Raw genomic sequence first — 55,999 nt, forward strand, 5'->3', positions numbered from 1 at the left:
CGTCGCCATGCTGCTCGAAGTGCGCGACCTGCACGTGGAGTTCCACACCCGCGACGGCGTCGCCAAGGCCGTCAACGGCGTCAGCTACGGGGTGGAGGCGGGCGAGACCCTCGCGGTGCTCGGCGAGTCCGGTTCCGGCAAGTCCGTCACCGCGCAGACCGTGATGGGCATCCTCGACGTCCCGCCGGGCCGGATCACCGCGGGGGAGATCCTCTTCGAGGGCCGGGACCTGCTGAAACTGAAGGAGCAGGAACGCCGGAAGGTCCGCGGCGCCGAGATGGCGATGATCTTCCAGGACGCCCTGTCCTCGCTGAACCCCGTCCTGACCGTCGGTGCCCAGCTCGCCGAGATGTTCACCGTGCACCGCGGCATGTCCCGCAAGGACGCCCACGCCAAGGCCGTCGAGCTGATGGACCGGGTCCGCATCCCGGCCGCCAGGGAGCGGGTGCGGCAGTACCCGCACCAGTTCTCCGGCGGCATGCGCCAGCGCATCATGATCGCCATGGCGATGGCCCTGGAGCCCAAGCTGATCATCGCCGACGAACCGACCACCGCCCTCGACGTCACCGTCCAGGCGCAGGTCATGGACCTGCTCGCGGAGCTCCAGCGCGAGCTGCACATGGGCCTGATCCTCATCACCCACGACCTCGGCGTGGTCGCCGACGTCGCCGACAAGATCGCCGTCATGTACGCGGGCCGGATCGTGGAGACCGCCCCGGTCCACGACATCTACAAGGCCCCGGCCCATCCGTACACCCGCGGTCTGCTGGAGTCGATCCCGCGCCTGGACCAGAAGGGCCAGGAGCTGTACGCCATCAAGGGCCTGCCGCCCAACCTCACCCGCATCCCGCCCGGCTGCGCCTTCCACCCCCGCTGCCCGATGGCCCGGGACGTCTGCCGCACCGACGTACCTCCCCTGTACGACGTCACGGAGTCCGGCGCCGAGCGGGGCAGCGCCTGCCACTTCTGGAGGGAGTGCCTGCATGGCTGAGACCACCGAGCCGCTCCTCGAGGTCCGCGGCCTCGTCAAGCACTACCCGCTGACCTCGGGCATCCTCTTCAAGAAGCCGGTCGGCGCGGTGAAGGCCGTCGACGGCGTGGACTTCGAACTGGCCCGCGGCGAGACGCTCGGCATCGTGGGCGAGTCCGGCTGCGGCAAGTCCACGGTCGCCAAGATGCTGGTCAACCTGGAACGGCCGACGGCCGGCGAGATCCGCTACAAGGGCGAGGACATCACCCGCCTGTCGGGCAGGGCGCTCAAATCCGTGCGCCGCAACATCCAGATGGTCTTCCAGGACCCCTACACCTCCCTCAACCCCCGCATGACGGTGGGCGACATCATCGGGGAGGCGTACGACATCCACCCCGAGGTGGCCCCCAAGGGCGACCGCCGGGGGCGCGTGCAGCAACTCCTCGACGTGGTCGGGCTGAACCCGGAGTACATCAACCGCTACCCGCACCAGTTCTCCGGCGGCCAGCGTCAGCGCATCGGCATCGCGCGCGGCCTCGCGCTGCGCCCGGAGATCATCGTCGCCGACGAGCCGGTCTCCGCCCTCGACGTCTCCGTGCAGGCCCAGGTGATCAACCTGATGGGCCGCCTCCAGGACGAGTTCGACCTCTCCTACATCTTCATCGCCCACGACCTGTCGATCGTGCGGCACATCTCGGACCGGGTCGGCGTGATGTACCTGGGCCGCATCGTGGAGACGGGCCGGGACGCGGAGATCTACGACCACCCCACGCACCCCTACACCCAGGCGCTGCTGTCCGCGGTGCCGGTGCCCGACCCGGAGGCCCGGGAGCGCCGCGAGCGGATCATCCTGGTCGGCGACGTCCCGTCCCCGACCGACATCCCCTCCGGCTGCCGCTTCCGCACCCGCTGCTGGAAGGCCCGGGAGCGGTGCGCGCTGGAGGTGCCCGCCCTGGCCGTCCCCGCCGAGTTCCGCTCGGTCTCCGGGCCCGCGGCCCACGACTCGGCGTGCCACTTCGCGGAGGAGAAGCAGGTGGTGCCGCCCGAGGGCGAGGGCAGCGGGCCGGAGTGACATGGTCCCCGGCCCGCTTACGGCACCCGCACGGCCGTACGCGCATCAGCGTCGCGCGGCCGTGTGTCGGGGCCGCTTCGGTGCGGTTACCCGCGTGTCAAAGGCGTCGGCACGCGGGTGACGCGGCAGGCGTCACGCCGGGGCGGGCAGCGACCGCTTGAGGAACTCCACCTGGAGCAGCAGCAGGTTCTCGGCGACGGACTCCTGCGGGGTCATGTGCGTGACGCCGGACAGCGGCAGGACCTCGTGCGGCCGGCCGGCCGCCAGCAGGGCCGAGGACAGGCGCAGCGAGTGGGCGACCACCACGTTGTCGTCCGCGAGGCCGTGGATGACCATCATGGGCCGGTGCGGCTCGACGGCGTCGACCAGTCCGGCGTCGTCGATCAGGGAGTTGCGGCGGTAGACGTCCGGCTGCTCACCGGGGTCACCGAGATACCGCTCCTGGTAGTGGGTGTCGTAGAGCCTGAGGTCGGTGACCGGGGCGCCGACGACCGCGGCGTGGAAGACGTCCGGCCGGCGCAGCGCCGCGAGGGCGGCCAGGTAGCCGCCGAAGGACCACCCCCGGATGGCGACGCGGTCCAGGTCCAGCGGGAAGTCGGCGGCGAGGGCCTGAAGGGTGTCCACCTGGTCCTGGAGGACCACCGCGGCCAGGTCGTCCTTGACGGCCTTCTCCCACGCGGGCGAGCGTCCCGGAGTGCCCCGCCCGTCGGCGACGACCACCGCGAACCCCTGGTCCGCGAACCACTGCGAGGTGAGGTGGGCGTTGTGCGCGGCGACGACACGCTGGCCGTGCGGGCCACCGTAGGGGTCGAGGAGCACGGGGAGGGGGGTGTCACCGTGGTAGTCCGTTGGCATAAGCACGGCGCACGGGACACGTCGTGCGCCCCCCAGGGTGAGCGTCACGCGCGGGGACAAACCGGGGTCTTCCGCGTACGAGGCGATGGTCCCCACCGGCTTCCCGTCCCGCAGCACCCGCACCCGCGCCCCCGGCCGGTCGAGCGTCGCGGAGACGAGTACGGTCACGCCCCCCGCGCGCACCGCCGAGTGCACGCCGGGCTCCTGCGACACGCGCTCCATGCCGAGTTCGTTCACCCGGTACACGTGCACCTCGCCGATCTCCGGCTCGGCCGCCTCCTCGCCCGCCGAGGCGGAGACCAGCACGTCGTCGGCGCCGACGTCCAGCACCGCCCGCAGATGCAACTGGGCTCCGGTGAGCGGGCGTTCACCTACCGCGAGGACCCGTGCGCCGCCCTCGTCGGCGATCCGCACCAGATGCCCGGAGGGGCTCCAGCAGGGCACGCCGGGGAAGAGTTCCAGCCAACTTGGATCTTCGTCGGCGTGCACCATCCGGGTCGTGCCGGACTCGGCGTCGACCGCCAGGAACAGCTGGCTGCGCTGGTCGCGCGCCTGTACGAGAAGCAGCGGCGCACCCGCCGCTGACCAGTGCACTCGCGCCAGATACGGATACCGGGCCCGGTCCCAGAGAACCTCCGTGCGCCCCCCGTCCAGACCGACGACGAACAGGCGTACGTCCGCGTTGGGCGTGCCCGCCGCCGGATACGGCACGTGTTGTGGGTCACGTCCGGGGTGGGCGGGGTCGGAGATCCACCAGCGCTGCACCGGTGTGTCGTCCACCCGCGCCACCAGCAGCCGGTCCGACTCGGGGCTCCACCAGAAGCCGCGGTTGCGCGCCATCTCCTCGGCGGCCACGAACTCGGCGAGCCCGTACGTGACACCCTCGCCGTCCGCCTCGGCCAGCGCCCGGTCCCCGTCGCCCTCGGCGCCCACGACCCGCAGCGCGCCCTGGGCGACGTAGGCGATGTGCCGGCCGTCGGGGGAGGGGCGGGGGTCGATCACGGGCCCCGGGGTGGCGAGTTCGCGGGCGGTGCCGATCCGCAGCTCGGCCGCGAACAACCGCCCCGACAGTGCGAAGGAGGCCAGCTCGACCGCCGCGTCGGTGGCGTAGCCGACGATGCCGGCGCCGCCCTCGCGGCTGCGCTCGCGCCGGGCCCGCTCTTCGGGCGACAGGTGCTCCTCGGCGCCGCCCAGCAGGGCGCGCGGGTCGGCGGCGACGCGCTCCTCACCCTGCTCGACGTCGAGGATCCACAGGGCGTTGGCCCGGTCCGTGCCGGTGCCGGAGCGCAGGAAGGCGACCCGTGAACCGTCGGGTGCCACGGTGAACGAACGCGGCGCGCCGAGCGTGAACCGCTGGGTGCGCGCGTGCAGTTTGGGGAAGGAGTCGGACTCGGTCGTCATGCCTTGACCATATTGGCCATGCGCCCCCTTGTGCGGCCGTGCGCCGAGAGATGCGCGCGCACGGATAGTTATGATCACTAGCGCATAGTGGGTATCAACCAGATGCCTGCTGCGTGGATTTATCTGCCCCGAGCTCCGACTGCGACCGACCCCCCCGTGTCCCTGGGCCCATTGGAGGTGAGCCGCCGTGGCACTCTCGATTTCGGCGGTTGTGCTGCTGGCGATCATCGTCTTCCTGCTGGTCAAGAAGTCAGGCTTGAAGGCGGGACATGCGGTGGTGTGCATGCTCCTCGGCTTCTACCTGGCCTCGTCGACCGTCGCTCCCACGATCAGTGAGCTGACGACGAACCTCGCGGGGATGATCGGGAGCATCAACTTCTGACCGTGCCGGCCACGAAGCAGACCCAGGCCTCCGGCGTCAGCGCGAGCCGGGGGCCGGTGTCCGGCAGGTTCTTCGAGTCGCGGACGTGGACGGCGCCGGGGTCGAGGGCGACCTCGACGCAGGAGTCGCCCTCGCTGCTGCTGCTGTAGCTGCTCTTGAACCACGCCAGGTCGGTGTTGCGGATCATGTCTCCCCCAGCAGTCGTTCGATGAACCCGGTGGACTCATGCGGTGTCAGGGCCTGCGCCCGGATGATGCCATACCGCAAATCCAGGATACGTAGCTGCCTGGGCTCGGACACCGGCCGGCCGTGGGCCACCACCGGCGAACGTCCCACCCGGGAGCCGTCCTCGAAGGTGAGCAGCTCGATACCGCCCGCCAGCCCGGCGTGCTCCTCGCGGTCGGTCGGCATCACCTGCAACTCGACGTTCCTGGACCGCGCGACCTCCAGCAGGTGTTCCAACTGGCCGCGCAGGTTCGCCCTGCCGCCCAGTGGACGCCTGAGTGTCCACTCCTCCAGGACGAAGCTCAACTCGGGCGCCGGGTCCCGTTCGAAGACTGACTTGCGAGCCACGCGCGCGGCGATGAACCGCTCCACCTCCTCCACCGAGTAAGAAGGACGCCGCATCAGGAGCAGTCCGCGCGCGTACGCCGGAGTCTGCAACAACCCGTGAACGTTCAGCGGGTCGTACAACTGCATCTGCACCGCCCGCGCCTCCATCTGCGCGAGATCCCGCACCTTCTTCGGGTACCTGACCCGCTTCACGTCCTCCTTCATCGCCGCGACGAGCCCGCCGGCGTGCAGCACCTCGTCCGCCCTGTCCAGGTACTCGGGCCGTGGGATCCGCCTGCCGCCCTCGACCTTGTAGACGAGGTCCTCCCCGTAGCCGATCGCCACCGCGAAGTCGGGGGCCCGCAGCCCCGCCGCCTCGCGGCGCAGCCGGAGCTGCCGGCCCACCGTGGCGATCACGGCCAGGGCCCAGTCGTCGTCCGGGTCCACCTCCCACCCCGGCTCGTCGACCTGGTCCGTCCCCGCGTCCACCGACATGTCGCACCCCTCCTTGGTCCCGCCTCGCACGGCCGTGCCCTACCCGGAACAACGCCGGCGACAGCGCCGACGGCACTGGACAAGCCCTGGACAGTTCCGTACGGCCCGTGCGGGCGTGAGGACGGCGGCCGGGCCTCATAGGGTGGGGGCATGACGGAACTCCCCGGCCGGCGTCTGCTGCTGGTGCACGCGCACCCGGACGACGAGTCGATCAACAACGGCGTCACCATGGCCCGGTACGCGGCCGAAGGTGCGCACGTGACGCTGGTGACCTGCACCCTCGGCGAGCGGGGCGAGGTCATCCCGCCCGGTCTCGCCCACCTGTCCGGGGCCGCCCTGGGCGGCCACCGCAGGGGCGAGCTGGCGGAGGCCATGCGCGCGCTCGGCGTCGACGACTTCCGGCTGCTCGGCGGGCCCGGGCGCTTCGCCGACTCCGGGATGATGGGTCTGTCCGACAACGACGACCCCGGCTGCCTGTGGCAGGCGGACGTCGACGCCGCCGCGGCCCTGCTCGTCGACGTGATCCGCGAGGTGCGGCCCCAGGTGCTCGTCACCTACGACCCGGACGGCGGCTACGGCCACCCCGACCACATCCAGGCCCACCGCATCGCCATGCGGGCGGTGGAGCTGGCGGCCGAGGCCGGGTGCCCCGTCGCCAAGGTCTACTGGAACCGCGTGCCGCGCTCCCGCATCGAGGCCGACTTCGCCCGGCTCCGGGACGACCTGCCCGGCCTGCCCTTCGAGAAGGCGGCCGAGGTCGAGGACGTACCGGGCGTCGTCGACGACGAGCGGATCACCACCGAGATCCAGGGCGAGGGCACCGCGTACGCCGCGGCCAAGGCCGCCGCGATGCGCGCGCACGCCACCCAGATCACGGTCGCCGAACCGTACTTCGTCCTCTCCAACGACCTGGCCCAGCCCCTTCTCACCACCGAGTACTACGAACTGGTGCGCGGTGCGCGGGACGGCGGTGCGGGGCGCGAGAGCGACCTGTTCGCCGGGATCCCCGCGACCTCCGGGAGCGGGGTGGCCCGGTGAGCGGCCGCAACGAGCCGTCGGGCTCCGCACTCGCGCAGCCGCTGCGCCCGCCCTCGCCCGGCCGGGCCCTCCTCTATGCGGGACTGTTCGTGCTCGGCGCCGTCCTCGGTGTGGCGGGCGCGCTGGTGCAGCCGGCCTGGTTCCCGGGCGGGCTGCTGCTCGCACTGGCCGCCGAGGCGGGCCTGTGCGTCGGGGCGGGCCGTGCCGTGGGGCGCCGTGGGGGAGCCGCCGCACCCGCCCTCGGCTGGGCGCTCGCCGTGGTGCTGCTCACCACCAGCCGCCCGGAGGGCGACTTCGTCTTCGCCGCCGGAAGCGGCTCCTACCTCTTCCTGCTCGGCGGGATCGCCGTCGCTGTGATCTGCGCCACCTTGGTGCCGGTGCGGCAACCGGACGGCGACTCCGTCCGACTTCGCAAGTGACGTACCGCTTCGCCGTGCCGCGGGCGTGCGAGTCCCGTGTGGGTTTCCCCGGCGGTCACGGGATACGCGTGAGGGGTGGCCACTATGGTGGTGCGCGCCGCCGAGCCGCCCGCTGAAGGCGTGACGGGCGGCGGAGCCAACCGGGAGAACCTGCCTTGAGTCGTGAAACTGACAGTTCGTCCTCCGGGCCCCACGGGCGCGGCGGAGCCGCATACCCGTCGGGCACCCCGCCCTACGGGACACCCACGGCTTCCGACGCCGGTGCGGACGCGGGCCGTTCGGCCACGCGACCGGAGGAGCGCAAGACCGAGACGACGCTGACGACCCGGATCCGGATCAACATCCCCGGGTCGCGGCCCATCCCGCCGGTCGTCGTGCGCAAGCCCGTCACGGACGGTGCGGACACCGCCGACGACACGGAGGCGGCGACGACGGCGGAACGGCCCGCGCCGACGCCGAGCGCGCCCGCGCCCGAATCCTCCGCGGAACCCGCCCAGCCCGCGCAGTCCGGCGAGGACAAGCCGACCAGCGACTGGTTCGCGCCCCGCAAGTCGGGCCCCGGCAAGGGCGCCCAGGGCGGCGGCTCGACCAACGGTGCCGGGCTGCCCGGCGGTTCGGCGGCGGGCGCCGGGACCCCGGGCGCACCCGGCACCCCGGGCACCCGCGGTGCGGGCCCGGCGGGAACGGGCGCTCCCGGTGCCGGTGCGCGACCGGGCGGCGGGAGTGGCCGTCCCGGTGGCGTCGTCGGCTCCATGAACGCACCCGGCGTCTCCCGGTCCGGTTCCGCGGGCGGCGCCGCCCGCTCCGGCGCGACCGGCGGGCCCGTGGCCCCCGGTCACGGTGGAGGCACCGGTTCCTTCGACGTGACCGAGGCGCTGGCGGCCGGTCCGCTCGGCGGCAACGGCAACGGCAACGGCGCCCGGCCGGGCACCGACGCCGGTGCCGGGTCGCGCCGCGACGACCTGCCGTACGGTGCGGGGGAGAGCCGGAGCGAGCAGGACCCCGGCGCCTCCGGCGGGCAGCACAACGGTCTGAACGGGCAGTCCCCGTACGGTGGTGGCCCCCAGGGCCCCGCCGGTCCGACCAGCGGTCCGGTCACCGGCGACGGCCGGCTGACGCCGCCCCCGGCCGGCGACTTCGACTTCCAGGCCCCCGGCGCTCCCGGTGCGCCCGCCGGACAGGCCCCGCAGGACCTGCGCGGTCCGGGAGGACCCGGCGGACCCGCGGGCCGCGTTCCCGGGGCGGGCCCCGACGCCGCCCGCCCGGGCCCCGGTGGCGGGCTCAGCGACGACACCGCGATCCTCACCCCGCAGCGGCCGGCCCCGCCCGGCATGGGCAACCCGGACAACGTCTCCGGCAACACCGTCACCAGCGGCATCCCCGTCGTACCGGGCGGGCGCGGCACGCCGTTCCAGGACCCGTCCGGCGACGGACCGCGGCCGCACACGCCGCCGAAGCTGCCCGAGCCGGTCTCCCCGCCCCCGGCGGGCTCCGCCAAGGCCGCCAAGCCCGCCAAGAAGAAGGGGCGCAGGAAGCTTCCGCTGCTCGTCGGCGGCCTGGTCGTCGTCGCCGGTGTCGCCTACGGCGCCGGTCTGCTGATGAACCGCTCCGAGGTGCCCAAGGGCACCAGCGTGCTCGGCGTCGACATCGGTGGCGGCACCCGCGACGACGCCGTGGAGAAGCTGGACAAGGCCCTCGGCGCCCGTGCGGCCGAGCCGCTCAAGCTCACCGTGGGCGGCGACACCGTCTCCCTGAAGCCGGACCAGGCGGGACTCCAGCTCGACACGCAGGCCACGGCCAGCGACGCGGCGACGAGCGACTACAACCCGATGTCCGTGATCGGCTCGCTCTTCGGCCAGAAGCGGGTCGTCGAGCCCGTCATGCCGGTCGACGAGGAGAAGCTGCACGCCGCCCTGGAGAACGCGGCGGGCGGGGCCGGGTCGGTTTCCGAGGGCACGGTCACGTTCGAGTCCGGCAAGGCCGTCCCCGTGTACGGCAAGGCCGGCCAGGGCATAGACGTCGCCAAGTCGACCGAGGCGGTGCGGGCCGCGTACCGCTCCCAGGTGGAGACGGGCACCGCCGCCGCGGTGAACGTGCCGACCACCACGAAGCAGCCCACGGTCTCCAACGCCGAGGTCGACCGGATGCTGAAGGAGTTCGCCCAGCCGGCGATGTCGGCCAGGGTGACCGTGCAGACCGACGCCGCGCACTCCATCCAGATGAGCCCCGAGAAGTCGCTGTGGAAGTTCCTCAGGGTCACGGCCGTCGACGGCAAGCTGGTCGACAAGCCCGACCTGAACGCCCTCAAGGCGCTCTACGGCCAGACCTTCGACGGTGTGCTCATCACCCGGGCCAACGGCCAGAAGACGGCCGTCACCCCCCAGGACGTCTATGGCGCCATGCGCCAGGCGCTGAAGAGCAAGACCGACCGGGTGGCCGTCATCGACACCGACCCCAGCTGACGCGGGCACAGGAAGAAGGGGCGCCCGGCACCCGCCGGGCGCCCCTTTCGGTCGGTCGACGACGGGAAGGACGCCATGACACCTGTCACGCGGAAGCCGGGACCGCCGACACTGCCCGGCGCACCCGCCCGCTGCCACGCTGACCGGTATGACGAGGACGACGGCTCGGCCGTACCGGAAGGACGTGCCGCACGCGTGAGCGGCGTCAACATCGGGCAACGCCCGGAGAACCGCACGCAGAAGGCGATCAAGGTCATGTGGACGGCCATCTGGCTGGCCTTCCTCAGCGCCCCCGTCGACGACCTGCTGCACGGCGGACACGCCCGCGGCGTACGGGTGCTCGGCTGGGGCGCCCTGGCCGTCTTCGTCGTCTGGTACATGCTGCTCGTCTTCCGCACGGGCCGCGGTGACCGGCCCGGCGTCGTCCTCGGCTCACTCGCCGTCCTCGCCGCCGAGTCCACCGCCCTCGCCCTCACCCTGGGCCGCTCCTGGCTGGTCCTGCTCGTCTACGTCTCCATCGCGTCCGGCGCCGCCCTGCCGCCCAGGCTGGCCCGCTGGACGATCCCGGGCGCGTCCGCGCTGATGGCGGCGCTGGCCCTGGTGGTGCCCGACGGCAGGGCGTTCCTCGGCGGGCTGCTCGTACCGGCTCTGCTGGGCGGCTTCGCCATGACCGGCGTACGCGAGCTGATCCGCACCACGATCGCGCTGCGCGAGGCCCGCGCCACCGTCGCCCAGCTCGCCGCCAACGAGGAGCGGCTGCGCCTCGCCCGTGACCTGCACGACCTGCTCGGCCACTCGCTCTCCCTGATCACCCTGAAGAGCGAGCTGGCCGGCCGCATGCTCCCCGACCAGCCCGACAAGGCCGCTCAGCAGGTCGCCGACATCGAACAGGTCAGCCGGCAGGCCCTCGTCGACGTCCGCGAGGCCGTCACCGGATACCGCCGTGCCCGCATAGCCCCCGAACTCGCGGGCGCGAAGGTCGCGTTGTCGGCAGCCGGAGTGGTCGCGGAACTGCCCGGCGATCCGGACCCGACCGGCCTGGACGAGGAGTCCGAGGCGGCCCTCGCCTGGGCGCTGCGCGAGGCGGTCACCAACGTCGTGCGGCACAGCGGGGCCCGGCGCTGCGTGGTCGAGCTGCTGCGGCGCCAGACACTGGACGGCGCGGTGCTGGAGCTGTCGGTGGAGGACGACGGCTCCGGCGGACCCGCCCCCGTGAACGCCCCCGGCAACGGCCTCACCGGCCTCGCCGAGCGCCTGGCGAAGGTGGGCGGTGCGCTGGAGGCGGCCGGGTCCCACCGCGGGTTCCGGCTGGTCGCCCGCGTCCCGGCCGGTGTGGCCACCGACATAGGATCCGGGGCATGAGCCGCACGATCAAGGTCCTGCTGGCGGAGGACCAGGCGATGGTCCGCGAGGCACTGGCCGCCCTGCTCAACCTGGAGGAGGACATCGACGTCGTCGCCCAGGTGGCCCGCGGCGACGAGGTGCTGGACGCCGCCCGGACGCACGGCGTGGACGTGGCCCTGCTGGACATCGAGATGCCCGGAGCGACCGGCATCGAGGCGGCGGCCCTGCTCCACCGGGAGCTCCCGGCCGTGAAGCTGGTCGTCCTCACCACCTTCGGCCGCCCCGGTTACCTGCGCAGCGCCATGGAGTCCGGCGCCGACGCCTTCCTCGTCAAGGACGCCCCGGCGGCCCAGCTCGCCGAGGCGGTGCGCAAGGTGCTGGCGGGGGAGCGGGTCATCGACCCGACCCTGGCGGCGGCGGCCCTCGCCGACGGAGCCAACCCCCTCACCGACCGCGAACGCGAGGTCCTCCGCGCCGCCGCCGACGGCTCCACCAACGCCGAACTCGCCAAGACCCTCCACCTCTCCCAGGGCACGGTCCGCAACTACCTCTCCACGGCCATCCAGAAACTGGCGGTGCGCAACAGAGCAGAGGCGGTCCAGACGGCAAGAAACAAGGGCTGGCTGTAGGACAGCTCGCCCCCCACCTGCGGGCAGTCGTGCCTCCCCCAGTGCCTGAACGACCTGGGAGGTGCCCCCAGGGCGGCACGGGTGGGCGCTGGGGGTACCCCCTCTGGGAGAGGCGCCCTGTAAGCGCGGGCAAGCGCCCCCGCCCCCCAGCCCAGACCGCCGACGGTCAGTTCAACATCGCCCGAGCCGCCCGGGCCTCCCCCCGCACCTCCTCCGCGACCGCGAGATCCACCGCCCCCACCACCTCCGCGTACGCCTCCAACTCCCCGGCCCCCGCCACGAACTCCCCCCGCTGCACCAGCAACCGCGCCCGCTCGTACCGCAACCGCGCCGCATGCGCCGGCAACAGCAGCGCCAGCTCGATCGCCCACAGCCCCACCGCCGACTGCTCCGGCCGCCCCGCCGCCCACGCCCGGACGTTGTTCAGCACCCGCGACACCACCTCCAACGGCGCCGCCGGCTTCAGCATCGACGGCCGCAGCTCCGTCCCCGTCGCCCCGGCGACCAGCACCTCCGCGTCCTTGCCGCTGAGCAGCCGCCCCCCGTCGAACGGATCGACGAGCACCCGCCCGTCCGCCGCACCCCCGCCCTCCGGCCCGGCCTCCACCCCAGCCTCCGACCCGAGCCCGACCACGAAGTGCCCCGGCAACGCGACCCCGTAGACCGGCGCCCCCGCCCGCCGGGCCACCTCCAGCCACACCACCGACAGCAGGATCGGCAGCCCCCGCCGACGCCGCAGCACCTCGTGCAGCAGCGACGACTCCAGCCGCTGGTAGTCCGCGGCGACCCCGTGGAACCCGTACCGCTCGCCGAGCAGGTCCCGCAGCGCCACCGCCCACGCCCGCGGCGTACCCGGCCGGAACGGCAGCTCCCCGGCCAGCCGGTCCAGTTCGACCTGCGCGGCGTCCAGGCCCGCCTCGTCCAGCGTCCCGTCCGCCTCCGCGCCCATCAGCAGGCACAGCGTGGCCAGGTCGGGCCGCTCGGACCGGGCCTCCTCGGCGAACCGGCGCCGCACCTCGGCGGAGCGGTCGGACGACGGGGGCTGGAGAGGGTGAGGGTGCTGCATTCCGGCTCGTGCCCTTTCTCGGTGCGGTCGGGTTGCGGTGCCGTCGAGGCGGTCGGCTACCGGTCCGTCCCGGCGGACCCGGGCTCCCGGTAGTGGTGGTAGGCGTGGTGCGCCGCGAAGCCCATCCGGGCGTACAGCGCCCGGGCCCCCGCGTTGTCCGTCTCCACCTGGAGCCACGCCGCCGACGCGCCCTCGTCGAGTGCCCGCCGGGCCAACGCGGCCATCACCTCGGTCGCGAGCCCCCGGCGCCGCAGCGCGGGATCCACCTCGACCGCCGCGAAGGACGCCCAACGCCCGTCCACGACACACCGCCCGATCGCCGCGGGCGTGCCCGGGGCGTCCGCGTCCGCGTCGGCGCCGGGCACCTTGGCGAACCACACCGACGGCCCGCTGCTCAGCACCCGCAGCGCCACCTCGCTGACGCCCTTGCGCTGGTACCGGGCCAGCCAGGCCTCGTCCGCCTCCCGGGACAGGACCACACCCGAGCCCTCGGCCAGATCGGCGACCGGCGCGAGCGGACCGGTCCACACCTCGGCCGTCACCTCGCGGACCCAGCCCCGCCGCTCCAGCTCCGCGCACAGCAGCTCCTCCGTGCCGACGGCACCGGTGGCGGTCTGCACGTACGCGGGCAGCCCGCGCTCGCCGTACCAGCGCCGCACGGCCGTCAGCGCCTCGTCGAGCGGCAGCCCCGGATCGCCGAGCGGCAGCGCCGAGTTGGCCCGCCGGGTGAAGCCCGCGGCCGCCCGCAGCTCCCACGCCCCGAGCCGCTCGCTCTCCACGGGACGCCAGGCCCGCGCGGCGACCCGCGCCAGCTCCTCGTAGGACGCGGCGGGACCCCGCCGGCGGGCGGGCGCGGCCGGCACGACCTTCCCGGCGACCAGGTCGGACTCCGCGACACGGACGCTCTCGCCACTCTTTCGTGTGATCAGCAGCACACCATCGGTCCATGATGTGAGAACGCCGACCGTGTCGGTGAACTTCTCACCCGCGACACCAGCTTCGCTCAAGCGCCGTACGGAGACTCGTTTGCCCACGTCAGCAGCGGTGATACGGACCTCAAGTCGCCCTGCGGCAGAGATTTCCACAGGTCTGTCCACCCCTCCTGTTCGGATCATGCCCAAGAACGGAGATACTAGGGGCGGGCATCGACGACGCCGCGCTCCCGCGCGCCAGGCGGCGGAGCCTACGGAGGCCCGCCAGCGCCCTATCGAGGAGGAACGACAGCGTGACCTACGTCATCGCGCAGCCTTGTGTCGACGTGAAGGACAAGGCGTGCATCGAGGAGTGCCCGGTCGACTGCATCTACGAGGGCCAGCGGTCCTTGTACATCCACCCGGACGAATGCGTCGACTGTGGTGCCTGTGAGCCGGTCTGCCCGGTCGAGGCGATCTTCTACGAGGACGACACTCCCGAGGAGTGGAAGGACTACTACAAGGCGAACGTCGAGTTCTTCGACGAGCTCGGCTCGCCCGGCGGCGCCAGCAAGCTGGGCCTGATCGAGCGCGACCACCCCTTCGTCGCCGCGCTGCCGCCGCAGAACCAGTAAGAGCGGCCCGCACACGCGCCGCCTCGGTCCCGTACGGCCCGGTCACCCCGATCGGCGCCGCACGGGACCGAGGCGTTTGCCGTAGCACCGCGCGCCGCCGAGGAAAGGGAGCCACCCACCGTGTCCGCAGTCTCCGACCGTCTTCCCACCTTCCCCTGGGACAGGCTGGAGCCGTACAAGAAGACGGCCGCAGCCCATCCCGGAGGCATCGTCGACCTCTCGGTCGGCACCCCGGTCGACCCGGTCCCCGAGCTGATCCAGAAGGCCCTCGTCGACGCGGCGGACTCGCCGGGCTACCCGACCGTCTGGGGCACCCCGGCGCTGCGCGACGCGATCACCGGCTGGGTCGAGCGCCGCCTCGGCGCCCGCGACGTCACCCACCGCCACGTGCTGCCCATCGTCGGCTCCAAGGAACTCGTCGCCTGGCTCCCGACCCAGCTGGGCCTCGGGCCGGGCGACCGGGTGGCCTTCCCGCGCCTCGCCTACCCGACGTACGAGGTCGGCGCGCGCCTGGCCCGCGCGGAGTACGAGGCGTACGACGACCCGACCGGGCTGGACCCGGCGGGACTGAAGCTCCTCTGGCTCAACTCGCCGTCGAACCCGACCGGCAAGGTCCTGTCCAAGGCGGAGCTGACCCGGATCGTGGCCTGGGCCCGCGAGCACGGCGTCCTCGTGGTCTCCGACGAGTGCTACCTGGAACTGGGCTGGGAGGCCGACCCGGTCTCGGTCCTGCACCCGGACGTCAACGGCGGCTCGTACGACGGTCTCGTCGCCGTCCACTCCCTGTCCAAGCGCTCCAACCTCGCGGGCTACCGCGCGGCCTTCCTGGCCGGCGACCCGGCGCTCCTCGGCCCGCTCCTGGAGATCCGCAAGCACGGCGGCATGATGACCTCGGCACCGACCCAGGCCGCCGTCGTCGCGGCCCTCGGTGACGACGAGCACGTCCGCGTCCAGCGCGAGCGCTACGCGTCCCGCCGCACCGCCCTGCGCGAGGCCCTGCTCGGCCACGGCTTCCGCATCGAGCACAGCGAGGCCAGCCTCTACCTCTGGGCCACCCGCGACGAGTCCTGCTGGGACACGGTCGCCCACCTGGCCGACCGCGGCATCCTGGTGGCCCCGGGCGACTTCTACGGCCCCGCAGGCGAGAACTTCGTCCGCGTCGCCCTCACGGCAACGGACGAACGCGTCCAGGCAGCCGTCGCCCGCCTGAAGTCCTGACGGCGTCCTGCCGGCCCCGGCTGCGGCCACCGCACCGGCGCAGGACAGCAGAACGCCGGGGCCCAGGGAAGAAACCCTGGGCCCCGGCGCCGCTCAAATCCGGCGCTCAGCCGATCGGCAGACCCTGCACCGGCAGCCCACCCTTGCCCAGCGCGTCCGTCGGCAGCCCACCCTTCGTGGCGGTCGAAGCCGTGTCACCGACAAGGTCCCCGGCGGAGCCCGCCGCGTCCCCGGCGGCGTTCTGCGCGGCGGGCGTGGCCTTCTTGACGACCGACCCACCGGTCTTGCCGGCGGTCGGCACGGCCTTCTTCACGGCCTTGCCGCCGGTGTCCCCCGCGGTCTCGGTGACGTTCTGGGCCGCGGAGTCGACGGTGTTGCCGACGTTCGCCCCGTCCAGGGCGGTCAGTCCCCCGAGGTTCGGGGCGGCCGGCAGTTCGGGAGCCGCGCTGGCGGAGCCGGCCGCACCGACCCCGGCAGCCGCTCCTGCAGCGACGAGCAGCGCGGCACGGGCGATCCTGCGGGTCAGGGGGAGGGACATGATGCTCCTTCGACGGAAGTCGACGACAACGATGGGAATCCGACCGTCCCGGAGCGATCGGAGAGTGATCGACCGGGCTCGGACGCAGTGACTACCGCTCGAGAGCCACGAAGGTTGCGGCGACCCAACGTAAAGAGTTGGTAATGCGTCGCATTATCAGGTGCACAGAAAAACGGGCAAAAGGGAGCCGGTCGGAAAGTCTGCCGAATCCTTACGGCCCTTGATTTTCCTGGCCTCCGGCGCCTGCGGCGGCGACGGCGCCCCAACCCGTGCACCACGTCGATCCCGCGCCGACGCGGGCCACTCCCAGGGGTGACGGCCCGTACGGGTGAACGCCGGACGGGGGGCGCGGCGGGGCGCGGCCTACCGCGTGGAGGTGATCCGCACCGGCCCCGCCGCCCGCTCCGCGCCCTTGGTGCCCCCGGCGTCCGTCGGGGACCACTTGCTGTCGGTGTTGCCCGCGGTCCACTCCCGGCCCGCGTAGGCGACCCGCTGGATGTGCAGCGAGGAGGCGTTGGCCACCGCCCAGTGCGCCAGCTGCCAGCCGCGTGGCTCGGCCGCCCGCCCGGCCGTCGGCTCCGCGCCCGAGCCGCCGCCGCTCACGGGCACCGTCACGGTCCGCCCGTCCGAGGCACCCGCGACCCGCGGGGCGCCGGCGCCGGTGTCCCCGCCGTCGGCCACCTCCGCCCCGGCCGGCCGGAGCACGGTCTGCCCGAAGTCCCGCACCAGTGCCGCGCGTACCGCGTCCGGGCCCTTCTCCGGCGTCGAGCCGGGGCGTCCGTCGCAGGTCAGCGTCGCCGCGGACCGCCCGGTGAGGGCGGCGGCGAGCAGCTCGGCGTCCGGCTCGTGCTTGGCGTAGGCGTCCGGGAAGGCGCTGCGCTGCACGCGCTGCGCGGCGTCGGTCAGCGGAAGGTCCAGATAGCCGGGGATCTCGACCAGGTGGTCGTAGAACAGGCCCGCCGAGTACGCCGGGTCCATGATCTCCTCGCGCTTGCCCCAACCCTGCGAGGGACGCTGCTGGAACAGCCCGAGCGAGTCCTTGTCGCCGTGGTCCAGGTTGCGCAGCGCCGACTCCTGCAGCGCGGTCGCCAGCGCGATCGTCACGGCCCGCTCCGGCAGCTTGCGCGCGGTGCCCACGGCGGTGATCGTCGCCGCGTTCACGGCCTGCTCCGGCGTGAACTCGTAGGTCGTCCCGCCGCCCTCGCCGGAGGCCACCTCGCACCCCGGGGCGCCCGCGCCCCCGGTGACGTACTGCACGGCCAGATAACCGGCGACCGCGAGGAGGGCCACGGAGGCGGCGCCCGAACGGGCGAGGCGGCCGCGGCGTTTGCGGGGTGGGGACGGCTGAAGCACGCGTACAAGGTACTGGAGGGTAGGGTCCGGTGTCCGCCGGGTACGGACACTGCCCGAAGGGGCGGGGAGTTAGGGTCGGGGCCATGGCCGATACCCCGCTTGACCTCACGTTGGACGCCGCGGAGCTTACCGCGCGGCTCGTCGACTTCCCGTCCGAGAGCGGCACCGAGAAGCCGTTGGCGGACGCGATCGAGAGCGCGCTGCGGGCCCTGCCGCACCTGTCGGTCGAGCGGTACGGCAACAACGTCGTCGCCCGTACGGACCTGGGCCGCGCGGAGCGCGTGATCCTGGCCGGCCACATCGACACGGTGCCGATCGCCGGCAACGTCCCCTCCCGGCTCGACGAGGACGGGGTCCTGTGGGGCTGCGGCACCTGCGACATGAAGGCGGGCGTCGCGGTCCAGCTGCGCATCGCGGCCACCGTCCCCGCCCCCAACCGCGACCTGACCTTCGTCTTCTACGACAACGAGGAGGTCGCCGCCGAGCTGAACGGCCTCAAGCACGTCGCCGAGGCGCACCCCGACTGGCTGGAGGGCGACTTCGCGGTGCTGCTCGAACCGTCCGACGGCCAGGTGGAGGGCGGCTGCCAGGGCACCCTGCGGGTCCTGCTGAAGACGGCGGGGGAGCGGGCACACTCCGCGCGCTCCTGGATGGGCTCCAACGCCATCCACGCCGCCGCCCCGATCCTCGCGCGCCTGGCGGCGTACGAGCCCCGCTACCCGGTCATCGACGGCCTGGAGTACCGCGAGGGCCTCAACGCGGTCGGCATCACCGGCGGGGTCGCGGGCAACGTCATCCCCGACGAGTGCGTGGTCACGGTCAACTTCCGCTACGCCCCGGACCGCAGCCCCGAGGACGCCCTCGCCCACGTGCGCGAGGTCTTCGCGGACTGCGGGGTGACGGACTTCGTGGTCGACGACCACAGCGGCGCGGCCCTGCCCGGACTGTCCCACCCGGCGGCGGCGGCCTTCATCGAGGCGGTGGGCGGCACCCCGCAGCCCAAGTACGGCTGGACGGACGTGTCCCGCTTCTCGGCGCTCGGCGTACCGGCGGTCAACTACGGCCCGGGCAACCCCCACTTGGCGCACAAGCGGGACGAGCGCGTGGAGGTGGCCAAGGTCCTCGCGGGGGAGGAGCGCCTGCGGTCCTGGCTGACGGCATGATCCACGGCCCGGGCGACGGGTTTATGTCGCAGCGTGGCGGACATGCTCAGGTCCCTCGTACGTAACCCGCGTAGATCTACGCTGAGGTGGAAGAACCTGCGACTGGAGGGAGCGCGTATGGCTACCGGCAACCCCGAGGGCAAGAAGCGGCCACCGGAGGAGCAGCGCCTGGGCCCCGTCCTCCGGCGGCGGGACAAGGTGCAGGAGAGCACCACGGACCAGCGCCTGCTGGACGAGCGCGCTCCGACGGACTGGGTCCACACCGACCCCTGGCGCGTCCTGCGCATCCAGTCGGAGTTCATCGAGGGCTTCGGCACCCTCGCCGAACTGCCGCCCGCCATCAGCGTCTTCGGCTCCGCCCGTACGCCGGTGGACTCACCGGAGTACGAGGCGGGCGTCCGGCTGGGCCGCGGCCTGGTGGAGGCCGGGTTCGCCGTCATCACCGGCGGCGGGCCCGGCGCGATGGAGGCGGCCAACAAGGGCGCCCTGGAGGCGAAGGGCACGTCGGTCGGCCTCGGCATCGAGCTGCCCTTCGAGCAGGGGCTGAACCCCTACGTCGACATCGGGCTGAACTTCCGCTACTTCTTCGTGCGCAAGATGATGTTCGTGAAGTATGCGCAGGGCTTCGTCGTCCTGCCCGGCGGCCTCGGCACCCTGGACGAGCTCTTCGAGGCCCTCACCCTGGTGCAGACCCAGAAGGTGACCCGCTTCCCCATCGTCCTGTTCGGCTCCGAGTACTGGGGCGGCCTGGTCGACTGGCTCCGCGGCACCCTGGTGGCCCAGGGCAAGGCGGCGGAGAAGGACCTCCTGCTCTTCCACGTCACGGACGACGTGGAGGAGGCGGTGGCCCTGGTCTCCAAGGAGGCGGGCCGCTGAGGGGTGTCGTTTGGATCTTGCCGTGGGTCGCGGGGTCCGGCACGCACATTTGCGGCGTTGTCGTCGGTTGCCAGGGCTCCGCCCTGTCGCCCTCCTCCGCCTTGCAGCTGCACGCACCAGACCCCGCTCGGGTCGGCAACAGGGCACCGTCGCCCGGAGCCGACCTGATCCAAACGACACCCCCTAGCTGCCGGCCACCCGGCGGGGGAGGCGGGTCCTAGGCCAGCCCCCGCCGCGCCACCGCCGGCTCCCGGTGTCCGGCGATCGTCGCCACCATGTCCAGGACCTGCCGCGTCTCCGCCACCTCGTGCACCCGGTACACCCGGGCCCCGAGCCAGGCCGACACGGCCGTCGTCGCCAGCGTGCCGATGACCCGCTCCTTCACCGGCCGGTCCAGTGTCTCCCCGACGAAGTCCTTGTTCGACAGGGACACCAGCACCGGCCACCCCGTCTCCACCATCTCCCCGAGCCGCCGGGTCGCCTCCAGGCTGTGCCGCGTGTTCTTCCCGAAGTCGTGCCCGGGGTCGATCAGCACCGACTCGCGCGCCACGCCCAGCTCCACCGCGCGCTCGGCCAGCCCCAGCGTCACCCGCAGGATGTCGTCCACGACGTCGTCGTACGTCACCCGGTGCGGCCGTGTCCGCGGCTCGGCGCCGCCCGCGTGCGTGCACACCAGGCCCACCCCGTGGCGGGCCGCGACCTGGGCGAGTTTCGGGTCGACGCCGCCCCACGCGTCGTTCAGCAGGTCGGCCCCGGCCTCGCACACGGCCTCGCCCACCTCGTGCCGCCAGGTGTCCACGCTGATCACCACGTCCGGGAAGCGCCGCCGCACCTCGGCGACGAACCCCACCGTGCGCCGCGCCTCCTCCTCGGCCGACACCTCGTCCCCCGGGCCGGCCTTCACGCCGCCGATGTCGATGATCGCGGCGCCCTCGGCCACCGCCTGCTCCACGCGCGCGAGGGCCGGCTCGTCGCGGAAGGTCGCCCCCTGGTCGTAGAAGGAGTCGGGGGTCCGGTTCACGATCGCCATGACCACCGGCTCGTGCGCCGCGAACTCACGCCTGCCCAGCCTGAGCGTCCCCTGTGACATCTTCTCGTCCATACCCGTTCTCTCGTCCCGCCTCGGCCTCGGGTGCGCGGTCCTTCGACGGCCGCGCTCCCGACTGTCAGACTCGCATGGCACGATCGGACCCGGCACAACCGACTCCGACTCAGACAGACTCCGGCACGACCGGCTCCGGCCCGGACCGGAGTCCGACCCGACCATGGGGGCCCCAGCGATGGTCATGTTCCTGTTCCTCGTCATCGCGCTGGCCGTCGTCGTGGCCGCGGTGACGCTCGCCGTGGTGGGCGGCGGCGACAGCGGGCCGCTGCCCGACGCCGCACCCGAGCGGGTGCGGGACGCCCTGCCGCCGGACCGCCCGGTGGGCCGCGGCGACGTGGAGCGGCTGCGCTTCCCGCTCGTGGTCCGCGGCTACCGCATGGCGGACGTCGACGACGCCCTCGGCCGCCTCGGTGCCGAGCTGGCCGAGCGCGACGACCGGATCGCCGACCTGGAGTCCGCGCTGGCGGGCGCCCGGGCCGCCGCGGCCCACCGGCACGCCGTCATGGACAAGCCGGCCCCCGAGGAGCAGCAGTGAGCACCGGGGAGGCCGTCGCGGGCCCGGACGGCGCGCCGCGCTGCCCCTGGGCGCTGTCCACCGAGGACTACGTCGCGTACCACGACGACGAGTGGGGCCGCCCGGTCCGCGGCGACGACGCCCTGTACGAGCGGCTCAGCCTGGAGGCCTTCCAGTCCGGCCTGTCCTGGATCACCATCCTGCGCCGCCGCACCGGCTTCCGCCGCGCCTTCGCGGGCTTCGAGATCGCCGAGGTCGCCGCCTTCACCGACGCGGACCGCGAGCGCCTGCTCGCCGACGCCGGCATCATCCGCAACCGCGCCAAGATCGACGCGACCCTCGCCAACGCGCGCGTGCTGGCCGACTGGGCGCCCGGCGACCTGGACTCGCTGATCTGGTCGTACGCCCCGGACCCGGCCGCGCGCCCGGTCCCGAAGACCCTCGCCGACGTCCCGGCCGTCACACCCGAGTCCACGGCGCTGTCCAAGGCCCTGAAGAAGCGGGGCCTGCGCTTCGTCGGACCGACGACGGCGTACGCGCTGATGCAGGCGTGCGGGCTGGTCGACGACCACCTGGCCGGGTGCGTGGCCCGCCGGAGCTGAACCGCCGGGCCCCCGCCCCCGCCTGCCGCCGCCCGCCCGTTCCCCGGACGGACCGGCCGTCGTCCAGGGGGTGCCGGACCCCGCGACCCACGGCAAGATCCGAACGACACCCCCTAGCGGCCCAGGTACTTCGGCTTCGCCTTCTCGACGAACGCCCGCACCGCGATAGCGTGGTCCTCGGAGGAACCCGCCCGCGACTGCAGCTCGTCCTCCTTGTCCAGCGTCTCGGAGAGCGAGTGCGTCAGCCCGAACGCCATCGCCTCCTTCAGCGCCGCGTACGCCACCGTCGGCCCCTCGGCCAGCGCCCGCGCCGTCTTCTCGGCCTCGGCGCGCAGGTCCGCCGCGGGGACGACCCGGGTGGCGATGCCCAGCTCGTACGCCTCCTGCGCGCCGATGCTGCGCGGGAAGAGCAGCAGGTCGGCGGCGCGCCCGGGGCCGACGACCCTCGGCAGCGTCCAGGACACTCCGGAGTCGGCGGTGAGCGCCACGCCCGCGAAGGACGTGTTGAACGCCGCCGTGTCCGCGACGATCCGGTAGTCCGCCGCGAGCGCGAAACCGAGGCCCGCCCCGGCCGCCACGCCGTTCACGGCGGCGACCACCGGCTTCCCGGCCCCGGCGAGCGCCCGCACGATCGGGTTGTAGTGCTCACGCACCGTGCTCATGGTCTGCCCCGAGCCCGTTTCCCGGTCGGAGGCCAGCAGGCCGATGTGTTCCTTGAGGTCCTGGCCCACGCAGAACGCCCGCTCTCCGGCCGCGGTCAGCAGCACCGCCCGTACGGCGTCGTCCGCCGCCGCGGAACGCACCGCGTCCCGGAGCGCGACCTTGGTCTCGATGTTCAGCGCGTTCATCGCCTCGGGGCGGTTCAGCGTGATCGTCGCGAGCCCGTCGCTCACCTCGTAGAGCACGGTGTCGGCCATGTGATCCCCTCCGCGTAGCGGCATTCCTGGATGGTGTCCGTCAGACAGCATGACGGAGATCACCGGCGACGGATCGCCCGGACGATGTGACCTGCGTCAAAGGATTCCGGTCCGTTTCCGTTCGGCTGAGGTGCGCGGGGGCGCGCAGTATCGCAGTCACATCGCCGAATTGAGTGGTTTTGCTCGCGCGCGTTGCCCAAGCGATGCCGACCGATGTTGGTCATCGGGTCCTGGGATGCGGGATAATGGCTGGGAAGCAATGTGTTCGATGCCGGTGTCGCGCGTCCAAGCCGGACTGCGCGTGCCCTCAGGGGCCGTCGGCGGTGACGGTGAGCTGGTATCAGGAAGGGGAACGAGCATGGCGGCCATGAAGCCGCGGACGGGCGACGGCCCGCTCGAGGTGACCAAGGAGGGGCGGGGCATCGTCATGCGCGTTCCGCTCGAAGGCGGCGGTCGACTCGTCGTCGAGCTGACCCCCGATGAGGCCGACGCGCTCGGCGACGCCCTCAAGAAGGTCGTCGGCTGACGCGCGAGCGACCATACCCGTTCAGTCGCCCCGGTACCGCACCTGGTGCCGGGGTGATTGTCGTCCGGCGGCGTTCCCCGGTGCGCCGCGCGTCCGGTCAGCGCTTCACGGCGCACAGCAGCCCGTCGCCCACCGGAAGCAGCGACGGCACCAGCTCCTGGCTCTCGCGCACCGCGCGCAGGAGTTCCCGCAGCCGCAGCACCTCGGTGGGCTGCGGACCCGAGTCGATCGTGCGGCCGGCGCCGAAGACCCCCTCGAAGGCGACGAGACCTCCGGGACGCAGAAGGCGCAACGATTCGGCGAGGTAGTCCAGGTACTCCAGACGGTCGCCGTCGCAGAAGACGAGGTCGTAGCCCGCGTCCGCGAGCCGGGGCAGCACGTCCAGCGCCCGCCCGGGGATGAACCGTGCCCGGTTGCTGGCGAAGCCCGCGGCCCGGAAGGCCTGGCGGGCGAACTGCTGGTGTTCCGGCTCCGGGTCGACCGTGGTCAGCACGCCGTCCGGCCGCATGCCGTGCAGCAGATGGATCCCGGAGACGCCGCAGCCGGTGCCGATCTCCGCGACCGCCTTGGCGTCCACGGCGGCGGCGAGCAGGCCCAGGGCGGACCCCGTGCCCGGGGTCACCGAGCGCAGACCCGCCTCGCGGGCCCGGTCGCGTGCCCAGAGCAGCGCGTCGTCCTCGGCGACATAGGCGTCGGCGAACGCCCAGCTCGTCTGCCGGTTGCCGGTAATGACCCTCTCCTGTCCCCGTCGTTGCCTCGGCGTGACTGTATCCGTTGGCGTCGGGAACCCGCAGATGGGACCAGTCGTTTAAAGGGGCAAGCAAAGAGACGACTGAGCGGCCGCGGCCGCGACGGGGAGGACGGCGGATGAGGCAGGGCGCCGAGCTGGTGCTGACGCGGCCGGACGAGCCGTACCGGCCCCGATCAAATTCTCGTAAAACCGCTTATCCGGAGCTAACGGGCGAGGTGGCTATGGTAGGGGCTCCACTGGACACCACCAGAGCCGACAGGGGAGGTGCGGCCGCACCCGCGGATCGGGGCGGAGTGCTGCGGCGCTTCCTCGGATCGGCAGGCAGGCCGAAATCCGTGAACGACACCGCTGCTGACCACAGCCACGCCGGTCCCGCCCAGGGACCCGCCCAGACCGCGACCTTCACCGGCGACGCGGACGGGCCTGCGTGGACTCCGCCCACCTGGGAGGAGATCGTCAGCACCCACAGCGGCCGGGTCTACCGCCTCGCCTACCGCCTCACGGGAAACCAGCACGACGCCGAGGACCTCACCCAGGAGGTCTTCGTCCGTGTCTTCCGTTCCCTGTCGACCTACACGCCCGGCACCTTCGAGGGCTGGCTGCACCGCATCACGACCAACCTGTTCCTCGACATGGTCCGCCGCAAGCAGCGCATCCGGTTCGACGCGCTCGGCGACGACGCGGCCGAGCGGCTCCCCAGCAGGGAGCCCACCCCGCAGCAGCTCTTCCACGACGCCCACTTCGACGCGGACGTCCAGCAGGCCCTGGACACCCTCGCGCCCGAGTTCCGCGCCGCCGTCGTCCTGTGCGACATCGAGGGACTCTCGTACGAGGAGATCGCCGCGACCCTCGGCGTCAAGCTCGGCACGGTCCGCTCCCGCATCCACCGCGGCCGTTCCCAGCTGCGCAAGGCGCTCGCCCACCGGTCCCCGAAGGCGCGGGCCGACCGCCGCTCGTTCGCGACCGGTGTGCCCGCGCTGGGGGGAGGGGGCACGAGCGCGTGAGCGGATCACGGCCTCAGTCCGAGGGACACCTCGCAGAGCAGCATCTGGGAGACCGACTCTCCGCCCTGGTGGACGGAGAGCTCGGTCATGACGCGCGTGAGCGCGTGCTGGCCCACGTGGCGACCTGCCCGAAGTGCAAGGCGGAGGTCGACGCGCAGCGCCAACTGAAGAACGTCTTCGCGGAAGCGGCCCCGCCGGCCCCGTCCGAGAGCTTCCTGGCCCGCCTCCAGGGACTCCCCGGCGGCGGTGACACCGACGGCGGCGGCCCACCGTTCGCCGGGCTGTCCGGGGGGATCACAGCCACCGCGGCCTCCGGCGTCTTCGGTGGCTTCGGCGCGCGGCGGGGCGAGCGGTTCGAGTTCGACTACGCCCCCGCCCGGCCGCACGCACCCGTGCTGCCGGCCTCCTCCCCGAGCCGGGGAGGCTTCCGGATCCACGACGTGGGCCGGGCGGAGTCCGAGCGTTCGGCCTCACGCGGTCTGCGGTTCGCCTTCGCCGCCGCCGGTGCGGTGTCGCTGGCCGCGATCGCGCTGGGCGGCGTCACCCTCGGCACGGCGGACACCACCGCCGACGCCCGCGGCTCGGGCAGCGGGAGCAACGCGACGCCCGTGCGCACCCCGGGCTCGGCGGCGGCCACCGGCTCCGAGAGCCAGCGCCGCCGCACGGGCGGCCCCCTGCTCGGGCAGGGCCAGCGGGCGCTGGGCGATGCCTCCGTGGCCTCCACCTCGGCCTCCGCGCCGCTGCTGCCCGGGATGCCGGCCCCCTCCGGGGGCGACGCACGGCAGCAGGCCGTACGCGCGCTGACCACTCCGGTGACGGCCGGCGCCGCCGCCATGTCCCCGCTGATACGACCGCTGGAAGCCGTCGCGCCGCTCGCCCTCAGCTCCTGGCCGGCAAGCCCGGAGGCCAGGCCGCCCGCCCTGCTCGCCGCCCCCGACCCGGCTCCGTCCTCCTACCCGGTGGCTTCCCCGGCCGCCTCCTCCCCTCCGGTTCGCTGAGGGCGTCTGCGCGCCGGTCCGCGAACCTGATTGAATCCGGGGTGGCGCCAGAGCCCTTGGAGCCGACGATCTGCGGCCAGCTGCGGGGGAGAACATGAACGAGGGGAAGCCCACGAGGGCGAAGTGGTGGAGTCGTCCCCGCTCGTCCGAAGGCACGCCCGACGGCGACTTCGAACTGGAGCGCCCCCGCCCGGCCCCCACCGCGGGCACGGGAACGGCCACCGAAGCCCACGGGACGGACGGAGGCGGCTTCGAACCGGCGCGTCCGCCGGCGCCCCGCGCGACCGACCAGGGCGACTACGAGCTGGACCTGCCCCGGCCCGCCCAGGACCGGCCGGCGGACGTGGTGGGCACCCCGCCGCACCCGCGCCCCGTCGCCGACGCCGACACCGCCCCGACGGTGGACGCGGGCGCCGAGCCGCCCCGGGGGACGGCCCCGCCCGCCGGCTCCACCCCGGCCGCTGACCCGGCCCCGCCCGCCGGACCCGCCCCGGTCGCCGAGCGTCCCAAGCCGCTGCACGAACCCGACCCGTACAGCACCCCGCCGTACGGTGAGCCGGGCCCGTGGGCCCCCGCCCCGCCGGTCCAGCACCCGGCGGCCACACCGGCCCACGGCACGGTGACGGAGGCGGCCACACCCGCGCCGACCACACCCGCACCGGGCGTGCCCGCACCGGCTCCGCAGGCACCAGCAGTGCCCGCTCCCGCCCCCGCGCCGGCTCCGCCCGCACCCGCGGGCGCCTCGTCGGTGTCCCCGCCCCCGCACGCGGGACCCGTCCCCGCGTTCGCGGAGGTCCCGGCACCCGTCGCCCCCACGGCCCCGGCACCCGCAGCGCCCGCCGCGGGCCCCGACGCCGTACCCGCCGCCCCGGCGACCGCCGTTCCGCCGCCCTCCGGCCCGTCGTCGGCGGCTGCCGCCGACCCGTGGGCGGGGCCGCCCGCTCCCGCGCCCGGTGCCGAGCCCGGCGCCGACCCGTGGGGACGCTACGACCCCTGGGCCGCCTCCGCCGCCCAGTACCGCGAGGCGCCGGACCGGACACCGAGGCGACGGCGGACCACGAGGACGCTGGTCGGCGGCGCCCTGCTCATCGCCCTCGTCTCCGGCGGCATCGGCGGCGGCGTGGGCGCCTACCTGGAACGCAACGGCGGCGTCGGCACGGTCGAGCTGCCGCAGGCCGCACCGGAGGCCGCCGAGCGGGCACCGGACAGCGTGGCGGGCATCGCCGCCCGCGCCCTGCCCAGCGTGGTGACCCTGCACGTCAGCGGCAGCGAGGCGGCCGGCACCGGCACCGGGTTCGTACTCGACGACCGGGGCCACATCCTGACCAACAACCACGTCGTGGAACCCGCCGGGTCCGGCGGCGAGATAACGGTGACCTTCAACAGCGGCGACACCGCCGAGGCCACCGTCGTCGGCCGGGACAGCGGGTACGACCTCGCCGTGGTGAAGGTCAAGGGCGTCAGCGGCCTCACCCCCATGCCCCTCGGCAACTCGGAGAGCGTGCGGGTCGGCGACCCCGTCGTCGCCATCGGCGCCCCCTTCGACCTGGCCGGCACGGTCACCTCCGGCATCATCAGCGCCAAGGAACGGCCCATCACCGCGGGCGGCGAGGAGAGCGACGGCAGCGACGTCTCGTACGTCGACGCCCTGCAGACCGACGCGCCCATCAACCCCGGCAATTCCGGCGGCCCCCTCCTGGACGCACGGGGCCGGGCCATCGGCATCAACTCCGCGATCCGCTCCGCCGACAGCGGCAGCGCCGACGCGGACGGCGGCCAGGCCGGCTCCATAGGGCTCGGCTTCGCCATCCCCATCAACCAGGGCAAGCGCGTCGCCGAGGAGCTGATCAACACCGGCAAGGCCGCCCACCCGGTCATCGGCGTCACCCTCGACATGGGCTACACGGGCGACGGCGCCCGCGTGGGCGCCAAGGGCGGCGACGGCGGTCCCGCGGTCACCGCGGGCGGCCCCGGCGCCAAGGCCGGCATCGAGCCGGGGGACGTGATCACCGCGGTCGACGGGCAGCGCGTGCACTCCGGTGAGGAACTCATCGTGAAGACCCGCGCCCACCGACCCGGGGACCGGCTGGAGCTGACCCTGGAGCGAGACGGCAAGGAGAGGAAGGTCTCACTGGTGCTCGGCTCCGCCGGTGGCGACTGACCGTCGTACAGGTCCCCCCAAGGCGCCAGGAAGGCAAACAATTCGGAAAGCGCTCACCCACACGCGCTCGGGGCTCACGGGACGGTACCGGTCGGACGGGGTCGGCGGGTACCGTGGTGGCGGCCCGGACATTCCAAGGAGCTTCAGGTGTTCAATGACATAGGCGCACTAGAGCTCGTGACGCTCGTCGTCCTCGCCGTGCTCGTCTTCGGTCCGGACAAGCTCCCCAAGGTCATCCAGGACGTGACGCGCACCATCCGGAAGATCCGGGAGTTCTCGGACAGCGCCAAGCAGGACATCCGCCAGGAGCTGGGCCCCGAGTTCAAGGACTTCGAGTTCGAGGACCTGAACCCCCGGACGTTCATCCGCAAGCAGCTGGACAACGACGAGCTGGGCCTCAAGGAGCTTCGCAACGGCTTCGACCTGAAGAAGGAGATGGCCGAGGTCACCGACGCGGTCCACGGCCGCGACAGCGACTCCTCGTCCTCCAAGTCGTCCGGGTCCTCCGGCGGCGGCCGGATCGACATGTCGAAGAAGCCCGAGGAGTCCGGTCAGGCCGGCAAGCCCGCCGACGACCGCCCGCCCTACGACGCCGACGCCACCTGATCCCGGCCCGCGGACCGCGGCCCACGGACCGCGAGCGCGACGTGCCCCTTACTCCGGACGGGCCGCACCGGCCCCGAGGACGACGCCCACGCGGCCCACGCGCCGGGCGGTTTCCCTGCTGCCGCCCACGGTGTGGCTATGCTTCCCAGGTTGTTGTGCGGACCGGACGAGTGCGCCCGAAGGGGGGCGGGCCGTTCCTGTCCGACGAGAGCGAGGAGGCGTCCGGGCACATGGAGACGACGAGTCGGGCAGTCGCGCAGGCGCCGGCCGCGGAGGGTGGACCACAGTCCCCCTCCGGCCGGCAGACGGTGGACGGCTACCTGCGTGCGCCCTTCCCGTGGTACGGCCTCGACGAGGCGTTCACGGGGCCGCGCCGGCTGATGCAGATCGGTACGGCGGCCGACGGGGCGGTGGAGCACGGTTCGATCGGGCACGGCGACGAACCGTCGGTGCGCAACGAGCACGTGGCGGGCGACGAGCAGGACGCCAAGGAGAAGTTCGCGGTCGTCGTGACCGTCGCGGCCAACCCCGACCGGCGCAGCGCCGACGGCACGGGCCTGCTGGAGGCCACCTCGGTCTCCACGGCGGCCTGGCTCGCCGGGGTGGGGCTGCTGTCCTTCACCTGGCCCGGCCAGATGGACCACTCGCTGCGCGACGAGTGGCTGGAGCAGCAGACGGAGACCGCGTGGGTCCTCGCGGACGACCTGGAGGGTGAGGACTGGACAACGCTGTCCCTCCCGGTGGACGGCGTGCCGACGCCCTTCCACTACCGGGAGTCCGAGTTCGGCTGGGTGCTCGCCGGTTCCACCGGGCAGGGCGTCCACCTCGGCGCGTACGGACGGGGCATGAGCGCCTACGGGCTGGCCTTCGCCGTCGTCAAGGACATCGCCGCGTACGCCTGACCGGCGGCCCCGCGCACGACGAGGGGCGCCGTCCCGGTGGACAGCGCCCCCACTCCCGTACGGGAGGTCAGAACTTGTTCTTCGGGGTGATCCCCAGCGACAGCCCCGAAAGGCCACGCTGACGGCCGCCGAGCTTCCCCGCGATCGAGCGCAGGGCCGCGCCCGCCGGCGAGTCAGGGTCGGACAGGACGACGGGCTTGCCCTCGTCGCCGCCCTCGCGCAGCCGGACGTCGATCGGGATGGACCCGAGGACCGGCACCGACGCACCGGTCGTGCGGGTCAGGCCGTCGGCCACCATCTGCCCGCCGCCGGTGCCGAACACGTCGACCATCTCGCCGCAGTGCGGGCAGGGCAGCCCGGACATGTTCTCGACCACGCCGACGATCTTCTGGTGGGTCTGCACGGCGATGGCGCCGGCCCGCTCCGCCACCTCGGCCGCGGCCTGCTGAGGCGTCGTCACGACCAGGATCTCGGCGTTCGGCACGAGCTGCGCCACCGAGATCGCGATGTCACCGGTGCCGGGCGGCAGGTCGAGCAGCAGCACGTCCAGATCGCCCCAGTACACGTCGGCGAGGAACTGCTGGAGCGCGCGGTGCAGCATCGGGCCGCGCCAGACCACCGGCGCGTTGCCCGGGGTGAACATGCCGATCGAGATGACCTTCACACCGTTGGCCGAGGGCGGCATGATCATGTTCTCGACCTGGGTGGGACGCCCGTCGGCACCCAGCATGCGCGGCACCGAGTGGCCGTAGATGTCGGCGTCCACGACACCGACCTTCAGACCGTCGGCCGCCATCGAGGCCGCCAGGTTCACCGTCACCGAGGACTTGCCGACGCCGCCCTTGCCGGACGCCACCGCGTACACCCTGGTCAGGCTGCCCGGCTTGGCGAACGGCACCTCGCGCTCGGTCTGCCCGCCGCGCAGCGCGGTGGCCAGCTCCTTGCGCTGCTCGTCGCTCATCACGTCCAGCTCGACGTCGACACGCGTGACACCCTCGACCCGCGACACCGCGTCCGTCACGCGCTGCGTGATCGTGTCCCGCATGGGGCAGCCGGAGACCGTCAGGTACACGGCGACCGCGACCGCTCCGTCCGCGCCGATCTCCACCGACTTGACCATCCCCAGCTCGGTGATGGGCCGGTTGATCTCGGGGTCGTTCACCGTCGCCAGTGCTTCGCGCACCGCGTCTTCCGTAGCCATGAAGACGATGGTACGGCGCCGCACACGGGGCACGGAAAGCCCCGTCAGCGGTCGTGTACGTCACGTCCCGCCGACCGGTCTGCCGGGAATACCCCGCGGTCGGGATGGTGACCGTTCTGCCGGTCCTCCAGATCCTTGACCAGGTCCTGCAACTCGGAGCGGATCCAGTCCCGCGTCGCGACCTCGCCGAGGCCGATGCGCAGCGCGGCGATCTCCCGGGTCAGGTACTCGGTGTCGGCGATCGACCGCTCGTTCTGCTTGCGGTCCTGCTCCAGGTTGACCCGGTCGCGGTCGTCCTGCCGGTTCTGTGCGAGCAGGATCAGCGGGGCGGCGTAGGAGGCCTGGAGGGAGAGCATCAGCGTCAGGAAGATGAACGGGTACTCGTCGAAGCGCAGACCGCTCGGCGCCGACACGTTCCACACCACCCACAGGACGATGACGACCGTCATCCAGACGATGAACCGCCCGGTGCCCAGGAAGCGCGCCACCCGCTCCGACAGCCGGCCGAAGGACTCCGGGTCCCACTCGGGCAGCAGCCTGCGGCGCGGCGGCCGGGGCTGGTCGAGGCGGGCGCGGGCCCGGGAGGAAGCGGTGGCTCCCGACGTGGCGCGCTCCCGGGTCGTCGTCTCGCGCTCAGGCACCATCGGCGCCCGCCTCCCCCGTCGTCCCGGCCGCGTCGTCGGCGTCGGCGTCGTCCAAGTGGTATTCGGTCTCCCGCCAGTCGTCGGGCAGCATGTGGTCCAGTACGTCGTCCACGGTGACCGCGCCCAGCAGCGCCCCGGAGTCGTCGACGACCGGCGCCGCGACCATGTCGTACGCGGCGAAGAACCCGGCGACCACCGGCAGCGCGGCGTCCGGCTCCAGGGGCTGCAGGTCGTCGTCGAGGATCGAGCCGACCAGCGTGTACGGCGGGTCCCGCAGCAGGCGCTGGAAGTGGACGGTGCCCAGGTACTTGCCGGTCGGGGTCTCCTCGGGCGGCCGGCAGACGTAGACCTGGGCGGCGTGCGCCGGGGACAGGTCGGGGTTGCGGATGCGGGCCAGCGCGTCGGCGACGGTGGCGTCGGGCCGCAGCACGATCGGCTCGGTCGTCATCAGACCGCCGGCCGTGTGCTCCTCGTACGCCATCAGGCGCCGCATGTCGGCCGCGTCGGCGGGCTGCATCAAACTCAGCAGCCGCTCCTTGTCCGCCTCGGGCAGCTCGCCCAGCAGGTCGGCCGCGTCGTCGGGGTCCATCGCCTCCAGGACGTCCGCGGCGCGCTCCTCCGCGAGCTTGCCGAGGATCTCGATCTGGTCGTCCTCGGGCAGCTCCTCCAGCACGTCGGCCAGGCGGTCGTCGTCGAGGGCGGCGGCGACCTCGGCACGGCGCTTGGCGGACAGGTGGTGCAGGACGTTGGCGAGGTCGGCGGGGCGCAGCTGCTCGAAGGTGGCCAGCAGGTTCTCCGCGCCCTGCCCCTGCTCCTCGACGGAGAACCCGGTGACGCCGGACCACTCGACGGTGAGTGTCTCGCCCTTGTTGCGCCGGAAGGCGCCGCCCTTCCTGCCCTTGCGGACGAAGACCTTGTCGATCTCCCAGTCACGGCGGGCGGGCAGCTGCTGCACCGACAGGTCGAGCACCGTGGCCTCCTCACCCGTCTCCGTGAGCGTGACCCGCCGGTCGAGCAGCTCCCCGAAGACGAGGCGCTCGGTGGGCCGCTGCTCGAAGCGCCGGACGTTGAGGACGCCGGTGGTGATGACCTGGCCGGACTCGATGCCGGTGACCCGGGTCATGGGCAGGAAGATGCGCCGGCGGGTGGTGAGTTCGACGACCAGCCCGAGGACGCGCGGGGGTTTGCGGCCGACGCGGAGCATGACGACCAGATCGCGGACGCGTCCCACCTGGTCGCCGGCCGGGTCGAACACGGCGATGCCGGAGAGGTGGGAGACGAAGATCCGGGGGGCGCCAGCCGCCATGGCCGCGGCTCCTTTCCTCACGCTGCGCGGGTCCGGGCGAGCGCGCGTGAAGGTCGTCGGGTGAGAGTGCGTGAAAGCTGATTCGTACGGAGTCCCTTTTCCGAATTGCCCGCTCGGACGCGCTTCAGGCTAGCCCGTCCCGATCGGCCGTGCCCTGGCGGCCGGTCCGGACGGACTGGCTCCGTTCGCCGTCGGCGGCCCCGGTACGCTGCGCCCTGGCCCGGTCGGTCCGCCGCCGACGTCCGCCGGCCCCGTGTCAGCCCCGACAGAAAGGCAGTCCCACCTGTGTCTGTGACTCCCCGGCGCCGAATCCGCAGGGCCGCCTGGCTGGGCGCGGTGTGCGCCCTGGCCGTGACGGGAGCCGGGCTGACGGGATGCGGCAGCGAAGACCCCGACGCGGGCACCAACGGCCTGGGGAAGCTCACGGCGGACCAGATCCACGCCAAGGCCCGTACGGCCGCCGAGACCGCGGACACGGTACGCCTGCACGGCTCGGTGGAGGCCGGCGGCGACACGTACACCCTCGACATGCGGCTGAAGGCCGACGGAGGGACCGGGACGGTCGCCGCGCAGGGGACGACGTTCGGACTGCTGCGGGTCGGCGAGCAGCTCTTCCTCAAGGCCGACGCCGGGTTCTGGAGCCACGACGACGGCGACGCCAAGGCGGCCGACAAGCTCGCAGGCAAGTACGTGAAGGTGCCGCAGAACGACCCCGCGTACAAAAAGTTCAGCGGCTTCACGGACAAGGACGTCCTCCTCGGCGGTCTGCTGACCCTGCACGGCACGGTGAAGACCGACGGCCGGCACGAGCAGGCGGGCGTACGCACCGTCCGGATCAGCGGCGACGACGGCGCCGGCGGCTCGCTGGACGTCTCCCTGGAGGGCCGGCCCTACCCGCTGCGCCTGGTGCGGGCGGGCAGCGCGGGCACGATCGGCTTCTCGGACTGGAACAAGGGCTTCGCGCTGGAGCAGCCGGCGAAGGACGACACCCTGGACTACGGCAAGCAGCTGCCGTCGTCCTGAGGGGAGCCGGGTGGGCCTGTTCGTCAGGCGGTCCCCGCCTCTCAGCGGCGCTTGCGGCGCTTCAGGAGCAGCCTGGGCAGCCCCGCCGGAGCCGGCCGGCGGGTCGTCGCCGGGCTGGGCAGCGGTGCCTCGGCCAGCGAGGCGTCGGGCAGCGGCGCCGTGTCCCCGGTCGGCTCCAGGCGCAGCACCCGGCACTCGCGGGCCCAGCGGCCGGTCATGGCCTCGCCGTCGGGGGCGTTGAGCCGCTTGCCCTTGAGGTCGCCGACCGCCGCCTGCCACGCCTCGGAACCGGAGGGCAGCTCCACGACCCGCGCGGCCCAGGAGACCAGCCGGCCGCCCTTGTCCTTGCTGCGCACCGTCACCTCGGCGGCGGCCCCGTCGGCCAGACCCGGCAGCGGCTGCTCGCCGGGCCCGTCACCGACGACGCAGGCCGCGCCCTCGTGCCAGACGTGCCACAGCGCCCGTGCGGGCACCCCGGGGCCCTTGACCCAGATGAGGCCGGACTTCTTGGTGGCCTCCTCGACGAGGGCCTGGCGGAGCAGCTCGCTTGTCATGCGGTCAGCCTATCCAGGAGCCCGCGGGCCCCTTCAGAGCCAGCCGTTGCGCTTGAGCGTGCGGTGGATGCCCAGACAGATGACGACCGTGACGGAGAGGACCATCGGGTAGCCGAACCTCCAGTGCGTCTCCGGCATGTAGTCGAAGTTCATGCCGTAGACACCGCACACCATGGTCGGCACGGCGATGATCGCGGCCCACGAGGTGATCTTGCGCATGTCCTCGTTCTGCGCGACGGACGCCTGGGCGAGGTTGGCCTGGAGGATGGAGTTCAGCAGTTCGTCGAAGCCGATGACCTGCTCCTGCACCCGCGCCACGTGGTCGGCGACGTCCCGGAAGTACTTCTGGATCTCCGGGTCGACCAGCCGCATCGGCCGCTCGCTGAGCAGCTGCATGGGGCGCAGCAGCGGCGCCACCGCCCGCTTGAACTCCAGTACCTCGCGCTTGAGTTGGTAGATCCGCCCGGCGTCCGTGCCGCGCGGGGTGCCCTTGCGGCCCGGCGAGAACACCTCGGTCTCGACCTCGTCGATGTCGTCCTGCACCGCGTCGGCGACCGCGATGTACCCGTCGACGACGTGGTCGGCGATGGCGTGCAGCACCGCCGAGGGGCCCTTGAGCAACAGCTCGGGGTCCTCCTGGAGCCGGCACCGCAGGGCGCGCAGCGACCCCTGCCCGCCGTGCCGGACGGTGATGAAGAAGTCCCGCCCGGTGAAGCACATGACCTCACCGGTCTCGACGACCTCGCTGTTGGCGGTGAGCTGGTCGTGGTCGACGTAGTGGACGGTCTTGAAGACCGTGAACAGGGAGTCGTCGTAGCGCTCCAGCTTGGGGCGCTGGTGGGCCTGGACGGCGTCCTCCACGGCCAGCGGGTGCAGCCCGAACTCCCGGGCGATACCGGCGAACTCGTCCTCGGTGGGCTCGTGCAGCCCGATCCACACGAAGCCGCCGTCGCGGCGCACCTGGCGCATCGCGGTGTGCGGGGTCAGCGGCACGTCGGTCTCGACGCGGGTGCCGTCGCGGTAGACGGCGCAGTCCACCACGGCGGAGGCGGTCGCCGGGTCGCGGGTGGTGTCGTAGGTGCCGCCGTCCTTGCGCAGGGAGACGCGGGACGGGCGGACCACGGCGCGCAGGTCACGGATCATCGACATGGCAGGCTCCTTCGCGGCGGGGCAGCGAACGAGGCCGGTGACGGGTGGAACCGCCCGGAATGGGGACGTCCTGGCTACGCGTGCTCGGCGCGTCCACAAAGCGGGGGGCACCGCACCGTCGCGGTGGCCGACTTCGCTGCTGATTCAGCTGCTGACACGGATCGACGCGGTCGACGGGATCGGCGGTGACCGCGTCGACGGATCGGATCAGACAAAAGATCAGGCAAAACGGGACGAAGTGCTCTTCCGTGTGAAGGCGCGCGAACGGAAAGCGGCAGCGGGAAGAACCGGAACGGCTCGGTCAGCGGCCGGAAGAGCGGGTGGTACTGCACGGTCGACTTCGGTCCATGCCAGCCCCACCTCCTCCGGCCGGTCCCTCGTGAGGGACGATCCATTCCCCTTGTTTGGAGGGGTTCCCCGTAGGGGAGATTCCACAGCGTCGGGGACTCGATCGCGACGCTCTGCGTGCTGCCCCGAACCGCTGGGCCAGAGTATCAGCCACCGACGTGTCAAGGCGCCGCTTTGCCTCTTCACGACGAGTTCTATGCTCGCCGCATGGCTGATGTTCTTCCTCTGGTCGAGGCCCGGCTGCACAGCGCGCTGGGCGAGCCGGACGCGCGCGCGGCGGTCACCTTCCTCGGCACCGACCGCATCGAGGTGCTGCGTTTCCCCGCCGCCGGCCAGGAGGGCGACGTCGTCCGCTACGCCACCCTCGGCATGTCGGCCCAGCCGATGGCGGACCCCACCGCCGCCCTCGCCGACCCGGTCAAGGGGCCCCGCGCCGAGCTGGTGCTCTCCGTGAGGGCCGGGGTGGCCGACACCGACAAGGTGCTGCGCCCGCTCGCCGTACTCGCCGCTTCCCCGCAGGTGGAGGGCGTGATCGTGGCCCCCGGCGCCTCGCTGGACGTCGGTGAGCCGCTGTGGCCCGGAGCCCCCTTCACCTCGGTCCTGGTGGCCGAGCCGGGCGGCCTGGTCGAGGACCTGGAGCTGGACGCCCCCTTGGAGGCGGTGCGGTTCCTGCCGCTGCTGCCGATGACGCCGAACGAGGCCGCCTGGAAGCGCGTGCACGGCGCACCGGCCCTCCAGGAGCGCTGGCTGAACCACGGAACGGACCTGCGCGATCCGTCGCGCAGGTCCGTTCCCCTGGACTGAGGCGGGCGACCGGCCCACGCAACCGGCGTGCCGGGGTGACGCAACTCACCGGAGCGTCCCGTCGGTCGGCCGGCCGGTCGGCCCGCGGCACCGTCAGTCGGCGAAGACCGCCACCGAGTCCTCGGCCGCGTGCTTCGGCTCCAGCTCCTCGGCCTCGTGGGTGAGCGCGCGGCGCCGTACGCCCACCACGACCGCGCCGAGCACGGCGGTCACCGCCGCCACCACGAACGGGATGTGGACGTCGGTCCACTCCTCGATCTTCGGCGCGAAGTACGGCGCGGCCGCCGCGGCGAACCAGCGCACGAAGTTGTAGCCCGCGCTCGCCACCGGACGCGGAGCGTCCGAGACTCCGAGGGCCAGCTCGGTGTAGACGGTGTTGTTCACGCCGATGAACGCGCCGGACAGGATCGTGCAGACGATCGCGGCGGTGTGGTTGCCGTAGCCGAGGACCAGGACGTCGGCTGCGAGCAGCACCAGCGAGCCGCCGAGCACCTTCAGCGAACCGAAGCGCTTCTGCATGCGCGGTGCCACCAGCACCGAGAAGACGGCGAGCAGCACACCCCAGGCGAAGAACACGGCGCCGGACTTGTACGGCGTCATGTTCAGCACGAAGGGGGTGAAGGCCAGCACGGTGAAGAACGTGTAGTTGTAGAAGAACGCCGAGACCGCGGCGGAGGCGAGGCCGCCGTGACCCAGCGCCCTGATCGGGTCGAGCAGCGAGGTCTTGCGGGCCGGCTTGGGCTGTTCCTTCAGGAACACCGAGATGCACAGGAAGCCGATCGCCATCAGGAAGGCCGTGCCGAAGAACGGGTAGCGCCAGCTGGCGTCGCCGAGCAGTGCGCCCAGCAGCGGGCCGCAGGCCATACCGAGGCCGAGGGCCGACTCGTAGAGCAGGATCGCCGCGGCGCTGCCGCCGGCCGCCGCGCCGACGATCACCGCGAGGGCCGTCGAGACGAACAGCGCGTTGCCGAGGCCCCAGCCGGCCCGGTAGCCGACGAGCTGGCCGACGGTGTCGGAGGTGCCGGCGAGGCCCGCGAAGACCACCACGAAGGCGAGGCCCAGCAGCAGCGTCTTGCGGCCGCCGATGCGGCTGGAGACGAAGCCGGTGACCAGCATCGCCAGGGCGGTGATGAGGAAGTACGAGGTGAACAGGAGGGAGACCTGGCCGGCACTCGCGTCCAGGCCCTTGGCGATGGACGGCAGGATCGGGTCGACGAGCCCGATGCCCATGAAGGCCACGACGGACGCGCCCGCGGTCGCCCACACGGCCTTGGGCTGCCGCAGGATCCCGCCCGCACCCGCGTCGAAGGTGTCCATGCTTGCTCTCCAATATCGACGAGACGGTGCCAGATGGTTGGTGTTTACACATAGTAAGTTAGCTGTGCTAATTAATGCAAGTTACATCTAACTCGTGGGAGTCCGGCCCGGTCGGCGCACCCGCCACCGGATGGGTGATCGTCCTTGACGTGGGGGAGTGAGGGTAGGACCGTGGGGCTCTATGAGGGGCGAACCCAGTTGCCCGAAGTGTGGTGGCCGGGTCAGGGCTCCCGGCCTCTTCGCCGATTCCTGGCAGTGCGACCTGCACGGCACCGTGCACCCGCTGCAGCCCGTGCTTCCGCCCAGCGTCGAGGCGCTCGGCGTCGTGGTGCACCGCACCCGGGTGCCGGTCTGGATGCCCTGGCCGCTGCCGGTGGGCTGGCTGTTCACCGGCGTCACCTGTGCGGGCGACGACCGCAGCGGGGGCAGGGCCACCGCCGTCGCCTGCTCCGGACCCGGTCCGCTCGGCGGCATAGGTGAGCTGATCCTGATCGCCGAAGAGCTGGGCGTCGGCCTCGGCGCGCGGTACGCGGGCCTCGACGCCCCGGACCCCGGGCCGTACATGGACGTCGAGAAGCCGCCCCAGGCCAAGGTTCTGGCGACGGGCCGTCCCACCCCCCTCTGGCACGTCTCCGGCGGGCCCGCCGACCGCGCCGTCTTCGCCGGGGAGGCCCTGGGGATGTGGCTGTGGGCGGTCGTGTGGCCCGAGCGGTCGGGGCTGCTGATGTACGAGGAACTGGTGCTGACCGACCTGCGGGACGCGGGCGCCGAGGTCGACCTGGTGCCCTGCGGTGCCCTGTCGCCGCGGCTGATCGAGCCGACGGCGCGGTGATCGCGCGGGGTGCGGGTGCCGGCGCGGTGCGGGCGTACGGGCTCGCGGAGGTGCCGGTGCGGGCGTCCGTGCTCGAGGCGACGGCGGGCGGGCGTCCGGGGTGCGCAGGGGTGGCAGGGTAGGGGGCGCAGGGGCGTTGCGGGTGTGACGGCGGCGGGTCGAGTTCCGGTTATCCTTGAGCGTCCCCGTCCGTCCCGTCACCGCCTGGAGTCAGCGTCGTGCGCATCGATCTGCACACCCACTCCACCGCGTCCGACGGCACGGACACCCCGGCCCAGCTCGTGCGCAAGGCCGCCGCGACCGGACTCGACGTCGTCGCGCTGACCGACCACGACACCACCCGCGGCCACGCCGAGGCCGTCGCCGCGCTGCCCGAGGGTCTCACCCTCGTCACCGGCGCCGAGCTCTCCTGCCGCCTCGACGGCATCAGCATGCACATGCTGGCCTACCTCTTCGATCCCGAGGAGCCCGCCCTGCTCGCCGAGCGGGAGCTGGTCCGGGACGACCGCGTGCCGCGGGCCCGCGCCATGGTCGCCAGGCTCAACGAGCTGGGGGTGCCCGTCACCTGGGAGCAGGTCGCCAGGATCGCCGGTGAGGGCTCGGTCGGCCGTCCGCACGTGGCCTCGGCACTCGTGGAACTGGGCGTCGTGCCGACCGTGAACGACGCCTTCTCCTCCCATTGGCTGGCCGACGGCGGCCGTGCCCACGTGGCGAAGCACGAGACCGACCCCTTCGAGGCGCTCCGGCTGATCAAGGGCGCGGGCGGCGTCGCCGTGTTCGCCCACCCGGCCGCCGCCAAGCGGGGCCGTACGGTGCCCGAGACCGCGATCGCCGACCTGGCGGCCGCGGGCCTGGACGGCATCGAGGTCGACCACATGGACCACGACGAGCAGACGCGGGCCCGGCTGCGCGGGACGGCGAAGGAGCTGGGACTCCTGGTCACCGGGTCGAGCGACTACCACGGCAGCCGGAAGACCTGTGTGCTCGGCGAGTACACGACCGACCCCGAGGTGTACGGGGAGATCACGCGACGTGCGTTCGGGGCGTTCCCCGTGCCGGGAGCCGGCGGGGCCTGAGTCCCACCTCCCACGCGACCTCCCTCCCTCCTTTCCCTCTTCCGCAAGGCCAGTGGCTCACCCATGTTCGACGTTGCCGTCTTCGGCTCCCTCTTCCTGACCCTTTTCGTCATCATGGATCCCCCCGGGATCACCCCGATCTTCCTCGCGCTGACCGCCGGCCGCCCCGCCAAGGTGCAGCGGCGGATGGCCTTCCAGGCCGTCTGCGTCGCCGGCGGCGTGATCACGGTGTTCGGTCTGCTCGGGCACCAGATCCTGGACTACCTGCACGTCTCCGTGCCCGCCCTGATGATCGCGGGCGGGCTGTTGCTCCTGCTGATCGCCCTCGACCTGCTGACCGGCAAGACGGACGAGCCCAAGCAGACCAAGGACGTCAACGTCGCCCTCGTACCCCTGGGCATGCCGCTGCTCGCCGGGCCCGGGGCGATCGTGTCGGTCATCCTGGCCGTGCAGAAGGCGGACAGCGTCACCACGCAGGTCTCGGTGTGGGCCGCGATCCTCGCCATCCACGTGGTGCTGTGGCTGGTCATGCGCTACTCGCTGCTGATCATCCGGGTCATCAAGGACGGCGGCGTGGTCCTGGTGACCCGTCTCGCCGGCATGATGCTCTCCGCGATCGCGGTGCAGCAGATCATCAACGGCGTCACCCAGGTCGTCCAGGGCGCGTGACACAGCGGCGGGGCCCCCGCACGGTTCGTTCCGTGCGGGGGCCCCGGCGTGTGTGAAGGGTCCGCGTTACAAGGCCGAGGTGTCGGCGGGGCGGATCCACAGGCGCTGCCCGATGGCAGCGGCCTGCTGAACGATACGGTTCACGGAGGCGGCGTCCACGACAGTCGTGTCCACGGGGGTCCCGTCGACGTCGTCGAGTCGCATGACTTCAAAGCGCATGGCCTCTCCCTTGATCTGGTCATCCTCCTGCGGAGAACTACTGGTGTGGCTCCTGGGTCGTCGGTGCCCGGGCTTCCGTAGTGGTCAACGGGATGCCCTGTGCAAACATTCCCTACGCTAAGGAAATTTTTCGCACGACTAATTACTGACAAGTAAGCCGCTTGTTACGGGTCACGGGGATCCGGGGCGGGGCGGGGCGAGGCCGGGCGCGAGGGGCGGGGGCGGGACGGGGCCGTCCGGACAAGACTGACGGGGACCAGTTGTGTTCGTAGCGTGACCGCCGGGACAATGGGCGCGATGAACGACGACCTCGCGCCCCTGAACGCTCGTATCGATCGCACGAACGAGCTGCTCCAGCGCATGCTCGCCGAGGTGGCGAAGACACCCTCGACCCACGCGATCTTCGTCGACGCCGGCTACCTGTACGCGGCGGCGGGGCGACTGGTGGCCGGGACCGAGGACCGCCGGGCCTTCGACCTGGACGCCGAGGGACTGATCGAGGCGCTCATCGACAGGGCCCGCACCATCTTCGCGGACAGCCGCCTGCTGCGCGTCTACTGGTACGACGGCGCCCGTCGCCGCATCCACACCGCCGAGCAGCAGTCCATCGCCGAGCTGCCGGACGTCAAGGTGCGCCTGGGCAACCTCAACGCGAACAACCAGCAGAAGGGCGTCGACTCCCTCATCCGCTCCGACCTGGAGTCCCTCGCCCGCCACCGCGCCATCAGCGACGCCGCCCTGCTCGGCGGCGACGAGGACCTGGTGTCCGCGGTCGAGGCGGCCCAGGGGTACGGCGCCCGCGTCCACCTGTGGGGCATCGAGGCCCCCGAGGGCCGCAACCAGGCCGAGGCGCTGCTCTGGGAGGTCGACAGCCAGCGCACCCTGGACCTGGACTTCTTCAAGCCGTACGTCTCCCGGCGCACGGTCCCCACCGTCGAGGCGGGCGGCGGCCTGCGTCCCCTCCGTGAGGACGTCCGCTTCGTGGGCGCGCAGATCGCCGCGAAGTGGCTGTCGGCGCGGGGACGCGAATCCCTGATGGAGCTGCTCCCCGGCCACCCCTACCTCCCCGGCTCCGTGGACCAGGACCTGCTCGTGGAGGCCGAGGGGCTGCTCCAGTACTCGCTGCGCGGCCAGGCCGACCTGCGGCGGGCGCTGCGCGACGGCTTCTGGGAGCACCTGCGGGCGCAGTACTAGGACCGGCCCGGCGGGTCGTCCGGCAGCGGCGGTGGCGGCTGGGCCGGATCCAGGTCGTCCCAGAAGTCGGCGAGGGCCCGGGCGGTCGGCAGCGGCCGGTCGGCGTTGGGGGAGTGCTCGGCGCCCGCGACGACGGTCCGGCGCGCGTCCAGCCGCAGGGCCATCTCGTCCAGCAGGGGCACGGGCCAGGTGTCGTCGTAGGCGCCCGACAGCACGTGGTACGGCAGCGGCACGGCGGCCAGCTCGGCGACGCGGTCCGGCTCGGTGCACAGCTGGCGTCCAGTGGCGAGCAGTTGGGCCGGCCTGGTGCCCAGCCAGCGGTCGCGCAGCCGGGCCGGCTCCTCCGGGCCGTGGGCGGGGGCCGGCGCACCGGCCTCCTCCGGCGGGCCCATGGCCTGCATCACCTTCCAGACCTGAGCCATCGTCATCGTGTCGAGCGCGTCCCGCAGCAGCTTCACCCGCTGCCGCTGCGACTCGGAGATCCGCGCCGGGCCCGAGGACATCAGCGTGAGCGACCGGAACGGGGCGTGGTCGAGCAGGACGGCGGCCCGTGCGATCTGGCCGCCCAGGGAGTGCCCGAGCAGGTGGACGCGCGTCCCGAGGGCGGCGACCTGCGCCAGCACGTCCCGGGCCAACTCGGTTTGGGCGTACGGCCCTTCGTCGTGCTCGGGCCCGGCCGACTCGTACTGCCCCCGCCCGTCCACGGCGACGGTGCGGTAGCCGCGCTCCCCGAGGGGCCGGTGCAGCAGGGTGAAGTCCTCCTTGCTCCCCGTGAACCCGGGCAGCATCAGCACCACGCCCCTCGGCGCGACACCGTCGGCCACGGGTGAGTCGACGACTGCGAACTCCCCGCGCGCGGTGCGCAGCCGGTACGCGCGGGCGTCCGAGGGCGGGCTGAAGGCGGCGTTCCTGCTCACGGGCAGAGGCTATCGGGCGGAGGCCCCGTGCGGGGGCGCGGGTACGGCAACGCCGCCGGCCCGGTCCCGCGTGGAGGGCGGGACCGGGCCGGCGGTCGGGGTCGAGCGGCGCGGGTCAGCTCTCGCCGGCCTCCGCGGTGGCCGTGGCCGTCTTCCGGGTGCGGCGGGCCTTCGGCTTCGCCTCCGCCGGGTCGGCGGTCTCGGCGGGCGCCTCCGCGGCAGCCGCGACCTTGCGGGTCCGGCGCCGCGGTGCGGCCTCCGGCTCCTGCGAGGTCTGAGCCGGAATCCCGGCGGCGGGCTCCGCCTTGGCGGCGGCCGTCTTGCGGGTGCGGCGGGCCTTGGGCTTGGCCTCCGTGCCCTCGGCGGTGTCGGCGGCGGCCTCAGCGGCCGTTTCCGTGACGGCTACCGCCTTGGCGGCCGCCGTCTTGCGGGTGCGGCGGGGCTTGGCCTCGACCGGGGCTTCCGCTTCGGGTGCCTGGACGGCCGGTTCCGCGGTCTTGCGGGTGCGGCGGGTCTTCGGCTTGGCCTCGGTGCCCTCCGCGGTGTCGGCGGCGGCTTCCGCTGCGGCCCCGGCCTTGGCGGCGGCGGTCTTGCGGGTGCGGCGCGGCTTGGCCTCGGCCGCCTCCGGAGCCGCCGTCTGCGCCGGGATGTCGGCCGTGGCCTCGGTGGCCCCGGTCGTCTCGGCCGACTGGGCGGTCTTGCGGGTGCGGCGGGTCTTCGGCTTGGCCTCGGTGCCCTCCGCGGTGTCGGCGGCGGCTTCCGCTGCGGCCTCCGCCTTGGCGGCGGCGGTCTTGCGGGTGCGGCGCGGCTTGGCCTCGGCCGCCTCCGGAGCCGGAGCGGCCTCGGGCTCGGCGGTGGCCGCCTTGCGGGTACGCCGACGCGGCTTGCTCTCGGCCGGCTCGGCCGGCTCCGACACGGTCCCGGTCGCGCCCTCGGCGGTGTCGACCACCGTCTCGGCGGCCGTGGCCTTGCGGGTGCGGCGGCGCGGCCTCTCGGCGGCCGGGACCTCGGTTGCCACCGGGGCCTCGACGACTGCCGGGGCTTCCACGACCGGGGCCTCGGCGGCCACCGGAGCGGTGTCCAGCGGGGCGGCCTGCGTCTCGGCCGACTTGCGGGTGCGGCGGCGGCGCGGCTTCGCCGGGGTCTCCACGACCTCGGCGGCCTCCGCGACCTCGGTGACCGCGGCCTCGGAAGGCGCCGGAGCGGTGTCCTCGGCGGCGGGGGACGTCGTGGCCGTCTCCGGGTGACGTGCAGCCTCGCCGCCCCGCGTACGGCGCCGGCGGCGCAGGGTGCGGGGGCCCTGGGCGGCGTCGGTGCCCGCGTCGGCGGCGCTGTCCGCACCGCCGGTCACGGTCTGAGCCGCGGGGCTCGCGACGGCCTCCGCGTCCACCGGAGCACCGCCGCGCATCCGACGGCGGCGGCGCGGCGTCGTACGGGACGAACGGTCGCGGTCACCGGCACGCGAGTCCTCGCGGCCCTGGCCACCCCGGCCGCCTCGGTCACCGCGGTCGCCGCGCCCGCGGCCACCCCGGCCGCCCGGCTCGCCCAGGTCCTCGAGCTCCTCCGCGTCGAGCCCGGCGCGGGTGCGCTCCGAGCGCGGCAGGACGCCCTTGGTGCCCTCGGGGATGCCGAGGTCGGTGTAGAAGTGCGGGGAGGTGGAGTAGGTCTCCGCCGGGTCGTTGAAGCCCAGCTCGAGCGCCTTGTTGATCAGCTGCCAGCGCGGGATGTCGTCCCAGTCGACCAGCGTGATCGCCGTACCCTTCGCGCCCGCGCGGCCGGTGCGGCCGATGCGGTGCAGGTACGTCTTCTCCTCTTCCGGCGACTGGTAGTTGATGACGTGCGTCACGCCCTCGACGTCGATGCCGCGGGCGGCGACGTCGGTGCAGACGAGCACGTCCACCTTGCCGTTGCGGAAGGCGCGCAGGGCCTGCTCGCGGGCGCCCTGGCCGAGGTCGCCGTGGACCGCGCCGGAGGCGAAGCCGCGCTGCTTGAGCTGGTCCGCCAGGTCGGCCGCGGTGCGCTTGGTGCGGCAGAAGACCATGGCCAGACCGCGGCCGTCGGCCTGCAGTATGCGGGCCACCATCTCGGGCTTGTCCATGTTGTGGGCGCGGTAGACGAACTGCTTGGTGTTCGCGACCGTCGCACCCGCGTCGTCCGGCGAGGTGGCGCGGATGTGCGTGGGCTGCGACATGTAACGGCGGGCGAGTCCGATGACCGCGCCCGGCATGGTCGCCGAGAACAGCATGGTCTGGCGCCGGGGCGGCAGCATATTGATGATCTTCTCGACGTCGGGCAGGAAGCCCAGGTCGAGCATCTCGTCGGCCTCGTCGAGGACCAGGCTCTTGATGTGCTTCAGGCTCAGCTTCTTCTGGCCCGCGAGGTCCAGCAGACGGCCCGGGGTGCCGACGATCACGTCGACGCCCTTCTTCAGGGCCTCCACCTGCGGCTCGTACGCCCGGCCGCCGTAGATCGCGAGAACGCGCACGTTGCGGACCTTGCCCGCGGTCAGCAGGTCGTTGGTGACCTGCTGGCACAGCTCGCGCGTCGGGACGACGACGAGGGCCTGCGGGGCGTCCGTCAGGGACTCGGGCGCCGCGCGGCCCGCCTCGACGTCGGCGGGGACGGTGACGCGCTCGAGGAGCGGGAGGCCGAAGCCCAGCGTCTTGCCGGTGCCGGTCTTGGCCTGGCCGATCACGTCCGTGCCCGACAGGGCGACGGGGAGCGTCAGCTCCTGGATCGGGAAGGGGGTGATGATGCCGACGGCTTCGAGGGCTTCGGCGGTCTCGGGGAGGATCCCGAGGGATCGGAACGTCGTAGTCAGGGTGCTGCCTCTTCTGTGTACGTGGTGCGAGGCGAGCGCGCGGGTCGTGCCGGACTGTGTCGGGGACGTCGGCTGCCTTACGGATGAGCCGTAGGACACGGGACCTCTGTCGACGCTCCAGCGCTCGTACCACTGAGGGTCCCCCTCCGGTCTCCGTACGCAGCGTGGCGTACGGCGGGAGGGCTGTCGGGTCGGAGCCGATCGGGCCACCGACCGGGCATCCTCATGCGTGCGGCCCGACGACGATGTCACGTACCCGTACGTCACATACTCGGCAGGCGCATTACCACCATACCCCGGATTCGCGCACACGCGATGGCCGATTTGGTCACGTAGTCGTCGTCACACTGACTGACCAGGGCCTTACCACCCCCGAAGGGGCCGCTATTGTGCGCTGCATGACGAGCTCTGACAAGCCTGGCACCGCCGCAGACGCACCCGCCGAGACCGCCGGAACGGCCGGTACCGCCGGTACCGCCGGGGTCACCCCGGTCGCCGCCCGCGACTGGGCGTCGGCCGCGGCCGACCCGCAGTACCGCGCCGCGGTCGTGGACCTGCTCGGCGCGCTCGCGTACGGCGAGCTGGCGGCGTTCGAGCGGCTCGCCGAGGACGCCAAGCTGGCGCCCACGCTGGCGGACAAGGCGGAGCTGGCGAAGATGGCGTCGGCGGAGTTCCACCACTTCGAGCGGCTGCGCGACCGGCTGGCCGAGATCGGCGAGGAGCCCACGGGGGCCATGGAGCCGTTCGTGGCCGCCTACGACGGCTTCCACAAGCAGACCGACCCGTCGGACTGGCTGGAGGGCCTCGTGAAGGCCTACGTCGGTGACTCCATCGCCAGCGACTTCTACCGCGAGGTCGCCGCCCGCCTCGACACGGACACCCGCGAGCTGGTCCTCGCCGTGCTCGACGACACCGGACACGCCGGATTCGCCGTGGAGAAGGTGCGCGCGGCGATCGACGCCGACCCGCGCGTGGGCGGGCGGCTCGCGCTGTGGGCGCGGCGGCTGATGGGGGAGGCCCTCTCGCAGTCCCAGCGGGTGGTGGCCGACCGGGACGCGCTGTCGACGATGCTGGTGGGCGGGGTCGCGGACGGCTTCGACCTGGCAGAGGTCGGCAAGATGTTCTCCCGGATCACCGAGGCGCACACGAAGCGGATGGCGGCGCTGGGCCTGGCCGCCTGACCCGCCCGACACGGGTGCGGGCGCCGGCGCGGGTACGGCGGCTGCCCTCAGGCGGTCACCGAGCTGCGGCGCAGCCGTCCCGCGGGGCGCAGCAGCAGCGACAGCGAGGCCGCGGAGAGCGTCGCCGCGCCCAGGAGCACCAGCGTGAACCCTCCGGCGCCCAGCGCGGTGTGCGTGACGAACGCCCCGAACAGGGCCCCGGCGATCCCGGTCGGCAGGACCAGGAGGGGGGCGGGCAGGCGGTGGGGCAGACGGTGCGCGGCGGCCCATGCCAGGGCGAGGCCGAGGATTGCGGCGCTGAGCGCTTCCAAGAGCATGTCTGGGTCCCTCCCACGTGGCCGGCCTGCCCCAAACGGTCACAGCCGACATACCCCTGACCTGCGGAATACAACCCTCCCCCTGTGGGTGAACTGTGCTCCGCCCGTGAACGGCGAGGCGAAGGGAACGGGGTTACGGGAACACGATCACGGGTACGGCGCGGCGGAAACCGGCGACGGAAACGGGGCGGGGCCCGGCGGAGATCCTCCGCCGGGCCCCGCCCGTCACTCGTGCTGCTCGTCCGTCGCCCGCGTCCGCCGGCTACAGCGCGCCGAAGCCCACCTTGCGCGGAGCCGGCTCGCCGATCTCGATGTAGGCGAGACGGTCGGCCGGCACCAGGACCTTGCGGCCGTGTTCGTCCACGAGGCTCAGCAGCTGCGACTTGCCCGCCAGTGCCTCACCCACCACGCGCTCGACCTCCTCGGCGCTCTGACCGCTCTCCAGAACGATCTCGCGGGGCGCGTGCTGCACGCCGATCTTGACCTCCACGGCTATGTCCCTCCGACGGTCAGTAAATGCGCGACCTTCCGCGCCGTACCAGCACACATTAGCCCGGTGAGGGGACGTACACGCTGCGTCGGAGAACGCCAGGAGCGAACAGTCGACGGGAACAGGCTCAGTGGGAGTCGGTGCCGTGCAGCGGGAAGCCGGCGATGCCCCGCCAGGCCAGCGACGTCAGCAGCTGTACCGCCTGGTCGCGCGGGACGCTGCGGTCGCTGTGCAGCCAGGAACGCGCCACCACCTGTGCGAGGCCGCCCAGGCCGGAGGCCAGCAGCATCGACTCCGCACGGGAGAGGCCGGTGTCCTCGGCGATGACGTCGCAGATCGCCTCCGCGCACTCGTTCGTGACCTTGTCCACGCGCTCGCGCACGGCGGGCTCGTTGGTCAGGTCCGACTCGAAGACCAGGCGGAAGGCGCCGCCGTCGTCCTCGACGTAGGCGAAGTACGCGTCCATGGTGGCCCGCACGCGCTGCTTGTTGTCGGAGGTCGACGCGAGCGCGCTGCGCACGGACTGGATCAGTGCCTCGCAGTGCTGGTCCAGCAGCGCGAGGTAGAGGTCGAGCTTGCCGGGGAAGTGCTGGTAGAGCACCGGCTTGCTGACGCCGGCGCGCTCGGCGATGTCGTCCATCGCGGCCGCGTGGTACCCCTGGGCCACGAACACTTCCTGTGCGGCGCCCAGCAGTTGGTTGCGTCGGGCTCGGCGGGGAAGGCGTGTGCCCCGCGGGCGTACCGCCTCTGTCTGCTCGATGGCTGTCACGCCGCCTCCCATAGTCGTCCTCGTGCGGTGTGCGCCGCGTCGACATCGTACTTTTCGGTAACCGTGGTGTGGGTGCTGCGAGCGCAGAATTTCACGGACCGGACGGCGTCGATAGCCGCACAAGAGGTTTCAAAAGGGCTCAGGCCGGGCAAAGATCGACCTCCCTCCCGCTCGGAACGGCGTCTCCGTCGCCCGGTGGCGTCGTGACCGGTGCTCGTCCCGGCAGTCCTCGTCTCAGCGGTAGTCGTCCTCGTCGTGCGAGACGACCCGGGCCTGTTCGGCCAGGTCGGCCTCGTTGGCGCGGTCCGGCTCCACGTCCGTCAGCGGTTCGTCGCGCTCCTGCGCGATGTCCGCCCGCTGCTCGGCCGTGTCGGCGTCCGGCGCCTCCACATCGCGTTCCTCCACGTCCCGTACCTCGTCGGCGAAGGTCTCGGGGTCGGTCGGATCGACGGTCATGCTGGGCTCCCTTCCTACGAACGTCCCTGGGATGCAGGGGGTCACACGCGGGTGCCCACTTCACGAGCGTAGGAGACACCCGTTCCGGACGCCATGCGTCGCCCGCCCCGGTCCTGCGCGGACGGCTCCCGCGACACGCCGTGGGCGGCTCCGGCGGCCGTCCCGGACGACCCCGGCGTCCACGGCATCCGTACCCCGCCGGGGCGCCGCCACCGCGCCGCCTGTGACTGCGAACACATGAACCCCTGCGTGATCATCTCGTAATATTGCCGCATGCCTTCGACCGAGCCGCCGTCCGCGCCGCCCGCCACCGTGCTGCCGAAGGTCGCGGCCGTCAGGGTCGCGGACGGGGAGCGGCTCCGGACGGTCCACCTCCCGGGCATCACCCTGACGGTGCGGTCGAGGCCGCCCGCCCGCGAAGGACTGCCGCCCGCCCTCTACGTCCACGGTCTCGGCGGCTCCTCGCAGAACTGGTCGGCGCTCATGCCGCTGCTGGACGGTGTCGTCGACAGCGAGGCCCTGGACCTGCCCGGCTTCGGCGACTCCCCGCCGCCGGACGACGGCGACTACTCGATCACCGGCCACGCGCGCGCGGTCGTCCGCCACCTCGACGCGGCCGGGCGCGGCCCCGTGCACCTCTTCGGGAACTCGCTCGGCGGTGCCGTCGTGACCCGCGTAGCCGCGGCGCGGCCCGACCTGGTGCGGACGCTGACCCTCGTCTCGCCCGCGCTGCCGGAGATCCGCGTGCAGCGCAGCGCCGTGCCGACGGGACTGCTGGCGCTGCCGGGTGTGGTGCCGCTGTTCAGCCGCCTCACCCGCGACTGGACCGCGGAGCAGCGGGTCCGCGGTGTCACGGCGCTCTGCCACGGCGACCCGGGCCGGGTGAGCGAGGAAGGCTTCCGCAACGCCGTGGAGGAGATGGAGCGGCGGCTGCGGCTCCCCTACTTCTGGGACGCGATGGCGCGTTCCACCCGTGGACTCGTCAACGCGTACACGGTGGGCGGCCAGCACGGACTGTGGCGACAGGCCGCGCGGGTTCTCGCACCCACGCTCCTGGTCTACGGTGGTCGGGACCAACTCGTCGGTTACCGCATGGCCCAGCGGGCTGCCCGCGCCTTCCGTGACTCCCGGCTGCTGACCCTGCCGGACGCGGGACACGTGGCGATGATGGAGTACCCGGAGACCGTAGCCACGGCGTTCCGCGAACTCCTCGCTGACACCGCGGACGCCGCGGACACCGGGAAGCAGCCGGTGGCCGGTGCGAGGGCCGACGGGGTCGTCGACAGCGAGCCCGCCAACCAGACGACAGGAGGCTGAGGCGCGACGTGGGACGCCACAGCCGCCGAGGACCCGCCCCGAAGGCCGACGCCGCGGACGCCGCCCCCGCGCGGGACAGCCGCCCGGGGCGGCCCGACCCGCGCCGAGCGGCCGAGCCCGCACAGGGACCGGCAGGGGCCTCGGAGCCGCACGGGACGCATGGGCCACAGGGGCCGCGTGGGTCGCGACAGCGGCAGAACGGGCCGACCGGGCCGCACGCGTCCGACCGGCCGGACTGGCCGCAGCGGGCGCCGGAGGGGATCCGTGGTGCGGCTCCGGGCGCGGTCCAGGACGACCGTCAGGGGTACGCGGCCCCGGGGCACGGTCAGGGGCAGGACCGAGGTCCGGGTGCGCGGTTCCCGGACGGCACCCCGGCCCACGGGTTCCCACGGATGGCGGACGGCACCCCCGCGCGGGGTGTCCCGCGGGTCACCGACGGCACCCCGGCGCACGGTGTGCCCAGGTACGCCGACGGCACCCCGGCGCACGGTGTGCCGGAGGTCCGGGGCGGCCACCCCGAGCAGCGGGAACCGGGTGGAGGCTGGGGCGAGCCGAGCGCGCGGCCCGGTGCCGGACCCGCGGCGGGGCCGCGCAACGGCGCCCCCGCGTCCTTCGCGCCGGCCTCGTCCTCCGGGACGTCCGTACCGTCCGTGCCCTTCCCGCGGCAGCGGCGCGGGTCCCAGGGCGGCGGCCCGCGCCAGGACTACCTGGACGCCTTCGAGGCGGACGACGACGTCTTCGCCGCCCGCCCCCCGCGCGGTGGCTCCGATGCGGGCCGGTCTGCCGACCCGCACGCCTCCGTCACCGACCTGAGCGCTGCCGACGGTGCCGCCGCCGGGAACGGCGGCGGTGGTGGCGGCGTCGACGCGGACGGCCGGGGGCCCGCGGGTGAGCCCGCGCCGGCCAAGGGCGCGAAGGGGCGGACCTTCACGGGGATCGCGGCGGCCGCCGTCACCACGGTGCTCGCCGTCGTCGTGGCCGGGCAGGTGGCCGACGGGTCGGACGGGTCGGGCCTTGGCGCGCAGGCCGCCACCGGCCAGGCCAGGGACACCCACTCCGCGTCGCGGGACGACGTACGGCCGCCCGCCGCGTCCGAGGCCGCGGCGCCGCTGACGTACGAACAGAAGATGGGGAAGACGTACCCGATGAAGGCCACGCTCAAGGCCTCGGGGAAGTTCGACGCGGTCCCGGGCGCCGCCAAGGGGCCGGGGAAGGGGCAGAAGTACACCTACCGGGTGGACGTGGAGCAGGGGCTCGGTCTCGACGGCGAACTCTTCGCCGAGGCCGTGCAGAAGACGCTCAACGACGACCGGAGCTGGGCGCACGACGGCGCGCGCAGCTTCGAGCGCATCCACTCGGGACAGCCCGACTTCGTCATCACGCTGGCCAGCCCCGGCACCACCGCGCAGTGGTGCGCCAAGTCCGGCCTGGACACCACCGAGGACAACGTGTCCTGCGACTCGGCCGCCACCGACCGCGTGATGATCAATGCCTACCGGTGGGCGCAGGGCGCCGAGCCGTACGGCGACGCCATCCACGCGTACCGGCAGATGCTGATCAACCACGAGGTCGGTCACCGCATCGGTTTCAACCACGTCACCTGCGACAAGGACGGCGAACTCGCCCCGGTCATGCAGCAGCAGACCAAGTTCGTCGACCACGACGGGATCGACTGCCGCCCCAACGCCTGGGCCTTCCCGAACGAGTGACCGGACAGGCCGGGCCCGTGCATCGCACAGAGTGACTGCTTGATCCCCTAGCGCGACCGAACGCGCGTTGCACGGGAAAGTTACGACCGTTCACCCCTTTTGGTGGCGCGATGGACAACCGTCCATCGCGCCACCTCCTTGTCCGCATACGTTCGTCCCGCTGCGAGCCGCCGGGCCAACGGCGGCTCCCCAAAAGGGAGATCGGGGGTGCGCGCGTGCGCATCGGACTGCTTACGGAGGGTGGCTATCCGTATGTGAGCGGTGAGGCCGGGGCCTGGTGCGACCGGCTCGTGCGCGGTCTTGAGCAGCACGAGTTCGACGTCTACGCGCTCAGCCGCAGCGAACGCGAGGAGGCCGGGGGATGGGTCCCGCTGCCGCCGCAGGTCGGGCGGGTGCGCACCGCCGCGCTGTGGGAGACCGAGGACGACGGCGTCGTCCTCGGACGGCGCGCGCGCCGGCGCTTCGCCGAGTACTACGGCGAGCTGGCCACCGCCCTGTGCGCCACCGCCTCCGTTGACCCGTCCGCGGGCACGGAGGAAGTGCCGGACGGCCGGTCGGCCCTTGAGGCGGACCGTTTCGCCACCGCCCTGTACGGTCTCGCCGAACTCGCCCGGGACGAGGGCGGACTGCCCGTCGCGCTGCGCTCGGAGACCGCTGTGCGCGCCCTGGAACGCGCCTGCCGTGCGCCCGGCGCCCACCGCTCCGCGCGCGGGGCACGCGTTCCCGACCTGCTGGCCGTCGCCGCGCGCCTGGAACGCGCTCTGCGCCCCCTGTCCCTGGACTGGTACGAGGACGACGACCTCGGCTCGGTGGACCTGTGCCACGCGGCCTCCGGCGGCACGGCCGCCCTGCCGGGGCTGCTCGCCCGGCACTTCTGCGACGTCCCCCTGCTGGTGACCGAGTACGGCGTGCGACTGCGGACGCACTACCTGACGGAACCCGATTCCTCGCCCGCGATACGGTCCCTGCTCGCCGCCTTCCACGGCCGGCTGGCCGCCGAGACCTATCGGCAGGCGGCCCTGATCACGCCCGGGAACGCGCACGCCCGCCGCTGGCAGGAACGCTGCGGGGCGGACCGCGCCAAGCTGCGTACGGTCCACCCGGGCATGGACGCGGCCCCCTTCGCCGAGGCGGGGGAGTCCCCGGAGTGCGCGGACCCGCAGACCCTCGTCTGGGTCGGACGCGTCGAGCCGGCCAAGGATCTGGTCTCGCTGCTGCACGCCTTCGCCGAGATCCGCAGGGCGGAGCCGACGGCACGCCTCAGGATCGTGGGCGCCCCGGCCGGACCCGAGGGCGCCGCCTACCTCGCCCACTGCAAGGGCCTTGCCGCGCAGCTCTTCCCCGACGAGGCGGACGGTCCGCACGCCGTCGGCCGCAACCCGGTCTCCTTCGAGGAGATCGGCGGACCCGAACTGCCCTCCCGCGCCCACGCCTACGCCTCGGGCACCCTGGTGGTGCTCTCCAGCGTCGTCGAAGGGTTCCCGGCCGGGCTCGTCGAGGCCATGTTCTGCGGCCGCGCGACGGTGTCCACGGATGTCGGCGCGGTGGTCGAGGCCATCGGCGGCACCGGACTCGTCGTGCCCCCGCGCAATCCGCGGGCGCTCGCCGAGGCGTGCATCGCGCTGTTGCGCGACCCCGAGCGCCGCGACCGCCTGGGCGCCGCCGCGCGCGCCCGCGCACTGGAACTCTTCACCGTCGAGCAGAACACCACGGCGTTCCACTGCATGTACCTGGAGATCCTCTCGCGCACCCCGGCCCGCCGGGTCGTCCTCGACGACACCGGCGAGCCCCTGCCCTTCGGGGTCCCGGCCGAAGCCCACGTCCCCGGGCGCTGGAGCGACGCCGCGGCCCGTGTCGCGGCCAGGGGCGGTCCCGGGTCGGCCCGGAACGGACCCGGCTGGGTCACGGACGGCCCGGTCCGGGCCACGGACATGCGGGTCGCGGACAGCCCTGTCCGGGGCACCGGCAGCCCGGTCCGGGACACCGACAGCCCGGCCAGGGCGACGGATCCGGTCTCGGCGGCGGCTCGGGTCCCGGCGGCGGCTCCGGTCCCTGCGGCCGCTTCCGTCTCGGCGACCGAGGGGGCCTCCCGATGAGCGACCTCGGCGAACTGGACCGGCCCGAGACCCCGCGCAGCCCGGGCGCCTGGGACGAACGCTCGCAGAAGTTCCTGACCGACGGGGCCGACGCGGCTGGTGCGGCCGGTGCGGCCGGTGCGGCCGGTGCGGCCTGTGTGGCTGACGGGGCCGAAGCGGCTGTCGCGGCCGGTGCGGCTGGCGGAACCGGCGCGGTCGGCGCTGTCGGCGCTGTCGGCGCAGCCTGTGTAGCCGACGTGGTTGACGCGGCTGACGTGTCTCGTGTGGCTGACCTGGTCGACGGCACCGCCTCGGTCGGCATGGCTCCCGACGCGAGGGCGGGCCGGCGGGACGGCCGGCGCCCCGCGGAGGACGGGCGCCTGTCGGAAGGCGGGCGGCTTCGCGGAGGCGTCGGTCGGGGAGCGGGCCGCCGGGAGGACGACGGTCGAGCGGGGCGCGGCCACGCTGCGGAGGCCCGCGACGGCAGGCAGACGCCGCCCGTGTCGGCCGTACGCCGTGCCACCGCCGACCCGGTGAAAGGGTTGCTGCACCGGCACCGCGCACTGTGCGAACGCGCCGTCGACCCGCTGGAGATCGCGGCGGGGCTGGAGGCGCACGGCGTCACCGACCGGACCGCCGCCCGCTTCCGCCACCGGGACGTCTTCTCCCTCGCCGAGGAGATGTACGCCCGTGTCCCGCGCGACGGCGACGCCCCGGCCGGCCCGGACACCGACACCCTGGCCGGCCCCGAGGACGCCCCGGCACCACTGCAACGCAGGCCGCGCACCGCCGTGTTCGTCCTCGCCCTGCTGCCCGGCGTGCTGTGCGCCGCCGCCTTCGCCGGACTGCGTCTGACCGAGGGCCGGCCACGCCTGATCACGGCCTTCGTCGGACTCCTCGCGGTGACCCTGGCCCTCGGCGCGGCACTGCGCCGCGGGCCGCTGAGCGCCACGACGCACACCACCAGCACCTGGACCTGCTGGCTCGTCGGCTACGCCCTCCTCGGCGACGGGCTCCTCGACACCACCGTCGGAGGCGGGCCTGACGGCCTCCCCGACGGCACCGCCGACGGCCCGTGGCCCGTCGCCCTCGCCCCGGTCCTGGCGCTCGCGCTGTCCTGCGCACCCGCGACCGGAACCGCCCACCTCTTCGCCGCCGGCGCCCGCCGCAGACTGACGTCCAGCCGTGGCCTGGCCGACTTCGCCGCCTCCGTACGCCCTCTGTTGCTCGGCACGTTCGCCCTCTACCTGGGAGCCCTCGCGGCCCTGCTCGCCCTGACCGGTGCCGCCCTCGGGGAGCCCGCCGGCCTGCCCCAGGGCCTCGCCCTGGGTGCCCTGCTGCTGCTCGCCCGGCTGCTCACCGTGCACGGTCACGCCCATGCCGCCACGCTCGTCCTGGCCGTCACGGCCACCGCCGAGGCGGCCGGACTGGCCACGCTCTTCGCCGGCCGTCTCCCCGGCTGCGGCTTCCTGAGCGTTCCCGTGGAGACCCTGGTCGGCGTCTGCGGCCCGGCAGGTCTCCCGACGGCCGCCTGCGGCATCGGCGCCCTGGCCCTCCTGGTGCACGCCTGCCGCCGCCTGACCAGGGCCTCGGCCCACGCGCCCGCGGAGCCGACCCGGTGAGCGCGCACCCGGACCGCCCCGTACACGTCCACGACACCCTCGTATCGCCCGTATCGCCCGTATCTCCCGCATCACCGGTATCACCCGTATCACCCTTTGAAGGAGCCCCCAGATGACCACCTCCCGACCCGACGCCTCGGCACCGGGAGCCGCCCGATGAGAGTCCTGCTGATCGGAGCCAACGGCTACATCGGCCGCTTCGTCGCCGACCGTCTGCTCGCCGACCCCGCCGTCCAGCTCACCGCCCTCGGCCGCGGTGACGACGCCGACGTCCGCTTCGACCTCGCCACCGGAAGCCCCGGCGCCCTCACCCGCTTCCTCGACGCCGTCCATCCCGGAGTGGTCGTCAACTGCGCGGGCGCCACCCGGGGCGGCGCCCGCGAACTCACCCGGCACAACACCGTCGCCGTCGCCACCGTCTGCGAGGCCCTGCGCCGCAGCGGCTGCGGCGCCCGTCTGGTGCAGGTCGGCTGCAGCGCCGAGTACGGCCCCAGCCAGCCCGGCTCGTCCACCGCGGAGGACGC

General features: G+C 73.3%; 55 protein-coding genes (1 of these 55 running past the window's edge). 32 read left to right on the forward strand and 23 right to left on the reverse strand.

What is annotated here, in order from left to right; translation table 11 throughout:
• The first annotated feature begins 7 nt into the window (after positions 1 to 7).
• Positions 8 to 991 carry an ABC transporter ATP-binding protein gene (locus tag EV562_RS14380; protein ID WP_133887197.1) on the forward strand — a complete coding sequence of 328 codons (984 nt, stop codon included), beginning with the start codon at positions 8 to 10 and terminating at the stop codon, positions 989 to 991.
• On the forward strand, positions 984 to 2,042 hold the full coding sequence (locus tag EV562_RS14385; RefSeq protein ID WP_133887198.1) for a dipeptide ABC transporter ATP-binding protein: 1,059 nt from the start codon (positions 984 to 986) through the stop codon (positions 2,040 to 2,042). Before EV562_RS14380 ends, EV562_RS14385 begins: the two co-directional genes overlap by 8 nt.
• Positions 2,043 to 2,174: 132 nt before the next feature.
• Here EV562_RS14385 and EV562_RS14390 read toward each other — a convergent pair whose 3' ends face one another.
• Positions 2,175 to 4,298: a prolyl oligopeptidase family serine peptidase gene (locus EV562_RS14390; protein WP_133887199.1), complete on the reverse strand. Its 2,124-nt coding sequence runs from the start codon at positions 4,296 to 4,298 to the stop codon at positions 2,175 to 2,177.
• A gap of 187 nt (positions 4,299 to 4,485) precedes the next feature.
• On the opposite strand from EV562_RS14390, the gene EV562_RS14395 reads away from it, so the two are divergent.
• On the forward strand, positions 4,486 to 4,680 hold the full coding sequence (locus tag EV562_RS14395) for a hypothetical protein (RefSeq protein ID WP_121749054.1): 195 nt from the start codon (positions 4,486 to 4,488) through the stop codon (positions 4,678 to 4,680).
• On the opposite strand, the gene EV562_RS14400 is transcribed toward EV562_RS14395, so the two are convergent.
• Together EV562_RS14400 and EV562_RS14405 are read right to left on the reverse strand one after the other, a co-directional pair.
• Entirely contained in the window at positions 4,670 to 4,867 is a 198-nt protein-coding gene (locus EV562_RS14400) for a DUF397 domain-containing protein (RefSeq protein ID WP_133887200.1), read from the reverse strand. The two genes, EV562_RS14395 and EV562_RS14400, sit on opposite strands and share 11 nt — an antisense overlap.
• Complete coding sequence (locus EV562_RS14405; RefSeq protein WP_133887201.1) at positions 4,864 to 5,727, reverse strand: helix-turn-helix transcriptional regulator; 864 nt, start codon at positions 5,725 to 5,727, stop codon at positions 4,864 to 4,866. Before EV562_RS14405 ends, EV562_RS14400 begins: the two co-directional genes overlap by 4 nt.
• Positions 5,728 to 5,877: 150 nt before the next feature.
• On the opposite strand from EV562_RS14405, the gene mshB reads away from it, so the two are divergent.
• From mshB to EV562_RS14430, 5 genes are all read left to right on the forward strand, one after another.
• Positions 5,878 to 6,765 carry an N-acetyl-1-D-myo-inositol-2-amino-2-deoxy-alpha-D-glucopyranoside deacetylase gene (mshB, locus tag EV562_RS14410; RefSeq protein ID WP_133887202.1) on the forward strand — a complete coding sequence of 296 codons (888 nt, stop codon included), beginning with the start codon at positions 5,878 to 5,880 and terminating at the stop codon, positions 6,763 to 6,765.
• Positions 6,762 to 7,184: a DUF6113 family protein gene (locus EV562_RS14415; protein ID WP_133887203.1), complete on the forward strand. Its 423-nt coding sequence runs from the start codon at positions 6,762 to 6,764 to the stop codon at positions 7,182 to 7,184. Before mshB ends, EV562_RS14415 begins: the two co-directional genes overlap by 4 nt.
• A 155-nt stretch (positions 7,185 to 7,339) precedes the next feature.
• Positions 7,340 to 9,646 carry a hypothetical protein gene (locus EV562_RS14420; RefSeq protein ID WP_133887204.1) on the forward strand — a complete coding sequence of 769 codons (2,307 nt, stop codon included), beginning with the start codon at positions 7,340 to 7,342 and terminating at the stop codon, positions 9,644 to 9,646.
• A gap of 195 nt (positions 9,647 to 9,841) precedes the next feature.
• Entirely contained in the window at positions 9,842 to 11,008 is a 1,167-nt protein-coding gene (locus tag EV562_RS14425; protein WP_133887205.1) for a histidine kinase, read from the forward strand.
• Positions 11,005 to 11,619, forward strand: a complete 615-nt coding sequence (locus EV562_RS14430; protein ID WP_133887206.1) for a response regulator transcription factor — start codon at positions 11,005 to 11,007, stop codon at positions 11,617 to 11,619. Before EV562_RS14425 ends, EV562_RS14430 begins: the two co-directional genes overlap by 4 nt.
• A 166-nt stretch (positions 11,620 to 11,785) precedes the next feature.
• Here the strand turns inward: EV562_RS14430 and EV562_RS14435 are convergent, their stop codons facing one another.
• Positions 11,786 to 12,685 carry a transglutaminase-like domain-containing protein gene (locus EV562_RS14435; RefSeq protein WP_133887207.1) on the reverse strand — a complete coding sequence of 300 codons (900 nt, stop codon included), beginning with the start codon at positions 12,683 to 12,685 and terminating at the stop codon, positions 11,786 to 11,788.
• A 56-nt stretch (positions 12,686 to 12,741) separates the two neighbouring features.
• Positions 12,742 to 13,770: a GNAT family N-acetyltransferase gene (locus EV562_RS14440; protein WP_133887208.1), complete on the reverse strand. Its 1,029-nt coding sequence runs from the start codon at positions 13,768 to 13,770 to the stop codon at positions 12,742 to 12,744.
• 140 nt (positions 13,771 to 13,910) lie between these two features.
• Between EV562_RS14440 and fdxA the strand changes: the two genes are divergently transcribed.
• Positions 13,911 to 14,231, forward strand: a complete 321-nt coding sequence (gene fdxA / locus EV562_RS14445) for a ferredoxin (RefSeq protein ID WP_003973842.1) — start codon at positions 13,911 to 13,913, stop codon at positions 14,229 to 14,231.
• 120 nt (positions 14,232 to 14,351) lie between these two features.
• The gene (locus EV562_RS14450; RefSeq protein WP_133887209.1) at positions 14,352 to 15,449 is read left to right on the forward strand and encodes a bifunctional succinyldiaminopimelate transaminase/glutamate-prephenate aminotransferase; all 1,098 of its coding nucleotides are present in this window, start codon (positions 14,352 to 14,354) and stop codon (positions 15,447 to 15,449) included.
• Positions 15,450 to 15,555: 106 nt separating this feature from the next.
• Here the strand turns inward: EV562_RS14450 and EV562_RS14455 are convergent, their stop codons facing one another.
• On the reverse strand, positions 15,556 to 15,987 hold the full coding sequence (locus EV562_RS14455; RefSeq protein ID WP_133887210.1) for an ATP-binding protein: 432 nt from the start codon (positions 15,985 to 15,987) through the stop codon (positions 15,556 to 15,558).
• A 363-nt stretch (positions 15,988 to 16,350) separates the two neighbouring features.
• Positions 16,351 to 17,340, reverse strand: coding sequence for a heavy metal transporter (locus EV562_RS14460; protein ID WP_133887211.1), 990 nt, complete (start codon positions 17,338 to 17,340; stop codon positions 16,351 to 16,353).
• An 83-nt stretch (positions 17,341 to 17,423) separates the two neighbouring features.
• Here EV562_RS14460 and dapE point away from each other — a divergent pair, with 83 nt between their 5' ends.
• Both dapE and EV562_RS14470 read left to right on the forward strand, forming a co-directional pair.
• Positions 17,424 to 18,503 carry a succinyl-diaminopimelate desuccinylase gene (gene dapE, locus EV562_RS14465; protein ID WP_133887212.1) on the forward strand — a complete coding sequence of 360 codons (1,080 nt, stop codon included), beginning with the start codon at positions 17,424 to 17,426 and terminating at the stop codon, positions 18,501 to 18,503.
• A 117-nt stretch (positions 18,504 to 18,620) separates the two neighbouring features.
• Entirely contained in the window at positions 18,621 to 19,379 is a 759-nt protein-coding gene (locus tag EV562_RS14470) for a TIGR00730 family Rossman fold protein (RefSeq protein WP_133887213.1), read from the forward strand.
• Between the two features lie 217 nt (positions 19,380 to 19,596).
• Here the strand turns inward: EV562_RS14470 and folP are convergent, their stop codons facing one another.
• The gene (folP, locus tag EV562_RS14480; protein WP_166661815.1) at positions 19,597 to 20,469 is read right to left on the reverse strand and encodes a dihydropteroate synthase; all 873 of its coding nucleotides are present in this window, start codon (positions 20,467 to 20,469) and stop codon (positions 19,597 to 19,599) included.
• A gap of 190 nt (positions 20,470 to 20,659) precedes the next feature.
• On the opposite strand from folP, the gene EV562_RS14485 reads away from it, so the two are divergent.
• Positions 20,660 to 21,019, forward strand: a complete 360-nt coding sequence (locus EV562_RS14485) for a DivIVA domain-containing protein (RefSeq protein ID WP_133887462.1) — start codon at positions 20,660 to 20,662, stop codon at positions 21,017 to 21,019.
• Complete coding sequence (locus tag EV562_RS14490) at positions 21,016 to 21,600, forward strand: DNA-3-methyladenine glycosylase I (protein ID WP_133887215.1); 585 nt, start codon at positions 21,016 to 21,018, stop codon at positions 21,598 to 21,600. The genes EV562_RS14485 and EV562_RS14490 overlap by 4 nt, the downstream gene beginning before the upstream one ends.
• Before the next feature lie 113 nt (positions 21,601 to 21,713).
• Here EV562_RS14490 and EV562_RS14495 read toward each other — a convergent pair whose 3' ends face one another.
• Entirely contained in the window at positions 21,714 to 22,517 is an 804-nt protein-coding gene (locus EV562_RS14495; protein WP_133887216.1) for an enoyl-CoA hydratase-related protein, read from the reverse strand.
• 358 nt (positions 22,518 to 22,875) lie between these two features.
• Between EV562_RS14495 and EV562_RS14500 the strand changes: the two genes are divergently transcribed.
• Positions 22,876 to 23,043, forward strand: a complete 168-nt coding sequence (locus EV562_RS14500; RefSeq protein WP_003966491.1) for a DUF3117 domain-containing protein — start codon at positions 22,876 to 22,878, stop codon at positions 23,041 to 23,043.
• Between the two features lie 97 nt (positions 23,044 to 23,140).
• Here the strand turns inward: EV562_RS14500 and EV562_RS14505 are convergent, their stop codons facing one another.
• On the reverse strand, positions 23,141 to 23,839 hold the full coding sequence (locus tag EV562_RS14505; RefSeq protein ID WP_166661816.1) for an O-methyltransferase: 699 nt from the start codon (positions 23,837 to 23,839) through the stop codon (positions 23,141 to 23,143).
• A 290-nt stretch (positions 23,840 to 24,129) separates the two neighbouring features.
• On the opposite strand from EV562_RS14505, the gene sigE reads away from it, so the two are divergent.
• The 5 genes from sigE (at position 24,130) to EV562_RS14530 (ending at position 29,465) form a co-directional block, all read left to right on the forward strand.
• Positions 24,130 to 24,798 (forward strand): RNA polymerase sigma factor SigE, encoded by a 669-nt coding sequence (gene sigE / locus EV562_RS14510; protein ID WP_133887218.1) that lies wholly within the window; start codon positions 24,130 to 24,132, stop codon positions 24,796 to 24,798.
• Positions 24,795 to 25,796: a zf-HC2 domain-containing protein gene (locus EV562_RS14515; protein ID WP_133887219.1), complete on the forward strand. Its 1,002-nt coding sequence runs from the start codon at positions 24,795 to 24,797 to the stop codon at positions 25,794 to 25,796. Before sigE ends, EV562_RS14515 begins: the two co-directional genes overlap by 4 nt.
• Before the next feature lie 94 nt (positions 25,797 to 25,890).
• The gene (locus EV562_RS14520; RefSeq protein ID WP_208298351.1) at positions 25,891 to 27,957 is read left to right on the forward strand and encodes a trypsin-like peptidase domain-containing protein; all 2,067 of its coding nucleotides are present in this window, start codon (positions 25,891 to 25,893) and stop codon (positions 27,955 to 27,957) included.
• Positions 27,958 to 28,104: 147 nt separating this feature from the next.
• Positions 28,105 to 28,563, forward strand: coding sequence for a sec-independent translocase (locus EV562_RS14525; RefSeq protein ID WP_133887220.1), 459 nt, complete (start codon positions 28,105 to 28,107; stop codon positions 28,561 to 28,563).
• 230 nt (positions 28,564 to 28,793) lie between these two features.
• Positions 28,794 to 29,465 carry a hypothetical protein gene (locus EV562_RS14530; protein ID WP_166661780.1) on the forward strand — a complete coding sequence of 224 codons (672 nt, stop codon included), beginning with the start codon at positions 28,794 to 28,796 and terminating at the stop codon, positions 29,463 to 29,465.
• 67 nt (positions 29,466 to 29,532) lie between these two features.
• Here the strand turns inward: EV562_RS14530 and EV562_RS14535 are convergent, their stop codons facing one another.
• The 3 genes from EV562_RS14535 to EV562_RS14545 are packed head-to-tail and all read right to left on the reverse strand — an operon-like array spanning position 29,533 to position 32,616.
• Positions 29,533 to 30,666, reverse strand: a complete 1,134-nt coding sequence (locus EV562_RS14535) for an Mrp/NBP35 family ATP-binding protein (protein WP_133887222.1) — start codon at positions 30,664 to 30,666, stop codon at positions 29,533 to 29,535.
• A 44-nt stretch (positions 30,667 to 30,710) separates the two neighbouring features.
• On the reverse strand, positions 30,711 to 31,310 hold the full coding sequence (locus tag EV562_RS14540) for a DUF1003 domain-containing protein (protein ID WP_166661781.1): 600 nt from the start codon (positions 31,308 to 31,310) through the stop codon (positions 30,711 to 30,713).
• The gene (locus EV562_RS14545; protein WP_133887223.1) at positions 31,300 to 32,616 is read right to left on the reverse strand and encodes a CBS domain-containing protein; all 1,317 of its coding nucleotides are present in this window, start codon (positions 32,614 to 32,616) and stop codon (positions 31,300 to 31,302) included. The genes EV562_RS14540 and EV562_RS14545 overlap by 11 nt, the downstream gene beginning before the upstream one ends.
• A gap of 285 nt (positions 32,617 to 32,901) precedes the next feature.
• Here EV562_RS14545 and EV562_RS14550 point away from each other — a divergent pair, with 285 nt between their 5' ends.
• Positions 32,902 to 33,639, forward strand: a complete 738-nt coding sequence (locus EV562_RS14550; RefSeq protein ID WP_166661782.1) for a hypothetical protein — start codon at positions 32,902 to 32,904, stop codon at positions 33,637 to 33,639.
• Between the two features lie 41 nt (positions 33,640 to 33,680).
• Here the strand turns inward: EV562_RS14550 and EV562_RS14555 are convergent, their stop codons facing one another.
• Together EV562_RS14555 and EV562_RS14560 are read right to left on the reverse strand one after the other, a co-directional pair.
• Complete coding sequence (locus EV562_RS14555; protein WP_133887224.1) at positions 33,681 to 34,193, reverse strand: hypothetical protein; 513 nt, start codon at positions 34,191 to 34,193, stop codon at positions 33,681 to 33,683.
• A gap of 33 nt (positions 34,194 to 34,226) precedes the next feature.
• Positions 34,227 to 35,342 carry a magnesium and cobalt transport protein CorA gene (locus EV562_RS14560; protein ID WP_133887225.1) on the reverse strand — a complete coding sequence of 372 codons (1,116 nt, stop codon included), beginning with the start codon at positions 35,340 to 35,342 and terminating at the stop codon, positions 34,227 to 34,229.
• Between the two features lie 555 nt (positions 35,343 to 35,897).
• Here EV562_RS14560 and EV562_RS14565 point away from each other — a divergent pair.
• Positions 35,898 to 36,494: a suppressor of fused domain protein gene (locus EV562_RS14565; RefSeq protein WP_133887226.1), complete on the forward strand. Its 597-nt coding sequence runs from the start codon at positions 35,898 to 35,900 to the stop codon at positions 36,492 to 36,494.
• Between the two features lie 93 nt (positions 36,495 to 36,587).
• On the opposite strand, the gene EV562_RS14570 is transcribed toward EV562_RS14565, so the two are convergent.
• Positions 36,588 to 37,811, reverse strand: coding sequence for an MFS transporter (locus EV562_RS14570; RefSeq protein WP_133887227.1), 1,224 nt, complete (start codon positions 37,809 to 37,811; stop codon positions 36,588 to 36,590).
• Between the two features lie 181 nt (positions 37,812 to 37,992).
• Between EV562_RS14570 and EV562_RS14575 the strand changes: the two genes are divergently transcribed.
• The 3 genes from EV562_RS14575 (at position 37,993) to EV562_RS14585 (ending at position 40,388) form a co-directional block, all read left to right on the forward strand.
• The gene (locus tag EV562_RS14575) at positions 37,993 to 38,643 is read left to right on the forward strand and encodes a DUF6758 family protein (RefSeq protein ID WP_133887228.1); all 651 of its coding nucleotides are present in this window, start codon (positions 37,993 to 37,995) and stop codon (positions 38,641 to 38,643) included.
• 218 nt (positions 38,644 to 38,861) lie between these two features.
• On the forward strand, positions 38,862 to 39,719 hold the full coding sequence (locus EV562_RS14580; RefSeq protein WP_133887229.1) for a PHP domain-containing protein: 858 nt from the start codon (positions 38,862 to 38,864) through the stop codon (positions 39,717 to 39,719).
• A 63-nt stretch (positions 39,720 to 39,782) separates the two neighbouring features.
• Positions 39,783 to 40,388, forward strand: coding sequence for a MarC family protein (locus EV562_RS14585; RefSeq protein ID WP_030400714.1), 606 nt, complete (start codon positions 39,783 to 39,785; stop codon positions 40,386 to 40,388).
• A gap of 66 nt (positions 40,389 to 40,454) precedes the next feature.
• On the opposite strand, the gene EV562_RS14590 is transcribed toward EV562_RS14585, so the two are convergent.
• Positions 40,455 to 40,607 (reverse strand): hypothetical protein, encoded by a 153-nt coding sequence (locus tag EV562_RS14590; RefSeq protein WP_007444413.1) that lies wholly within the window; start codon positions 40,605 to 40,607, stop codon positions 40,455 to 40,457.
• 297 nt (positions 40,608 to 40,904) lie between these two features.
• Between EV562_RS14590 and EV562_RS14595 the strand changes: the two genes are divergently transcribed.
• Positions 40,905 to 41,801, forward strand: coding sequence for an NYN domain-containing protein (locus tag EV562_RS14595; protein ID WP_166661783.1), 897 nt, complete (start codon positions 40,905 to 40,907; stop codon positions 41,799 to 41,801).
• Here EV562_RS14595 and EV562_RS14600 read toward each other — a convergent pair.
• Entirely contained in the window at positions 41,798 to 42,718 is a 921-nt protein-coding gene (locus EV562_RS14600; RefSeq protein ID WP_133887230.1) for an alpha/beta hydrolase, read from the reverse strand. The genes EV562_RS14595 and EV562_RS14600 overlap by 4 nt on opposite strands.
• A gap of 115 nt (positions 42,719 to 42,833) precedes the next feature.
• A complete protein-coding gene (locus tag EV562_RS14605; RefSeq protein ID WP_133887467.1) occupies positions 42,834 to 45,446 on the reverse strand; it encodes a DEAD/DEAH box helicase in 2,613 nt (870 codons plus the stop codon).
• A gap of 491 nt (positions 45,447 to 45,937) precedes the next feature.
• Here EV562_RS14605 and EV562_RS14615 point away from each other — a divergent pair, with 491 nt between their 5' ends.
• Positions 45,938 to 46,720: a ferritin-like domain-containing protein gene (locus tag EV562_RS14615; RefSeq protein WP_133887231.1), complete on the forward strand. Its 783-nt coding sequence runs from the start codon at positions 45,938 to 45,940 to the stop codon at positions 46,718 to 46,720.
• Positions 46,721 to 46,767: 47 nt separating this feature from the next.
• On the opposite strand, the gene EV562_RS14620 is transcribed toward EV562_RS14615, so the two are convergent.
• From EV562_RS14620 to EV562_RS14635, 4 genes are all read right to left on the reverse strand, one after another.
• Positions 46,768 to 47,037: a hypothetical protein gene (locus EV562_RS14620; RefSeq protein WP_133887232.1), complete on the reverse strand. Its 270-nt coding sequence runs from the start codon at positions 47,035 to 47,037 to the stop codon at positions 46,768 to 46,770.
• Positions 47,038 to 47,299: 262 nt separating this feature from the next.
• The gene (locus EV562_RS14625) at positions 47,300 to 47,527 is read right to left on the reverse strand and encodes a DUF3107 domain-containing protein (RefSeq protein WP_115744078.1); all 228 of its coding nucleotides are present in this window, start codon (positions 47,525 to 47,527) and stop codon (positions 47,300 to 47,302) included.
• 127 nt (positions 47,528 to 47,654) lie between these two features.
• Positions 47,655 to 48,296, reverse strand: coding sequence for a TetR/AcrR family transcriptional regulator (locus EV562_RS14630; protein WP_133887233.1), 642 nt, complete (start codon positions 48,294 to 48,296; stop codon positions 47,655 to 47,657).
• Positions 48,297 to 48,530: 234 nt separating this feature from the next.
• A complete protein-coding gene (locus EV562_RS14635; protein WP_133887234.1) occupies positions 48,531 to 48,752 on the reverse strand; it encodes a hypothetical protein in 222 nt (73 codons plus the stop codon).
• Positions 48,753 to 49,025: 273 nt separating this feature from the next.
• Between EV562_RS14635 and EV562_RS14640 the strand changes: the two genes are divergently transcribed.
• The 5 genes from EV562_RS14640 to EV562_RS14660 all read left to right on the forward strand — a co-directional run.
• The gene (locus EV562_RS14640; protein WP_133887235.1) at positions 49,026 to 50,069 is read left to right on the forward strand and encodes an alpha/beta hydrolase; all 1,044 of its coding nucleotides are present in this window, start codon (positions 49,026 to 49,028) and stop codon (positions 50,067 to 50,069) included.
• A gap of 8 nt (positions 50,070 to 50,077) precedes the next feature.
• A complete protein-coding gene (locus EV562_RS14645) occupies positions 50,078 to 51,778 on the forward strand; it encodes a DUF3152 domain-containing protein (RefSeq protein WP_133887236.1) in 1,701 nt (566 codons plus the stop codon).
• 215 nt (positions 51,779 to 51,993) lie between these two features.
• Positions 51,994 to 53,874 carry a DUF3492 domain-containing protein gene (locus EV562_RS14650; protein ID WP_133887237.1) on the forward strand — a complete coding sequence of 627 codons (1,881 nt, stop codon included), beginning with the start codon at positions 51,994 to 51,996 and terminating at the stop codon, positions 53,872 to 53,874.
• Positions 53,875 to 54,137: 263 nt separating this feature from the next.
• Positions 54,138 to 55,475 (forward strand): hypothetical protein, encoded by a 1,338-nt coding sequence (locus EV562_RS14655; RefSeq protein ID WP_243860063.1) that lies wholly within the window; start codon positions 54,138 to 54,140, stop codon positions 55,473 to 55,475.
• 156 nt (positions 55,476 to 55,631) lie between these two features.
• Positions 55,632 to 55,999 carry the 5' portion of an NAD-dependent epimerase/dehydratase family protein gene (locus EV562_RS14660; protein WP_133887238.1) on the forward strand. 691 nt of this gene lie beyond the right edge of the window, so 368 of the gene's 1,059 nt are visible here — the first part of the coding sequence; the start codon lies at positions 55,632 to 55,634; the stop codon falls past the right edge of the window.

This window comes from Streptomyces sp. BK208, from assembly GCF_004364245.1.
Lineage (GTDB): Bacteria > Actinomycetota > Actinomycetes > Streptomycetales > Streptomycetaceae > Streptomyces.

Excerpts from the sequence above, each read along its gene's own strand:
- EV562_RS14620 (WP_133887232.1), bottom strand. The coding sequence starts at position 47,037 with ATGCTCTTGGAAGCGCTCAGCGCCGCAATCCTCGGCCTCGCCCTGGCA.
- EV562_RS14570 (WP_133887227.1), bottom strand. The coding sequence starts at position 37,811 with ATGGACACCTTCGACGCGGGTGCGGGCGGGATCCTGCGGCAGCCCAAG.
- EV562_RS14520 (WP_208298351.1), top strand. The coding sequence starts at position 25,891 with ATGAACGAGGGGAAGCCCACGAGGGCGAAGTGGTGGAGTCGTCCCCGC.
- EV562_RS14585 (WP_030400714.1), top strand. The coding sequence starts at position 39,783 with ATGTTCGACGTTGCCGTCTTCGGCTCCCTCTTCCTGACCCTTTTCGTC.
- EV562_RS14390 (WP_133887199.1), bottom strand. The coding sequence starts at position 4,298 with ATGACGACCGAGTCCGACTCCTTCCCCAAACTGCACGCGCGCACCCAG.
- EV562_RS14595 (WP_166661783.1), top strand. The coding sequence starts at position 40,905 with ATGAACGACGACCTCGCGCCCCTGAACGCTCGTATCGATCGCACGAAC.
- EV562_RS14540 (WP_166661781.1), bottom strand. The coding sequence starts at position 31,310 with ATGGTGCCTGAGCGCGAGACGACGACCCGGGAGCGCGCCACGTCGGGA.
- EV562_RS14635 (WP_133887234.1), bottom strand. The coding sequence starts at position 48,752 with ATGACCGTCGATCCGACCGACCCCGAGACCTTCGCCGACGAGGTACGG.
- folP (WP_166661815.1), bottom strand. The coding sequence starts at position 20,469 with ATGTCACAGGGGACGCTCAGGCTGGGCAGGCGTGAGTTCGCGGCGCAC.
- EV562_RS14485 (WP_133887462.1), top strand. The coding sequence starts at position 20,660 with ATGGTCATGTTCCTGTTCCTCGTCATCGCGCTGGCCGTCGTCGTGGCC.
- mshB (WP_133887202.1), top strand. The coding sequence starts at position 5,878 with ATGACGGAACTCCCCGGCCGGCGTCTGCTGCTGGTGCACGCGCACCCG.
- EV562_RS14565 (WP_133887226.1), top strand. The coding sequence starts at position 35,898 with ATGGCTGATGTTCTTCCTCTGGTCGAGGCCCGGCTGCACAGCGCGCTG.
- EV562_RS14615 (WP_133887231.1), top strand. The coding sequence starts at position 45,938 with ATGACGAGCTCTGACAAGCCTGGCACCGCCGCAGACGCACCCGCCGAG.
- EV562_RS14385 (WP_133887198.1), top strand. The coding sequence starts at position 984 with ATGGCTGAGACCACCGAGCCGCTCCTCGAGGTCCGCGGCCTCGTCAAG.
- EV562_RS14405 (WP_133887201.1), bottom strand. The coding sequence starts at position 5,727 with ATGTCGGTGGACGCGGGGACGGACCAGGTCGACGAGCCGGGGTGGGAG.
- EV562_RS14380 (WP_133887197.1), top strand. The coding sequence starts at position 8 with ATGCTGCTCGAAGTGCGCGACCTGCACGTGGAGTTCCACACCCGCGAC.
- EV562_RS14640 (WP_133887235.1), top strand. The coding sequence starts at position 49,026 with ATGCCTTCGACCGAGCCGCCGTCCGCGCCGCCCGCCACCGTGCTGCCG.
- EV562_RS14430 (WP_133887206.1), top strand. The coding sequence starts at position 11,005 with ATGAGCCGCACGATCAAGGTCCTGCTGGCGGAGGACCAGGCGATGGTC.
- EV562_RS14555 (WP_133887224.1), bottom strand. The coding sequence starts at position 34,193 with ATGACAAGCGAGCTGCTCCGCCAGGCCCTCGTCGAGGAGGCCACCAAG.
- dapE (WP_133887212.1), top strand. The coding sequence starts at position 17,424 with ATGGCCGATACCCCGCTTGACCTCACGTTGGACGCCGCGGAGCTTACC.
- EV562_RS14530 (WP_166661780.1), top strand. The coding sequence starts at position 28,794 with ATGGAGACGACGAGTCGGGCAGTCGCGCAGGCGCCGGCCGCGGAGGGT.
- EV562_RS14575 (WP_133887228.1), top strand. The coding sequence starts at position 37,993 with ATGAGGGGCGAACCCAGTTGCCCGAAGTGTGGTGGCCGGGTCAGGGCT.
- EV562_RS14495 (WP_133887216.1), bottom strand. The coding sequence starts at position 22,517 with ATGGCCGACACCGTGCTCTACGAGGTGAGCGACGGGCTCGCGACGATC.
- EV562_RS14470 (WP_133887213.1), top strand. The coding sequence starts at position 18,621 with ATGGCTACCGGCAACCCCGAGGGCAAGAAGCGGCCACCGGAGGAGCAG.
- EV562_RS14535 (WP_133887222.1), bottom strand. The coding sequence starts at position 30,666 with ATGGCTACGGAAGACGCGGTGCGCGAAGCACTGGCGACGGTGAACGAC.
- EV562_RS14500 (WP_003966491.1), top strand. The coding sequence starts at position 22,876 with ATGGCGGCCATGAAGCCGCGGACGGGCGACGGCCCGCTCGAGGTGACC.
- EV562_RS14455 (WP_133887210.1), bottom strand. The coding sequence starts at position 15,987 with ATGTCCCTCCCCCTGACCCGCAGGATCGCCCGTGCCGCGCTGCTCGTC.
- EV562_RS14400 (WP_133887200.1), bottom strand. The coding sequence starts at position 4,867 with ATGATCCGCAACACCGACCTGGCGTGGTTCAAGAGCAGCTACAGCAGC.
- EV562_RS14435 (WP_133887207.1), bottom strand. The coding sequence starts at position 12,685 with ATGCAGCACCCTCACCCTCTCCAGCCCCCGTCGTCCGACCGCTCCGCC.
- EV562_RS14560 (WP_133887225.1), bottom strand. The coding sequence starts at position 35,342 with ATGTCGATGATCCGTGACCTGCGCGCCGTGGTCCGCCCGTCCCGCGTC.
- EV562_RS14590 (WP_007444413.1), bottom strand. The coding sequence starts at position 40,607 with ATGCGCTTTGAAGTCATGCGACTCGACGACGTCGACGGGACCCCCGTG.
- EV562_RS14545 (WP_133887223.1), bottom strand. The coding sequence starts at position 32,616 with ATGGCGGCTGGCGCCCCCCGGATCTTCGTCTCCCACCTCTCCGGCATC.